Annotated in this window: 50 protein-coding genes and 1 pseudogene (1 of these 51 running past the window's edge); 31 read left to right on the top strand and 20 right to left on the bottom strand. The window is 57.5% G+C overall.

Annotated elements, in window-relative coordinates; genetic code table 11:
• Nucleotides 1-239 precede the first annotated feature (239 nt).
• The 8 genes from QRN60_RS06910 to QRN60_RS06945 all read left to right on the top strand — a co-directional run bounded on the left by QRN60_RS06910 (nt 240) and on the right by QRN60_RS06945 (nt 6,827).
• Complete coding sequence (locus QRN60_RS06910; RefSeq protein WP_129567464.1) at nt 240-3,215, top strand: Tn3 family transposase; 2,976 nt, start codon at nt 240-242, stop codon at nt 3,213-3,215.
• A gap of 218 nt (nt 3,216-3,433) precedes the next feature.
• Nucleotides 3,434-3,766, top strand: a complete 333-nt coding sequence (locus QRN60_RS06915) for an SH3-like domain-containing protein (RefSeq protein WP_111791605.1) — start codon at nt 3,434-3,436, stop codon at nt 3,764-3,766.
• Nucleotides 3,763-4,437: a nitrile hydratase subunit alpha gene (locus tag QRN60_RS06920; RefSeq protein WP_111791604.1), complete on the top strand. Its 675-nt coding sequence runs from the start codon at nt 3,763-3,765 to the stop codon at nt 4,435-4,437. The genes QRN60_RS06915 and QRN60_RS06920 overlap by 4 nt, the downstream gene beginning before the upstream one ends.
• The gene (locus tag QRN60_RS06925; protein WP_045534778.1) at nt 4,434-4,778 is read left to right on the top strand and encodes an SH3-like domain-containing protein; all 345 of its coding nucleotides are present in this window, start codon (nt 4,434-4,436) and stop codon (nt 4,776-4,778) included. Before QRN60_RS06920 ends, QRN60_RS06925 begins: the two co-directional genes overlap by 4 nt.
• On the top strand, nt 4,771-5,529 hold the full coding sequence (locus QRN60_RS06930; protein ID WP_045534776.1) for an aquaporin: 759 nt from the start codon (nt 4,771-4,773) through the stop codon (nt 5,527-5,529). The genes QRN60_RS06925 and QRN60_RS06930 overlap by 8 nt, the downstream gene beginning before the upstream one ends.
• Nucleotides 5,526-5,930 carry a DUF302 domain-containing protein gene (locus QRN60_RS06935; RefSeq protein ID WP_045534774.1) on the top strand — a complete coding sequence of 135 codons (405 nt, stop codon included), beginning with the start codon at nt 5,526-5,528 and terminating at the stop codon, nt 5,928-5,930. The genes QRN60_RS06930 and QRN60_RS06935 overlap by 4 nt, the downstream gene beginning before the upstream one ends.
• Nucleotides 5,931-5,947: 17 nt before the next feature.
• Complete coding sequence (locus tag QRN60_RS06940) at nt 5,948-6,127, top strand: CbtB domain-containing protein (RefSeq protein ID WP_111791603.1); 180 nt, start codon at nt 5,948-5,950, stop codon at nt 6,125-6,127.
• 10 nt (nt 6,128-6,137) lie between these two features.
• Complete coding sequence (locus QRN60_RS06945; RefSeq protein WP_111791602.1) at nt 6,138-6,827, top strand: CbtA family protein; 690 nt, start codon at nt 6,138-6,140, stop codon at nt 6,825-6,827.
• Between the two features lie 295 nt (nt 6,828-7,122).
• Here the strand turns inward: QRN60_RS06945 and QRN60_RS06950 are convergent, their stop codons facing one another.
• Both QRN60_RS06950 and QRN60_RS06955 read right to left on the bottom strand, forming a co-directional pair.
• Nucleotides 7,123-7,848: a cysteine hydrolase family protein gene (locus QRN60_RS06950; RefSeq protein WP_045534772.1), complete on the bottom strand. Its 726-nt coding sequence runs from the start codon at nt 7,846-7,848 to the stop codon at nt 7,123-7,125.
• A gap of 146 nt (nt 7,849-7,994) precedes the next feature.
• A complete protein-coding gene (locus tag QRN60_RS06955) occupies nt 7,995-8,513 on the bottom strand; it encodes a Dps family protein (protein WP_111791601.1) in 519 nt (172 codons plus the stop codon).
• A gap of 249 nt (nt 8,514-8,762) precedes the next feature.
• Between QRN60_RS06955 and QRN60_RS06960 the strand changes: the two genes are divergently transcribed.
• Nucleotides 8,763-10,292, top strand: coding sequence for an aldehyde dehydrogenase (NADP(+)) (locus tag QRN60_RS06960; protein WP_111791600.1), 1,530 nt, complete (start codon nt 8,763-8,765; stop codon nt 10,290-10,292).
• A gap of 407 nt (nt 10,293-10,699) precedes the next feature.
• The gene (locus QRN60_RS06965) at nt 10,700-11,323 is read left to right on the top strand and encodes a nucleotidyltransferase family protein (RefSeq protein ID WP_064263923.1); all 624 of its coding nucleotides are present in this window, start codon (nt 10,700-10,702) and stop codon (nt 11,321-11,323) included.
• Nucleotides 11,324-11,656: 333 nt separating this feature from the next.
• On the opposite strand, the gene QRN60_RS06970 is transcribed toward QRN60_RS06965, so the two are convergent.
• A complete protein-coding gene (locus tag QRN60_RS06970; RefSeq protein ID WP_160297381.1) occupies nt 11,657-12,733 on the bottom strand; it encodes a sensor histidine kinase in 1,077 nt (358 codons plus the stop codon).
• A gap of 524 nt (nt 12,734-13,257) precedes the next feature.
• Between QRN60_RS06970 and QRN60_RS06975 the strand changes: the two genes are divergently transcribed.
• A complete protein-coding gene (locus QRN60_RS06975; RefSeq protein ID WP_129565178.1) occupies nt 13,258-15,990 on the top strand; it encodes an ATP-binding protein in 2,733 nt (910 codons plus the stop codon).
• A 24-nt stretch (nt 15,991-16,014) separates the two neighbouring features.
• On the opposite strand, the gene QRN60_RS06980 is transcribed toward QRN60_RS06975, so the two are convergent.
• Nucleotides 16,015-16,932: an MBL fold metallo-hydrolase gene (locus QRN60_RS06980; RefSeq protein ID WP_052686829.1), complete on the bottom strand. Its 918-nt coding sequence runs from the start codon at nt 16,930-16,932 to the stop codon at nt 16,015-16,017.
• Nucleotides 16,933-17,195: 263 nt separating this feature from the next.
• On the opposite strand from QRN60_RS06980, the gene QRN60_RS06985 reads away from it, so the two are divergent.
• From QRN60_RS06985 to QRN60_RS07010, 6 genes are all read left to right on the top strand, one after another.
• Nucleotides 17,196-17,858 (top strand): TetR/AcrR family transcriptional regulator, encoded by a 663-nt coding sequence (locus QRN60_RS06985; RefSeq protein WP_234904960.1) that lies wholly within the window; start codon nt 17,196-17,198, stop codon nt 17,856-17,858.
• 323 nt (nt 17,859-18,181) lie between these two features.
• On the top strand, nt 18,182-19,024 hold the full coding sequence (locus QRN60_RS06990) for an alpha/beta fold hydrolase (protein ID WP_082074497.1): 843 nt from the start codon (nt 18,182-18,184) through the stop codon (nt 19,022-19,024).
• A gap of 153 nt (nt 19,025-19,177) precedes the next feature.
• Nucleotides 19,178-19,360: a hypothetical protein gene (locus QRN60_RS06995; protein ID WP_111791598.1), complete on the top strand. Its 183-nt coding sequence runs from the start codon at nt 19,178-19,180 to the stop codon at nt 19,358-19,360.
• 231 nt (nt 19,361-19,591) lie between these two features.
• Nucleotides 19,592-20,452, top strand: coding sequence for an aldo/keto reductase (locus QRN60_RS07000; RefSeq protein WP_045534800.1), 861 nt, complete (start codon nt 19,592-19,594; stop codon nt 20,450-20,452).
• A 161-nt stretch (nt 20,453-20,613) separates the two neighbouring features.
• Nucleotides 20,614-21,726, top strand: coding sequence for an HlyD family secretion protein (locus tag QRN60_RS07005; protein WP_111791597.1), 1,113 nt, complete (start codon nt 20,614-20,616; stop codon nt 21,724-21,726).
• 17 nt (nt 21,727-21,743) lie between these two features.
• Entirely contained in the window at nt 21,744-23,312 is a 1,569-nt protein-coding gene (locus tag QRN60_RS07010) for an MFS transporter (RefSeq protein ID WP_165001897.1), read from the top strand.
• Between the two features lie 428 nt (nt 23,313-23,740).
• On the opposite strand, the gene QRN60_RS07015 is transcribed toward QRN60_RS07010, so the two are convergent.
• From QRN60_RS07015 to QRN60_RS07025, 3 genes are read right to left on the bottom strand one after another with little or no spacing between them, the layout of a single operon-like run.
• Nucleotides 23,741-25,018: a c-type cytochrome gene (locus QRN60_RS07015; protein ID WP_045534760.1), complete on the bottom strand. Its 1,278-nt coding sequence runs from the start codon at nt 25,016-25,018 to the stop codon at nt 23,741-23,743.
• Nucleotides 25,015-26,931: a cation:proton antiporter domain-containing protein gene (locus QRN60_RS07020; protein ID WP_111791596.1), complete on the bottom strand. Its 1,917-nt coding sequence runs from the start codon at nt 26,929-26,931 to the stop codon at nt 25,015-25,017. Before QRN60_RS07020 ends, QRN60_RS07015 begins: the two co-directional genes overlap by 4 nt.
• The gene (locus QRN60_RS07025) at nt 26,931-27,548 is read right to left on the bottom strand and encodes an NAD(P)H-dependent oxidoreductase (protein ID WP_045534756.1); all 618 of its coding nucleotides are present in this window, start codon (nt 27,546-27,548) and stop codon (nt 26,931-26,933) included. Before QRN60_RS07025 ends, QRN60_RS07020 begins: the two co-directional genes overlap by 1 nt.
• Before the next feature lie 263 nt (nt 27,549-27,811).
• Here QRN60_RS07025 and QRN60_RS07030 point away from each other — a divergent pair.
• A pseudogene (locus QRN60_RS07030) lies at nt 27,812-28,204 on the top strand (DUF983 domain-containing protein).
• A gap of 71 nt (nt 28,205-28,275) precedes the next feature.
• On the top strand, nt 28,276-30,999 hold the full coding sequence (locus tag QRN60_RS07035; RefSeq protein ID WP_111791595.1) for an ATP-binding protein: 2,724 nt from the start codon (nt 28,276-28,278) through the stop codon (nt 30,997-30,999).
• Between the two features lie 294 nt (nt 31,000-31,293).
• Here the strand turns inward: QRN60_RS07035 and QRN60_RS07040 are convergent, their stop codons facing one another.
• From QRN60_RS07040 to QRN60_RS07050, 3 genes are read right to left on the bottom strand one after another with little or no spacing between them, the layout of a single operon-like run.
• Nucleotides 31,294-32,259: an MBL fold metallo-hydrolase gene (locus QRN60_RS07040; RefSeq protein ID WP_111791594.1), complete on the bottom strand. Its 966-nt coding sequence runs from the start codon at nt 32,257-32,259 to the stop codon at nt 31,294-31,296.
• A gap of 47 nt (nt 32,260-32,306) precedes the next feature.
• Complete coding sequence (locus QRN60_RS07045) at nt 32,307-33,179, bottom strand: alpha/beta fold hydrolase (RefSeq protein WP_045534750.1); 873 nt, start codon at nt 33,177-33,179, stop codon at nt 32,307-32,309.
• 20 nt (nt 33,180-33,199) lie between these two features.
• The gene (locus QRN60_RS07050) at nt 33,200-34,591 is read right to left on the bottom strand and encodes a dihydrolipoyl dehydrogenase family protein (protein ID WP_045534749.1); all 1,392 of its coding nucleotides are present in this window, start codon (nt 34,589-34,591) and stop codon (nt 33,200-33,202) included.
• A 178-nt stretch (nt 34,592-34,769) separates the two neighbouring features.
• Between QRN60_RS07050 and QRN60_RS07055 the strand changes: the two genes are divergently transcribed.
• Entirely contained in the window at nt 34,770-35,606 is an 837-nt protein-coding gene (locus QRN60_RS07055; protein WP_111791607.1) for an alpha/beta fold hydrolase, read from the top strand.
• A gap of 55 nt (nt 35,607-35,661) precedes the next feature.
• On the opposite strand, the gene QRN60_RS07060 is transcribed toward QRN60_RS07055, so the two are convergent.
• The 6 genes from QRN60_RS07060 to QRN60_RS07085 all read right to left on the bottom strand — a co-directional run bounded on the left by QRN60_RS07060 (nt 35,662) and on the right by QRN60_RS07085 (nt 39,380).
• Nucleotides 35,662-36,723, bottom strand: coding sequence for a molybdopterin-binding protein (locus tag QRN60_RS07060; protein WP_045534747.1), 1,062 nt, complete (start codon nt 36,721-36,723; stop codon nt 35,662-35,664).
• On the bottom strand, nt 36,696-37,418 hold the full coding sequence (locus tag QRN60_RS07065; RefSeq protein ID WP_045534795.1) for an XdhC family protein: 723 nt from the start codon (nt 37,416-37,418) through the stop codon (nt 36,696-36,698). Before QRN60_RS07065 ends, QRN60_RS07060 begins: the two co-directional genes overlap by 28 nt.
• Nucleotides 37,418-37,726, bottom strand: coding sequence for an XdhC family protein (locus tag QRN60_RS07070; RefSeq protein ID WP_111791593.1), 309 nt, complete (start codon nt 37,724-37,726; stop codon nt 37,418-37,420). Before QRN60_RS07070 ends, QRN60_RS07065 begins: the two co-directional genes overlap by 1 nt.
• Nucleotides 37,727-37,767: 41 nt before the next feature.
• On the bottom strand, nt 37,768-38,217 hold the full coding sequence (locus QRN60_RS07075; RefSeq protein WP_045534743.1) for a (2Fe-2S)-binding protein: 450 nt from the start codon (nt 38,215-38,217) through the stop codon (nt 37,768-37,770).
• Between the two features lie 23 nt (nt 38,218-38,240).
• Nucleotides 38,241-38,618 carry a c-type cytochrome gene (locus tag QRN60_RS07080; RefSeq protein ID WP_129567467.1) on the bottom strand — a complete coding sequence of 126 codons (378 nt, stop codon included), beginning with the start codon at nt 38,616-38,618 and terminating at the stop codon, nt 38,241-38,243.
• Nucleotides 38,619-38,825: 207 nt separating this feature from the next.
• Complete coding sequence (locus QRN60_RS07085; protein ID WP_234904957.1) at nt 38,826-39,380, bottom strand: helix-turn-helix domain-containing protein; 555 nt, start codon at nt 39,378-39,380, stop codon at nt 38,826-38,828.
• Nucleotides 39,381-39,590: 210 nt separating this feature from the next.
• On the opposite strand from QRN60_RS07085, the gene QRN60_RS07090 reads away from it, so the two are divergent.
• From QRN60_RS07090 to QRN60_RS07115, 6 genes are all read left to right on the top strand, one after another.
• Nucleotides 39,591-40,367: an SDR family NAD(P)-dependent oxidoreductase gene (locus tag QRN60_RS07090; protein ID WP_234904956.1), complete on the top strand. Its 777-nt coding sequence runs from the start codon at nt 39,591-39,593 to the stop codon at nt 40,365-40,367.
• Between the two features lie 236 nt (nt 40,368-40,603).
• On the top strand, nt 40,604-43,384 hold the full coding sequence (locus QRN60_RS07095; protein ID WP_111791591.1) for an ATP-binding protein: 2,781 nt from the start codon (nt 40,604-40,606) through the stop codon (nt 43,382-43,384).
• A gap of 128 nt (nt 43,385-43,512) precedes the next feature.
• On the top strand, nt 43,513-44,343 hold the full coding sequence (locus QRN60_RS07100; protein WP_111791590.1) for an alpha/beta fold hydrolase: 831 nt from the start codon (nt 43,513-43,515) through the stop codon (nt 44,341-44,343).
• Nucleotides 44,344-44,366: 23 nt separating this feature from the next.
• Nucleotides 44,367-45,086, top strand: a complete 720-nt coding sequence (locus QRN60_RS07105) for a hypothetical protein (protein ID WP_045534734.1) — start codon at nt 44,367-44,369, stop codon at nt 45,084-45,086.
• Between the two features lie 124 nt (nt 45,087-45,210).
• A complete protein-coding gene (locus tag QRN60_RS07110; RefSeq protein WP_045534731.1) occupies nt 45,211-45,687 on the top strand; it encodes a hypothetical protein in 477 nt (158 codons plus the stop codon).
• A gap of 1 nt (nt 45,688) precedes the next feature.
• Entirely contained in the window at nt 45,689-46,036 is a 348-nt protein-coding gene (locus QRN60_RS07115) for an anti-sigma factor family protein (protein ID WP_045534729.1), read from the top strand.
• Between the two features lie 131 nt (nt 46,037-46,167).
• Here QRN60_RS07115 and QRN60_RS07120 read toward each other — a convergent pair whose 3' ends face one another.
• Nucleotides 46,168-47,853, bottom strand: a complete 1,686-nt coding sequence (locus QRN60_RS07120) for an FAD-dependent oxidoreductase (RefSeq protein ID WP_045534727.1) — start codon at nt 47,851-47,853, stop codon at nt 46,168-46,170.
• Nucleotides 47,854-47,957: 104 nt separating this feature from the next.
• Nucleotides 47,958-48,143 carry a hypothetical protein gene (locus QRN60_RS07125; RefSeq protein ID WP_111791589.1) on the bottom strand — a complete coding sequence of 62 codons (186 nt, stop codon included), beginning with the start codon at nt 48,141-48,143 and terminating at the stop codon, nt 47,958-47,960.
• A gap of 188 nt (nt 48,144-48,331) precedes the next feature.
• Here QRN60_RS07125 and QRN60_RS07130 point away from each other — a divergent pair, with 188 nt between their 5' ends.
• The 5 genes from QRN60_RS07130 (at nt 48,332) to QRN60_RS07150 (ending at nt 56,073) form a co-directional block, all read left to right on the top strand.
• Entirely contained in the window at nt 48,332-49,522 is a 1,191-nt protein-coding gene (locus tag QRN60_RS07130) for an efflux RND transporter periplasmic adaptor subunit (RefSeq protein WP_045534723.1), read from the top strand.
• Nucleotides 49,519-52,704 carry an efflux RND transporter permease subunit gene (locus QRN60_RS07135; RefSeq protein WP_129567468.1) on the top strand — a complete coding sequence of 1,062 codons (3,186 nt, stop codon included), beginning with the start codon at nt 49,519-49,521 and terminating at the stop codon, nt 52,702-52,704. Before QRN60_RS07130 ends, QRN60_RS07135 begins: the two co-directional genes overlap by 4 nt.
• 144 nt (nt 52,705-52,848) lie before the next feature.
• Nucleotides 52,849-53,811, top strand: a complete 963-nt coding sequence (locus QRN60_RS07140) for a GlxA family transcriptional regulator (protein ID WP_045534719.1) — start codon at nt 52,849-52,851, stop codon at nt 53,809-53,811.
• 195 nt (nt 53,812-54,006) lie between these two features.
• A complete protein-coding gene (locus QRN60_RS07145; protein WP_045534717.1) occupies nt 54,007-54,765 on the top strand; it encodes an SDR family oxidoreductase in 759 nt (252 codons plus the stop codon).
• Nucleotides 54,766-54,831: 66 nt separating this feature from the next.
• Nucleotides 54,832-56,073, top strand: a complete 1,242-nt coding sequence (locus tag QRN60_RS07150) for an MFS transporter (protein ID WP_236760344.1) — start codon at nt 54,832-54,834, stop codon at nt 56,071-56,073.
• Between the two features lie 67 nt (nt 56,074-56,140).
• On the opposite strand, the gene QRN60_RS07155 is transcribed toward QRN60_RS07150, so the two are convergent.
• Together QRN60_RS07155 and QRN60_RS07160 are read right to left on the bottom strand one after the other, a co-directional pair.
• The gene (locus QRN60_RS07155) at nt 56,141-56,773 is read right to left on the bottom strand and encodes a glutathione S-transferase N-terminal domain-containing protein (RefSeq protein WP_045534713.1); all 633 of its coding nucleotides are present in this window, start codon (nt 56,771-56,773) and stop codon (nt 56,141-56,143) included.
• 323 nt (nt 56,774-57,096) lie between these two features.
• On the bottom strand, nt 57,097-57,671 hold the final stretch of the coding sequence (locus QRN60_RS07160; RefSeq protein WP_045534711.1) for a xanthine dehydrogenase family protein molybdopterin-binding subunit. Its footprint extends 1,576 nt past the window's final position; 575 of the gene's 2,151 nt are visible here — the last part of the coding sequence; the start codon falls outside the window, past its right edge — the gene reads right to left on this strand; its stop codon occupies nt 57,097-57,099.

The following is a 57,671-nucleotide window of genomic DNA, read 5'->3' on the forward strand; positions in this document are numbered from 1 at the left end:
TTCCAATATCTATTCCAAAGACGGCGCACTCCTGCGGTTGGTTACGATTCATAATGGGGTCGGAACAAGAGCAGTCCGAAATCGTACGCTAAGGTCGAACGAAACCGGAACGATACCGTAGATCGGATGTGCAACATCCGATCTCTGTGGATTGCCATCGACATGCGCCAATTTTGATTTCTCTGTCCGGCCCGACTCGACAACGCTTCGAGCAGATTGCTCATCAATGGAGTCGGGCGATGGCAAAGCGCAAGCTTCTTAAAGATCAAGATCGCCGGAAGCTTGTCGACATACCAGTCGACGAGGATAACCTAATCCGACACTATTCGTTGTCATTGGCGGATCGCCTGGAGATTGAACTGCGGAGACGTAATCACAATCGGCTCGGCTTTGCCATCCAGCTATGTCTAATGCGATACCCGGGTCGAGTGCTTGGAGCAGAAGAAACTCCGCCTCGCGCCATGCTGAAGTATGTTGCTGATCAGATCGGCGCCGCTCCAGACGAATTTGCCCTCTATGCACGCCGCGAAGAAACCCGTCGGGATCATATGGCGCGGCTAATGGTGTATCTGGATACGAGAAGCGCGACGCTGCAAGATCGCCGCGCCGCGCTATTGGCGGCAATTCAAGCGGCGACCATGTCCGACGACGGTGCTGCGATAGCCAGTTCGACTGTCGCCGCGTTTCGCGAACGCGGCGCTCTTCTGCCGGCGATCGACACGATCGAACGCATCGGCCTTGCCGGCCGTGCCATAGCCCGGCGGCGAGCAGAAAGAACCCTGATTGAAGACATCCCACTCGATAGGCTTCAATCACTGGATAGGCTGTTAGAGGTTGACCCGTCGATCGGCCAGACCCGCTTTCATTGGCTGCGTTCGGCACCAGAAGCGCCGGCCGCGTCGAACCTCGTCGGGCTGACCGAGCGGATAGCCTTTCTGCGGCGGCTGGAGATCGATCCGGAACTGCAGGCGCGCGTGTCATCCGGACGGTGGGACCAGATGATCCGGGAGGGCAACGCAACGCCGGCCTGGCTTGCCAACGACTTCAACGCCAGCCGTCGCCACGCTCTGATCGTGGCCCAAGTCATCAAGCTTTGCCAGAAGCTCACGGACGATGCGGTGACGATGTTCATCAAGCTGATGGGTAAATTGTTCTCGCAAGCCAACAATCGAAAGAAGCAGCGACAGATGGACTGCAGAGCGAATACCGCCAAAGCGCTGCGCATGTTTCTAGATACGATCACCGCACTGCAGTCCGCCAACGAATATGGTCGGAACGCATTGGATGTTCTCGACCAGAAAGTCGGTTGGGACCGGCTGCTTCGGATGAAGCCTGAGCTTGAGTCGATGGTCGACGACAACGAGGCACCGCCGTTGACCGTGGCAGCCGAACAATACGCGACCGTCCACAAATACAATGGTGCATTTCTTCAGGCCTTCACGTTTCGCTCGGCGCATCGCCACGACCCGCTTCTGGCGGCAATTGCGCTGCTGAAACGGCTTTATGCCGAGAAGCGGCGGACACTCCCTGATCGCGTGCCGCTCACCCATCTCAGCCAAACTGATCGACGGCTTATCTTCGAACAAGGGAAACCTGATCGCCGTCTCTACGAGATCGCAACACTCGCTTCTTTGCGAGACCGGCTTCGTTCTGCGGAGATCTGGGTCGACGGCAGCCGATCTTTCCGGCCCATTGACGAGCATTTGATGCCGCGAACAACATTCATCACGTTGAAGGAGGAGGATCGTCTCGGATTAGGCGTCCAAGCTGATGGCGCGCAGTGGCTTGCCGAAGCGCGTCAGATGCTCGACTTCAACCTGCAGCGTCTGGCGCACAGGGCACGATCCGGAAAGCTCGAAGGAGTTCGTCTTGAGGCCGGAACGTTGATCATCACACCAACTGCCAGCGAAATCCCTGTGGCCGCCGAGGCACTGAATGCCGAGATCAGCGATATGTATCCGTTGGTCGAGGTTCCCGACCTGTTAAGGGAAGTGCATGAATGGACTGGCTTTGCAGATTTATTCACGCATGTTCGCACCGGCGACGTCCCAAAAAATGTTTCTGCCATGCTGGCTGGTGTATTGGCCGATGCTACGAACCTTGGCCCCAAACGAATGGCGGGCGCCTCCAAGGGGATCAGCGCTCACCAGATTGGGTGGATGCGCACATTCCACGCCCGATCGGAGACCTACCGCGCGGCGCAAGCGTGCATCACCGATGTCCACACCCAGCATCCGCATTCCCGCCTTTGGGGCAATGGCACAACGTCATCGTCAGATGGCCAATTCTTTCGTGCGAGCGACCGAGCCGCAAAGCGCGGCGACATCAATTTGCACTACGGCAGCGAACCCGGGACGAAATTCTATAGCCATCTATCAGATCAGTACGGCTACTTCAGCATTTTGCCCATCAGTCCCACCGAGAGCGAGGCGGCCTATGTGCTCGATGGGCTCTTCGATCAGGACACGGTGCTCGACATTCAGGAACACTTTACCGACACGGGCGGTGCCAGTGATCATGTCTTCGGGCTGTTTGCCTTGATCGGAAAGCGGTTCTCACCGCGACTGCGCAATCTCAAAGACCGGAAGTTCCACACGTTTGAGAAGGGCGATGCATATCCAACCCTGTCGAACCATATCGGGGCGCCGATCAACACCGCCCTGATTCTCGACCATTGGGACGATCTGCTCCATCTCGCGGCGTCGATCACGACGCGGTCCGTGGTACCGTCTACGATCCTCAAGAAACTGTCCGCATCTCCGAAGCAAAGCCATCTCGCGAGGGCGCTCCGCGAACTCGGCCGTATCGAAAGGTCGCTCTTCATGATCGAATGGTACTCAAGTCCGGCATTGCGGCGACGCTGTCAGGCCGGCCTCAACAAGGGTGAGGCTGCCCATAAGCTGAAACGCGCTGTCTTCTTCCACGAGCGAGGCGAGATCCGCGACCGGTCGTTCGAAAGCCAGGCGTTCCGCGCCTCTGGTCTCAACCTCGTCGTCAGCGCGATCGTCCACTGGAATACAGTCTATCTTGACCGTGCAATCACACAGCTGAAGCGAGCGGGTCGAGATATTCCTGATACTCTGTTGAAACACATCTCGCCGCTCAGTTGGGAGCATATCAATCTTACCGGCATCTACACCTGGGATGCCGAACATCAGATGCCGAACGGATTTCGATTGCTCCGTCTGCCAGCTAGGCTGCAGCGGGTCGCATAAGTTCTCATTCCGTTCGTCCTTAGCGTACGATTCCGGACTGCTCTTGTTCTGACCCCGTAAAACAGGAACAGCAGGAATAATCTTGTACGATGTAGCTGCGACATCGGGGCGCGAGATGTCGTCCACTTGCGTTACCGCCGGAACCGCGACTGCTGAATTTTACAATATCATTCAGAGCGACGACTTCAGTTTGGGGCTCCAAATGAAGGAGCGTTGAAATGATTGCACAGTCGATAGCGCAAACTGTCACGCCCGCCCTTGGAGAAGTTCCTGACTTCCAAGTTGGCGAACGTGTGAAAACGGCAGTGCGCTTTCCAGTCGGCCACTACCGACTTCCCACTTACCTCCGCGGCAAGGCCGGTATCGTTGAACGAGTCATCCCGACGATGGGTGTCGACAACGAGGAGGAAGGCTATGGCCGGAATGCCGGGTCGAAAGGTCATTACTACCGTATTGCGATCCCGATGACCGAAATCTGGGCTGAGTACAAGGGCCAAGCAACAGACGGCCTGAGGATCGAAGTCTTTGAAACCTGGCTCGAAAGGATTTGACCTTGCACGACGACAATCACGATCACGATGAGCACGATCATCATCACGACCACGCGCATCCGCATGAAGACATCTCCGTCACGGAGCCTCCCAGTTATTACGACATGATGGAAACAGCGGTTCGCGAGCTTCTCGTCGAACGCAAATTGTTCGGCGCAGACGAAATCCGGCGACAGATCGAAGTCTTGGATTCCCGCACGCCGGCACTCGGTGCGAAGGTCGTTGCGCGAGCCTGGGTCGACGACGAATTCCGCAAACGTCTACTCGATGACGGGCGAAAGGGTTGCGAGGAACTGGGCATCACGTTCTACGACGACACGCAGTTGATCGTTCTGGAAAACACGCCTGAAGTCCACAACCTCATCGTCTGCACGCTGTGCTCGTGCTACCCGCGACCCGTACTGGGCTTGCCGCCGGACTGGTACAAGCTCAAGCCGTATCGGGCCCGAGCCGTTTACGAACCTCGTGCTGTTCTCGAGGAGTTCGGGACGCACATTCCCGATGATGTCGAGATCGTCGTCAGCGATTCCACGGCCATGGTTCGTTACCTCGTGCTGCCGATGCGGCCGGCGGGTACTGAAGGACTATCTGAAGAGGAACTTGCTGCACTGGTGACGCGCGACGCGATGATCGGCGTCATCCCTGTCGAATATCAAAAGAGGGTTGCATGATGTCCAGCGAAGGCCTCGTAAAGAAACTCCCCAATGATATCGGCGGGGAAATTGGCGGAAAAATTGAACGTGTCGAACACGAACTTCTGCCGTGGGAAAAGCGCTGCCACGCACTCGCGGACGTCCTTGATTTTCACAAGATCATCAATACCGAGGAGAAGCGCCGCGGCGTCGAAGCGCTCGGCTCGGAGATGATCGGGAAGCTCTCCTATTATGAGCGCTGGATCATCGCCTTCGCGAACATCCTGTTCCAGAAAGGTATTCTGACCCCGAGTGATATCGCCACCAAAATGGCTGAAGTCGAGGCGCGCTCGAAGTCACAAGGCCAAGCTAATGGCTGACCTCACAGTGACGCGCGAAGCGGCTTGCTTCTTCGAGGCAGATGGGACGATACCGGTACTCAGGCGTTCGTTTGTCGAGGCAGTCGGGACTTGCTTGCTGGCGGTTGCGATGGTGGGCTCCGGCCTCACCGTCGAGCACAAGCTCGCGGGGGAACCGATCGCCACATCGCTCGTTATCGCGATCTCGATCGCCGGTTCGCTAGTGGGATTGATCATCGCTCTCGGAAAAGTTTCCGGGGGCCACTACAACCCCTTGATCACTGTCGGGCAGTGGCTCCGAGGTGAACGTCCGACTACATGCACGATCGCGTATGTAATCGCCCAGATGTTGGGCGGGGCCCTTGGCGCGATCATTGCCACAACGATGTTCGGAGCATCCTCCAGTCCGATCATGGGCCACACGCCCTCACTTGGCCTAGTCATTAGCGAGATTGTAGCTTCAACGGGCCTGCTTACGATCGTCATCGGTTGCGGACGCAGTGGCAAGCCAGATACGGGTCCGTTCGCCGTTGGTGCCTGGCTTGTTGCAGCCATTTTAGCCACGCCTTCAACGTCTTTTGCCAATCCCGCGGTCACTCTTGCCGCAGCGTTCGCCGCTGGCCCGGTCGCGTTGAGCGTGGCGTCCGCGGCTACGTTTGCCGTGGCTCAGGTTGTCGGTTTGCTTGTGGCGCTTGGTATCACCAAAGTCGCGTTCGAGAATACGCGGGACATACCTCGCCAACGTCGTCCAATTTCGAGGTCAGCCCAATGATCAGACCTGAGGGTATGACGGCCCTGGAGACCCGGCTACCGCCGAGCATTGTGATCGAGCGGTTTCGTTCCGCGGTGGAAAGGGCCGGAATGAAAGTATTTGCTCTCATCGACTTCGCAGCGGACGCAAGGGATGCCGGGTTGGTTATGGAGGACGCAGTGCTACTCATCTTCGGCAATCCGAAAGTCGGCACTCTTCTGCTCATCGACGCGCCGCATTCAGGTATCGATCTGCCGCTCAAGGCACTTGCGTGGACCCATCAAGGTAAACAGTGGCTGTCGTACAACGAGCCTGCCTATATCGCGCGACGACATGGCCTCTCGATCGACGGGCCAATTCAGAAGATGTCCGAGGCACTCAAATCCGCTGCAATTGCGGCCACCAGCAACGAAGTATCCTAAGAGACAGAGGAACCGTTATGACGACAATTACTGAACAAAAAATCGCCCACGTACGAGCGCCAGCAAAAGCGCTCGAACTACTCATGCTCGGCTTTCTGGGCGTACTGCTAGTTGGCGGTGTGGGCTTCGCCGGAATCCCAGCAGTCCACAATGCCGCCCATGATGTCCGTCACACCCTAAGTTTTCCGTGCCATTGAGGTTGATGCAATGGCCTATCTTCAAAAGCTCTTCTTCGCGGCGATAATCGCGGGATCCATCGGCGGCATTTTCGCCTCGGCGCTCAATATCTCGATTACTGTGCCGATGATCCTCCAAGCAGAGATATCCGAGCATGCGGCTGAACACGCCCATGCTGGCGAACAGGGGGGGCACGAGCACCCTGAGATGTCCGCATTCGCGAGAAACACGTTGACCGTCGTCGGCATGATGCTGGCGCATGTCGGCTTCGCGCTTATGATGACTGTGCTCGCCGAACTAAAAGGGAGCTTGGCCTCTTGGAAATCCGGTCTTGCCTGGGGCGCTGCCGGATACCTTATCTTCAGCCTCGTTCCCGCACTTGGCCTTCCGCCGGAGCTTCCCGGGATGCCCGCCCCGGACCTCCTTCAACGTCAGGTTTGGTGGATTACTTGCACGGCCTGCACTGCCGGCGCGATCGTGTCCGCCGTCAACTATCGTAGTCCTCTGGCCCTCATTGCTGCGGCGGTTCTTGTGGCAATGCCATTCCTAATTGGCGCTCCAGCTGCCCCAGAAATGGAGACATTGGTGCCCGCAACTCTGCACCATGAGTTCGTGATCGGGACCCTTGCGGCAAACCTCGTGACTTGGCTCGTAATGGGGCTGTCCCTCGGGATGATAAGGTCTCCTGCACGTCCGCGGTTGGCGACGCTCAGCAGCTAGCCAATCTTTACAGGTGACAAAGCCCCTCGCGTATATACCGAGGGGCTTTCCGTGATCCGCCGCCTTGTTGAACCCGACATACGGCGATGACCTTGGCGATCGCTGCCAAGCAATGGCTCAGCGACGATCCCGCGGCGAGCCCATACTCCCGCCACCACCGGTATTCTCCGGACCCGAACGGCCCGCTCCGGGCAGGCCGCCGGTGCTGCGCTCGCAGCGCAATCTCGTCTAGAAGCGTTCGCCCTCGCTGCCTGATGTCAGACAGGCAATCCCGCCCCGAAGGGCGGGGAAGCCCTTAAGCTTTGCGTGCAGCTAATTCAAGGTGATTTGAAGCCTCGTCGGTCGTCCATAGCGCGTTCGCGAACCACCGGAAGTTTACGAGGGCCGCCATGTAGGCGTCTCCCTCGGGTAGTTTGCTGCCCGCAGTGGCATCGCGTACCACGGCAACTTCGAACCCGTGTTCCACGAAGTCGCGAAGGTGTGACTCGACGCAGAAATTGGCTGCCATACCCGCAAGGATAACCTTGTCGATGCGCTTCTTTCGCAGTTGGAAGATCACGTCATTCGTTTGTGGCCCGGCAATCTTGTGGGGCGAGCAGACGATGGTCTTTCCGTCCTCGATGTATTGCTTATATTCAGGCATCCAATCAGCGCCTGATCCGTCGAAACCTTCAAGTGAGAGCGGATCACGACGGTCGAACATACGCAGTTTGTGCATGAGGGTCTCACCTGTCGCGGCGAAGTCCCAGCGATGATCGACCGGGTAGTAATAATGCGGTGAGATGACGACACTGATGCCGGCTCGCTTCGAGTTTTCGAAGAGGCGGCCGATATTCTCCACGGTATTGTGCTCGGTGATGCTCTCACCAAATGCACCCCAAGCTGCCCCCTTGGGGCTGAGAAAGTCGATCTGAGGATCAGTGATCACAAGAGCCGTGGTCGACAGATCGATATCGAACTCTACCTTGGGAAGCGCAGGGTTTTCCGGATCCTTATACGCGGTTGGAATTACGCTGGTCATTGGAATCTCCTAAGGTTGCCACCGAGACTCGGCCCGCTGGCGTTTTGATGTGCATTAGTGGTACAGCCGGCTTGAAAGCCCAAACCCGCGCCAACCGGGCTTGCGATGTTGGCAAGGTTGTAGCCGTACGGAAAGTTGGCGTTCACTCAGCGGTTGGTGTCACGCAGGATCTCAAAGAGAAACCAGACTCGTTGCTCGCCTTCATCAATCCAGTTCTCCAGAAGGCTTGCCGTTGCTATGTCAGCGTGCTCATCGCAGACGCCATGGAGGTTGCGCAAGCTTGCAACAAGGCCGGCATTGTCTTCACGGAGTTCGGCCAGCATTTCATGAGGATGAACAAAATCGGCGTTGTTGTCGGCAATACGCTGGCGCGTTGCGATATCACCGATAGACCTGAGGGTGGGTCCACCGAGCTTGCGAACCCTTTCTGCAAGCGGGTCAGTCATCGCCAGCAACTGCTCGCCGTGCTCGTCAAGCATGAGATGGTGGTCGCGGAAACTCGCGCCGCTCATATGCCAGTGAAAGTTTTTGGTCTTGAGATAGAGCGCAAACACATCGGCGAGCAGCGTCGTAGCAGCGGCAGAGATGTCCTTAACGGCATCCTCGGACAAGCCTGTCGGCGTCCTGAGGCTTGCCATACGGCGTAAGTGTAGCTGTTGGTCCATGTGAGGTTCCTTGCGTTTGCCGCGGTCCCGAACCACAATATGCGTTCCGTCGGGCCGATCTGAGTACGCACGGACTATGCGAGCGTTGAGCGCGGAGATCTTGCAAATATCGTCTCCAAAAACCGATCGTCTTGCGTACGAGCGGAGCGGATCCGCCAATCACGTTCACATCAACGCTGATAGTAGACAATTAACTGAAGCGACGGTCGCGCAGACGATGTCGGCATAATCGAAATCGGAGAATGACAAATGGCTATCAAGGGCGAACTTCTAATCGGCGGCGAGAGCTTCTCGGGCAAAGGAACGGCGTTCTTTGCCATCGAGCAGACGATTGGCAACCGGCTGGGCCGGGCCTTTCATGGAGCGACACCAGATCAGGTAGAGAAGGCGTTGGCGTTATCTTGGGAAGCATTTGGGACCTATCGCGAAACAACGCTGGAGGAACGCGCTCTATTTCTTGAACGCATCGCCGAGAACATCCTCGATCTCGGAGACGAACTGGTGGAAAGGGCTAGCGCGGAGACGGGGCTTCCTAAAGGCCGGATTGAAGGCGAACGTGCGCGCACCGTCGGGCAATTGAAGCTTTTTGCAAAGGAGGTGCGGGACGGTCGTTTTCAGGAACTTCGGGTCGATCCTGCTGACCCCGAGCGGAAGCCCAACGCGAAGCCTGATCTCAAGCTTCGCAACATCCCGTTGGGTCCTGTAGCCGTGTTTGGGTCCTCGAATTTCCCGCTGGCTTTTTCCGTCGCAGGTGGTGACACGGCTTCTGCCCTTGCTGCGGGATGCCCGGTAATCGTCAAGGCTCATTCGGCCCACCCGGGCACTTCCGAGCTGGTCGGAAGGGCCGTTCAGAAAGCCGTCGCCGATTCCATGCTAGCCCCGGGCGTATTCAGCTTGCTGTTCGACGCCGGGTTCGAGGTAGGCCAGGCGTTGGTCGCAGACAGTCGCGTCCGTGCGGTCGGATTCACGGGTTCCCGCCGCGGAGGTCTGGCTTTGCTCGATATTGCATCGCGCCGAAAGCAGCCGATCCCTGTTTACGCGGAGATGAGCAGCATAAACCCGGTGATTATTTTCCCGGCTGCTCTTGCGAACCGAGGAAATGAGATTGCGAAGGGGTTCATCAGCTCACTAACGCTTGGCGCTGGCCAATTCTGCACAAATCCAGGCCTAGTTCTTCTAGTCGAGGGAATGGGTCTCGATGAGTTTCTGAGCAAGGCAGCGACCCACATCGCGGAAGCGGCAGCCCAAACGATGCTGACCGCCGGGATCTGTGATGCTTTCCGACGTGGAACTGCAACGCTGGAGTCCAAGTCGAGCGTTCAGGTAGTAGGTCGAGGAAAACCTGGAACCATGATCGAGGGCCAAGCGGTGCTTTTCGCGACCACAGGATCGGCATTGATTGAAGATGCCCAGCTTCAGGAGGAAATCTTCGGTGCGGCTAGCCTTGTGGTCCGTTGCGCGAATCATGACGAACTTCAGCGCGTTCTCACCGCGCTGGAAGGTCAATTGACGGTTGCCCTTCACATTGACCAAGATGACTTTGAGATCGCAAAACCGCTCATTCCGGCCCTTGAACTGCTAGCGGGACGCCTGCTAGTGAACGGTTTCGGAACGGGTGTGGAGGTGTCGCCGGCCATGGTCCACGGGGGCCCTTATCCGGCGACGTCCGACGGTAGGTCCACCTCGGTCGGCACGATGGCGATCTATCGGTTCCTGCGGCCCGTTTCCTACCAGGATTTCCCTGCGTCGTTGACGCCCTCCGCGTTCAACAAACGATAAAGACACCAACAACGGCAAAAACTTGTGCGCAAGGCCCTTTTGCCCGAAAAGGAATGACCTCGCCTTGTCGCCGATGGCCGACCGAGGCGGCCCATGTGCCGCGGCGCTGAAGTCCATTCACGCTGATCGAGGCACATATGTAGGCGCTGAGCGGCTGCCCGGTGGTGACGCCAAAGGCAGGTCCCGGCGAGGGAAAAGACCGATACGGGACACGATTCGACCTCTGGCTACCCACCCCGCAGTCAATCGTGGATATGGTACTTCGGGAACTTCAGCTACGTTAGAACTCTCCTTCTGCAGAAATATGTACTGTTGATCACCATCTTTAGTCGACACGCGACTGGAACGTTCAATCAAGTCGCCAGCCTCGGCGTTATGCGCGGACGAAAATCCTCGCTTAGAAGGAGTTGACGGACATTCTCGAGCAGCACCCAAAAGTCACTATCATCTTGCTGGCAGCAGGAAAGGCCAGTCGCTATGGAAGCGACGAGGACAATAAACTCCTCGCAGAGTTCGAGGGCGTTCCACTCGTGAGACGGACTGCCTTGCGCGCAAGCAAAAGCAATGCCAATTCCGTTGTCGTAGTCGTTGGCTTTCAGGCCGCAGACATCATTTCGGTTCTTGCCGGCCTTCCAATCAACATAGCCACTAACCGCGATTTCCCACTTGGGATTTCCAGTTCGTTGATGGCTGGATTGACGATGCCGGAAGCTCGCTCCGCGGATGGCGTGTTGGTCATGCTGGCCGACATGCCTACGATTTCAACAGTGAATCTGAATTCGGTTATTGACGCATTTGCCGCTGACGACGGACGATCGATTGTCGTCGCGGCACACGGAGGCGTTCGCGGGAACCCGGTGATCATTCCAAAGTCGTTGTTTGGCGACCTGATGTCCCTCGAGGGCGACGTGGGGGCGCGAAATATCATTCGACATTCAGGCATTCCGATTGTCGAAGTTGAAATCGGAGCGGCCGCCCTGCACGATGTTGACACGACTGAGGCGGTCATCGCGGCAGGCGGGACCGTCTAACCGTTTCAATCAAGACCGAATATGCCCTTGTTCTCCGGGACCTTCAGACTTTAGAGGAACGCGGCCCGCTCACCTCGTTGAACCAGAACAACGAATAAAGCGCTTCAGGAATTCGTAAAGAATCTCTGGAAACTGATGTGATATAACGTTGAGGGTGACAGAGCGCTCCAAGGTGTTCTCCTTCGCGATCTGACCACTCGGGATATACCCGGATTTTCGACCCTCGTGGGTTGGAGTGTTGATCAAGTTCAGAGGCAAGCACCGGAACCAGCGGTTTTTCAGAGCGCCTCGGCACTGTGAAGCCAATAACGGCGAAGGTGGGCCTTCTCGGCCCTACCCTATCACTGGGAATTCAACCCGGATCGCAATGCCATTGTCATTGAACTCCCGTTCGATGCGCCCGCCGAGTCGATCCTCAATCAAGCGACGAAGGAGGACAGATCCGTCACCCGCGACTGGCGAGCTCGAACAAGACGTCCCGTACTCGCGCCAACGGACAGACAACCAATTGTCCGTTTTCAGCCAACCCACCTGGACATGACCCGTTCGAATCGACAGCGCTCCGTGCTTGAGCGCGTTTGTGGCCAGCTCGTTCATCACAATCCCGAGCACCGTTGCATCAGAGCTGCAAAGTAAGACCTGCTCGCCCTCCAGAGCAATCGGATCCCCTTGCGAGCGCTGGTACGGAGACAGCACCCGGGTTAGAAGACCAACGAGATCCGGGGGGTGCCCGGTTTCCCGATCGAGAAGGTCATGTACCGCAGATAGTGCTTTCAGGCGCGCTCCCAGATCATCAGCGGCGTCGGCATCCAATGTCAGCCTAGCAACTCCGATCACGCTGGCGTATGCATTCTTGAGTCGGTGGGCGAGCTCTCGATGCGACAACCTGATGGATTCAATAAGTTCTTTAAGCTCGGTAATTTCTGCTCCTGATTTCAGCCGCCGGAGAGCTGCGCGCCCAGCCATATCGAGGGCAGATGCAACCTTCAACTCGAACTCGGTCGGCGTGCGACGCGGATGCCAATATGCCGCTATTGCGAAACCCGTTTCCGATGGAGCCAGACGCATTGTCAGCTTGTAACGCATTTCTGTACCCGATATTCGGAGCGCCTCCCCCGAAATCGACTTTCCTCTTATGCCCCCGTGCAGGGTCACGTATCCGTGTTCAGAGATATCGATTTTATTGCCGACCCAATGCGGTACAGATGCGTCTTCCGCAACGCAATGATAGTCATCTCCGCTTCTTCGTATTATGACGATACCCTCCGCAGACATCAATTTATTTGCCGCGGAGCGCATCTTGGTCAAAACCTCTTCCGGCGTCGTGGCTGTCGACAGATAGCCGATAGCCTCAATGAGACTATAAACCTGTTGCTGGACCGGCGTGCCGAGTTCACGTGGGGCAGTCATCTCGACCTCCATTATCGAATGTCAGACAATTAACTGGCTCGAGCGTTTGAAAATTGGATGATTGGGCCTCCGCAAAATCACGACATATGGTCACCGCCGGTTGTGGCTATGTCCGTAGCGTCCCAAGCCAAGTGTGGATTGGAGTGGAAATCAGGTTTGCGAAATTGAGGGATCTCAATTTACGTCATATGGGATAAGCAACAGCCGGGAGGTGAAGTGCGCAGCCCGGACCAGATTCAGTTGCTCAACACATGTGGCCAAGAATTTGCCTTGCACCTCAAAACCTGAACAGTCATATTTGAAACCTTCGACAAAGCCGACGCATGGTCCGACGCCCAAGGTGGTGAAACCACAAGTCAAAATGCGTTGAACCATACACATGGATAGTTGCGTAGACGAATGATGCAGCCTTATTTTGGGTGCCGTCGGAACTGGTTCCACTCCAGTCGTCTTGCTGAAGTATTTTACTAATTAATATCTTGCGAACGTTGGTACCTGCCCTGACGTTCCATCCCGAGGTGAATGTGACTATCTATCGGTTTGGCGAATTCGAACTGGATCCAGGCCAGCGCCGGTTGAGCAAGGGCGAGGCAGCCATACGCATCGGCGCGAGAGCTTTCGATGTACTGACGTGCCTGCTCGAGAAGGCCGGAACAGTCGTCACGAAAGAAGAGATCATCAGGACCGTATGGCCGAGCACGTATGTCGACGAGGCTTCGTTGCGCGTCCATATGGTGGCACTTCGCAAGGCCATCTACGATGGTGAGCAAACGCTTTGTATCGAAAGCATACCGGGACTTGGATACAAGTTTGCCAAGCCAGTTTCCACGATCACCGATGATTCCTCTGCCAGCACAGCGCCTACGACACGCTACGGCCTGCCGGCAACGGTCGTGCGTTTGATCGGACGGGATGAGTTCCTCGCACACAGTGTGGAATTGATGCGCTCGATGCGGCTGATGACGATCACGGGGCCGGGAGGCATCGGAAAGACTTCGGCAGCAATCGAAATTGCCCGCTCCCTCGCCACTGAGAACAACAGTGTCGTCTTTCTCGACCTCGCAGCCCTCTCCAACGGGGAATTGATAGTCTCGCACCTGGCGTCGTCGCTTGGCCTAAGCGTCTTTTCGTCGGACCCCATGCCTGGCATCGTTCAAGCGTTGGGGAATTCGCGTACCGTCCTGGTGTTTGACAATTGCGAACACCTGATCGACAGCTGCGCCGGCGTCATCGACAGGCTTCTTCAACTAACACCCTCCACCTCTGTAATCGCTACAAGCCGCGAACCCTTGAGGATCGCTTCGGAGAAGGTCCGGCTCCTGCCTAGCCTGGAGGTTCCGAAGAAAGACGATCTGCCCTCCGCCTGTCACGACTTTTCCGCACTGGAACTCTTCAACGAACGTTTGATTTTCGCCACGGGCCAGAATGGGCTTACCGAAATGAAAGACATTTCGATTGCCGCCGATATTGTCCGCAGACTAGACGGAATCCCGCTGGCGATTGAACTAGCGGCATCACGTGTGGCAGGGCTTGGCCTTCAAAACACAGCCTCTTCCCTCAGTGATCCGATCAACACCCTCTGGCGCGGTCGCAGGACGGCCCCTCCCCGACAGCAGACTCTGAGGGCGACAATCGAGTGGAGCTACAACCTACTCACAACTGAGGAGCGACTTCTACTCAACTGCCTTTCGGTGTTCGCAGGACCGTTTACAGGCGATGCGGCTTGGTCGATAGCCAGGGATTTTCTCGATAGAGAAACGTTCTCGGACGCGCTTTCCGCCCTGCGGTCGAAGTCGCTGGTATCGACATCCCGCGGCGACGGGCGCCTTCGTCTATTGGAAATGACCCGTGCCTTCGCTCGTAGGCAGCTTAACGCCGGCGAATTCGCGGAAGCGTGCGGCCTGTCACATGCTCGTTGGGTCGGCGCGGAACTGGAACACGCGAAAGCTGGGTGGCGAAATCTCGATAAGTTCGAGTGGCTTCAAGCGCACGGCGACCTCATCAACGATATCCGCGCCGCGCTTGACTGGTGTTTCGACACAGGTCAGCGGAAATTGTGCTTCGAGATCACGGCCGCATCTCATATCCTCTGGACACAACTGGGCTTGATGAACGAGCAACTGAAGGTCGTCGAGCGGGCTATGGCACTGATGGAAACGACCGCCAACGTTGACCCTCTGATCGAGACTCAGCTTCGTTCGACGCTGGGCCTCGTGCTCTTCCATGTGAGAGGGTTGCGTGCGGACCAACAAGCGCTGCGAGAATTCGAAAAGGCGGCTGAGATCGCGGAGACGATCGGCGACCACGTCGAGATCGTCAGGGCTCACAGTGGGAGATGCGCAATCATAACAACCCAGGGAAGATATGCGGAGGCTGCTGAGATCGCGCTTCAGCTGGAGTCCAAGTTCGGCAAGCTTGCGCATGGCGCCAGCAGCAGAATTCTTGCCATGAACACCCACTTCCTCGGGCAGCATGAGAAGACCCACCAGCTTTGCACTCTTGCCGTCGAAGCCACCCGCGGGCCGATCGGCCGCACGCTAACGAGCGGTGCCGGATTCGATCAAAAAACGGTCGCACTGATGTTGATGGCCAAAACTTCCTGGATCCAGGGATTCTCGCAGCGCGCGATTTCTCTCGCGGACGAAGCCATCGCCGAGGCTCTGAACCTGGACGATGCGATATCAATATGCCTTGCGATATATGTTTCTGCGTTTCCTGTGTATTTCGGTCTGGGTGAATTTCAGGTTGCGCGACACCATCTCGCACTTCTTCGAGAACTGTCGACGAAACACTCGATGTTCAGGTCGCAGCTTTGGGCAGATGCCTTCGAGCTGCTGTTCCCGGAATCAAACGCCACGACAAGGCAGTTCGAAACCGCATTCGTTGGAGACACCAACGGGTCCCGGCTCGAGACGGTGATAACGCTTGCAGGAGAGCGCTGCGGAGCGGATCTGGTGGATTGGGCGCTCGCCGGGGATGCCGGCTGGTGCCGTCCGGAACTCCTCAGGATAAAGGGCGATATCGTTCGTCACAGCGATCCCGCAATGGCACGCGACCTATATTCCCAAGCGATCGCTGGCGCGATCACTCAGAAGTCACCGCTCTGGCAACTGAGAGCCGCCAATAGCAACGCTGAATGGTTGCAGGATGACGAACGGTCGACTTCGAAGCGGATGATAGAGGCAGCGCTGAAAGCGTTCCCGGAAGCACCGCCCAGAATAGAGCTTCAAACCGCAGAGCGCTTGCTCGCCTTATAACAGCTGGCATTTCCGAGTGAGGATCTAAGCGAGCGAGTTATGCATGGGTTCGGTAATCGTTGACGAACCCTCGTCAAGACCGATGCATGCAAAACCCTTAGCGCTGTGGGAAACGCAACACGCGCCGCGTCCTGCAAAGTGCGCGGGCAACAAAACACTCCCCCTGTCAGAGGCACGCTCAAGGACACGTTTACGTGTTTTCGTGGCCTGGTCGGCATCAAAGCAGAACGCGCTGCTCCATTCAGGGTAATAGACCTGAATCGGATGATGAATAATGTCACCGCTGAACAGCCCTTCCTGATCATCGTCGCGGAGGGCGAAAAGAAGATGGCCAGGGGAATGACCGGGCGAATCTTCGGCAAAGAGGTTGTCCCCGATCTGAAAACCGCCGTCGACAAGCAGTTCCTGGCGACTTTCTACGATCGGAAGGATGCTGTCTTTATACAGTAGAGAGCCCCAGGCTGCGAACGAACCGCCGCCCTCCACCAAGAGGGCATCGTAGTCGGTCTTCGACATCACGTATTTTGCGTTCGGGAACGTCGGGACCCAACGCCCGCTTGAAAGGCGGGTGTTCCATCCGACGTGGTCGGCATGTAGGTGAGTACAGAGGACGTAGTCGATTTCTTCCGGGCGGACCCCGGTCGACGCAAACCGGTCCATGTAAGGGGTGTCCAGCATGTCGAACAAGGGAGCTCCGCCTGGCCGCTGCTTATGGTTGCCCGTGCAGGTGTCGATGAGAATTTTGTGATGCTCCGTCTCTACGAGCCAGCTGTGGCACGACATCACCAACCTTCCGGTTCCCCGGTCAAGATAACGCGGCTCGAGCCAATTGAGATGCGGAGCCACCGCTTCTGCCGACCAATCCGGAAGCAAGTCCCGCGGCATGAAAGCCGGCCCGCGATATTCCTCCACCCGTGTGATTTTAACAGAACCAATTTTCATTTCGAGGCCTCGCCGTGAACCAGACATCAAGCGAACAGGCCACCGCCAAGTGATATTGTACAATCGAGCACTTTTAAACGATCAGCGCGTATTTTCTGTGTTTGCGTATCCGATGCCGCCTGTGTAGCGTCTGGTCCTGCTGGCGCGAGGGCTTCGTCAAATTGGCAGGCGACCGCCAATGTACTGGCGACTTTGACGAGAGGCCGGCAGCTTGAATGCAGTCATTGAGGTCGTAAGATTTGTGAATCTTAAGAAGGCCGCGGATGCGTACCAGCCATCAGCGCCGACATTTCACCCCCCAAACGCTGCAGTTTATGCCAATGATCCCTATTGATCAGGGAAAGGAGACACAAATGCGTCCAACGACGAAGGAGAGGCTCGTCAACGCTGGGGCAGATCGTTTCCGTGAACTGGGCTACTCAGCTTGCAGCGTACAGGAAATCGTTGATCAGGCGGGCGTCCCCAAAGGCAGTTTCTACAATCACTTTAAGACAAAGGAAGCTTTTGCAGTCGAGGTTGTCGCGAACTACGTCGCCTCGACACGACGTGACATTCTGAAGGATTCTGGCACCACTCCCTTGAACCGGATCGCGCACCACTTCCGTCACCTGTTGGAAAGCCACGAAAAAGCACCGTACAATCGGGGTTGCCTGATCGTCAATCTTACCGCGGAAACGTCCGATAGCATTCCATTGCTTCGCGAAACCCTGAACGCATCGCTGACGGACTGGATTGATTTGCTCTCCGAAACCATTCGGGAAGGCCAAGCCGGCGGAGAAATCAAGAGCGACCTTGAACCGGCTAAATTCGCCCGCTTCTTGATAGATGCCTACGAGGGAGCGGTATTGAGGATGAAGGTTAGCAACGCCAATAACGCGCTTGAAAACTTTTACTCGATTGCGATGTCGTTGCTGGCGGCGAGCTAAGGGGGCGTAGCGTTCGCGTTGCTCTTTAGAAATCGTTTCTTCGTTGCGAGTTCGAACTTCTCGCTCGCAACGGTTTCTCTGAAATCAGCCATGCGCAATGAAAGCGCTATGCGGCGGGATGTGACAATATCGCCGCGTCCGGTGCCCCTATTTTCACTCCATCAACTCTGACCGAGATGGAGTCTCCGGTGACAAACGATTTTAACCTGGCCCTTTCCCGTAGACAGACCCTCATGGCGGGCGTGGCCGCGTCGCTTGTGATGGCGGCACCCGGCCTTGCAGCACAGAAGCAATCCCAAACCACCCACAACGGAGAAGTTTCGATGACCGATGGTTTCGTAAAAACCAAAGACGGCGTGAATATCTACTATAAGGACTGGGGTCCGAAGGACGCCCAACCGATCGCGTTCCACCACGGCTGGCCGCTCTCGTCCGACGACTGGGATGCCCAGATGCTGTTCTTCCTGGCGCATGGCTATCGTGTGATTGCCCACGACCGTCGTGGTCACGGTCGCTCGAGCCAGGTCGCCGATGGTCATGACATCGACCACTACGCGGCTGACGCCGACGCGGTGTACCAGCACCTCGATCTCAAGAACGCCGTCCATATCGGTCACTCGACGGGCGGTGGCGAGGTGGCACGATATGTCGCGAAATACGGCGAGCCTCAGGGCCGTGTCGCCAAAGCCGTTCTGGTGAGCGCCATCCCGCCATTGATGCTCAAGACCGCTTCTAATCCCGGTGGTCTGCCGATCGAAGTCTTCGATGGATTGCGCAACGCGCTGGCAGCAAACCGCGCCCAGTTCTTCCTCGATCTGCCGACCGGCCCGTTCTACGGCTTCAACCGCGACGGCGCGACCGTATTGCAGGGAGCGATCCAGAACTGGTGGCGTCAGGGAATGATGGGCGGAGCAAAGGCTCACTATGACGGCATCAAGGCCTTCTCCGAGACGGATCAGACCGAGGACCTGAAAAAGATCACCGTGCCGACGCTTGTCATGCATGGCGACGACGACCAGATCGTTCCGATCGACGACTCGGCCAAGCTCTCGGTCAAGCTCCTCAAGAATGGCACCCTCAAGGTCTACCACGGTTATCCGCACGGAATGCTGACGACGCATGCCAACGTTATCAACCCCGACCTCTTGGCCTTTATCAAGGGTTGATGTTTCAGCCTTCTGTCAATCCGCGGCGGACGAGATCCGTCCGCCGCCCAAACACCGAAATCGAGCGCAAAGTGTGCCCATGTATGGGCGTTGTCACTTGACCGCTCCCGTGCCCGGCGTCTCGCATCGCGCCCAGTCGCCCGAAGGTGCTCCATGCGATTTCAAAAATCCCGAGAGAACTTCGAATTCTTTATCGTCGCCGGTCTGTACGGCTTGAGCATCGTGTCGGTCGTCACGTACGCCGCCATCGATATCGCCGGTCATCAGGTTAAGGCGGACACATATGCCGCTCGCGCAGCAACACCCAGCGATGCCCTGATCGGCCACCGCCACTAGGGCCATTTGCTCGAGAGTGAATTAGAAACGCCTCTGCCCCGTTGAGGCAATCTCGGGCAGGGGCATTTCCACAGCAGACAGGATGCGGCCTTAAAAACGCGTCCACCGCCGCCAGTCACGAGTGAGCGCGATCGTACAATTCACAAGTCTGCACGCGCAATAATCTGATCATAAAGTTCGTTGTCGCCGTGTCATGGCGGCCACAGATTGCCGAACATCAAGGAGGCCAGCATGTCCACGACTCCAACTGCCGATCACGGGAAATTTAAGATCGGGAACTACGAAATTAACCGGCTCGGCTACGGTGCTATGCGGATCACAGGCTCAGGCGTGTGGGGACCTCCCACTGATCGCGTCGGCGTCCTGGGCACACTGCGGCGGCTTCCGGAGCTCGGTGTCAATTTCGTGGATACGGCCGACTCCTACGGTCCCAACGTTTCCGAAGAACTTGTGAGGGAAGCATTGCATCCGTATCCAGGAATGTTGATCGCCACGAAGGCGGGCCTTACTCGCAGCGGCCCCGGCCAGTGGGGTCAAAACGGACGCCCGGAGTATCTGGTAGCGCAAGCGCACGGAAGCTTGAAGAGGCTCGGAGTGGAGCGCATCGGTCTCTGGCAATTACATCGCATCGATGCGCGCGTTCCCGCGTCGGAACAGTTCGATACGATCAAAAAGCTGATTGACGCCGGCACCATCGAGAACGCGGGCCTGAGCGAAGTCTCGGTTGATCAGATCAAGCAAGCTTCGAAGTATTTCAAGGTTGCGACGGTGCAGAACCGCTACAACCTTATCGATCGCGAAAGCGAGGATGTGCTCGAATACTGCGAGCAGAATGGCATCGGCTTCATCCCTTGGTATCCGCTCGGATCGGGTGAGTTGACGCGCAGGGGTTCCGTCCTGGATGAAATCGCGCATGCGTATAAGGCGTCTCCCACGCAAATTGCGCTTGCCTGGATGCTCAGGCGGAGTCCTGTCATTCTTCCCATCCCCGGAACATCCAACGTGCATCACCTTGAGGAAAACGTCGCCTCGCGTGACATCACGCTCTCGGATCCGGACTACGAAACGCTGAACGGCATCGCTGCTGCGTAAAATATGGGACTGTCGCGCGCGGCCCGGGCGCGCGTAGTCCCAGCAGAGCGTTTCACGAAGTGCAGCAAGCCGTCCAGCGATGGCTGTAATTGCCATCAATGCGGCGGGTAGGTTGCCGTCAATAAAACGAAGCTCCGATCACTCCGATGAACGCAACCTCCATGACCGATCAAATCGCAACGATAACGTCTGATGTTCGCAGCGCATCGCCCGTCGAAAGCGGAAGGCCAGAATGGCCGAGCGTGATAGGGAGAATGCTGCTGCCCGTCATCGCCGTCGGGATTGCATTGGCCGGAGTGTTTTACGCTGGCGGAAGTTGGAACGAGTGGACTTCCAGCGCCGCATACCAGACCACGAACGACGCCGCGATCGGTGCAGACGTCAGTTTTCTCAGTGCGAGGGTATCCGGCAACCTCGTATCGGCTCATGTAGCCGACTATCAGCACGTCCGAAAAGGCGATCTCATCGCCGAGATCGATCCAAGGGAGTATGAGGCGACTGCTTCGCTCGCCTCGGCGAATGTTTCCGCCGCCAAATCATCGCGCGCGAACCTCACGAACCAGGAGGCGTTGCAGCGAGCGGCAATCGTCGCTGCAACGGCCCAACATGATTCCGCACTTGCGTCCCTCGAACAGACGAGGCTCGAATACGAGCGGCAACAGGACCTTGGTCAGGCGAGTACGGAACAACGGCTTCAACAGTCCCACGCAGCCTACCTTCAGGCACATGCATCCGCGGAGTCGACGACTGCTGCTATCGAGCAGCAGAGAGCTCAGCTGGAAGTTCTGCGGGGTCAGGAAAGCCTTCTGGACGCACAGATCGCAGCACAATCGGCATCCCTTGCGACGGCCGAGCTTCATCGCGAATTCACGCGCATCTATGCACCCTTTGACGGAACCGTAGGCAAGAAGTCCGCGCATGTCGGCGACTATTTGAGCATTGGCGGCAACGTCGTCCCGATCATTCCGAACGAAGTGTACGTAACCGCAAACTTCAAGGAAACACAGCTGGCGAATATGCGCATCGGCCAGGCTGCCGAGGTGAAACTCGACACATATCCAGGCACTGTCTTGCAGGGCAGGGTCGAGAGAATGTCACCGGCCAGCGGATCGACCTTTGCATTGCTCCCGCCGGACAACGCGACCGGAAACTACACCAAGGTGGTGCAGCGTATCCCGGTCAGGATCGCGATCGACGACGGGCAGCCCTTACGCGACAGACTGAGCCCAGGCCTGTCGGCGACTGTGACCGTCGACACGCGGGGACAACACTAGTGACGGAGTTCGCGGACATGTCCGTCCCGCAGCCGGCCGCGACGAAACGTCCTGTCTTCATAGTCGCTGCCCTACTACTCGCTTCTTTCGTTGTGGGTTTTGATACCCGCGTTTTTACGGTGGGGCTTCCCGACCTACGCGGAGCCTTCGGCATGGGCTTCGATGAAGGCTCGTGGTTTTACACGGCGGCAAACGCACCCCAGATATTGATCGCGTCAGCTGTGGCCTGGCTGATCACGGTATACGGCGTGCGCAGGATCATGGTCCCGTCCAGCGTCGTGTATTCCCTTCTTTCGTTGGGCATTCCTGCGATTCACGATCATACGCTGCTCATAATCGCGCACATAGTGAGGGCGCTTCTTCTCGGTGTTTTTATTCCGGCGACACTGATGATCGTCTTTCGAAACCTGCAACCCAAGCATTGGCTGATCGGCCTCGCGATCTATACCCTGCGAATTCCGCTCTCTCAGGGCCTCGGATTCGTTCTCGTCGGTTACTACGGCGAGGATTTCGGATGGCAGTGGCTCTACTGGCAAGATGTCCTGCTCGCGCCGCTTATCGGCGTTTTCCTTGTATTGGGCGCGCCGAAGGAACCAATCGATCGGAAACAACTCGGGAAAGCCGATTGGGGTGGAATGCTCTTGCTTGGTGCTTCCATGGCGTTTCTCTACGTCGGGCTGGACCAGGGAAACAGGCTGGACTGGCTGGAATCCGGAACAATTGCCAGCGCTCTGATCGCAGGTGGTTTTCTGTTCTTCGTCTTCCTGGTCAACGAGGCTGTTGTCGCCCAACCTTGGGCTCACGTCAGCGTCCTGCGCATACGTAACGTGTCACTGGGGCTTGCCGCGGTCACCATTTTTACATTTGCAAGCGCTATGGGCAGCAGTCTGATCCCTGGCATGATGCAGACAGTCACTGCCCTCCGACCATACCAGATCGGAGATCTGTTCATCTGGTACGCTGTGATCCCGTCGTTTTTCCTTGTTGCAATCGCTGGAGTTGCTCTCTACTTCATTGATGCTCGCATCGTACTCATCATCGGCATGTCCGTCACGGGAGTCGCTGCAATGATGGGCACGGAGGTAACGTCGCAATGGTTTCCGGAGAGCTTTAGACCGATCTTGTTGCTCAGCACGGCAGGACAGGCGATGACGTATTTTGCCTCATTTGTCTTCCTCGTCGGCAACTCGGACCCGAAGACTTCAACGGCTACGTCCGCGTACATTCAGGTCTGCCGATTGGGTAGCGCGGAACTCGCCTCGAGCTTCATCGCTACACTTCTGCGATTCCGAGAGCAATTTCATTCCAACGCCCTCGGAATACACCTGACAAATGACTCTCCTCTTCTGCGCTACCAGTTGTCGGGATTGAGCCATCTGCTCGATCGCACGGGCAACGGAACCGCCAAAGCGCTTGCCACGGTTTCGGCTTCGGCTCGAACTCAAGCCACCGTCCTTGCGTATAGCGACAGCTTCTTCGCAGCATTCTGGTTTGCAGTCGCCGGATTGGTCGTGGTCGCCCTGATGACGGCTGCACCGAAAAGCCCCTTGAGTCCAAGACTCTTCCGGACAATGCCTACCAACTGAATTCCGCCAAACGAGCTCAGGCGGTGGGCTGTCCTTGATTGTCAGATTTAGCAACTGAGTTGCTGTCGCCTATCGAACAACGGCTCTATTGAACCGCGATCTTTTGCTACCCGAGTTCAAGCCGCCACGGAAAAGATGCGGAAAAAGCTCCCTTCCGCAAATGCAGCCGCTACGCTACCAAAGCGTAAGGATTGGCTGATGCAGGAAAACTGCTCTGTACTGTGGCACCAAGGGCAAGCCGGTGGGTGGGGTTTTCCCAACTTACAATAATATTGTAAAAGGCACGGCCTGATCGCGTGCAAGCCGTCTTCGATAAACGAGACCGTCACCTGCCGACTGTACGGCCGCTCTTGCTCCCGGTTTTGAGCGTCCGAACCCCGGGCGTAACATTACGCGCGATGTCGCCGGGACTGGCGTGGCGAAAGGTTTCACTCCCTCGCCGCTGCCACATCCTTCGCCGTTACCTTGCCGCTCTTTCCGCTTAACCGCTCGATCACGTAGTTGGCGAGCGCAGCAACTTCTTCGTCGGAATAGATCGCGTGGAAGGCAGGCATCATCTGGCCTGGTAGACGTGCCTCATTCGAAGAGCCCTTAAGGATCACTCTCACCAGATTGCTGCCTTCGGGATCGTTCACAGCGTGCGAACCCTGAATTGATGCCCGGTCGTTCGCAAGCCCACCGCCGTCCTTTCCGTGGCAGCTGGCGCAGGCGCCTGCGAAGATGCGAGCGCCGAGTTCCCCGGACGGCACTGCAGACGCATCCGGCCCAGATGGAACCACCTTCGTTTCGAGACCGGTTTTCACGGCCGGAACCGTTCGCAGATAGGAGACAATAGCTTCGATGTCGGAAGACGGGAGTTTGCTGAATGAAAGGTCTACCGCCTCCCGCATCGCGCCGCCGGCAGGGCCGTGGCCTTTCGCATGCCCAGTTGCGAGGAACGCCTTCAGATCTTCATCGCTCCAGTTACCGACCCCAGTCTCGGGATCGCTTGTAATGTTCCAGGCCTTCCATCCGTCTACCTCGCCACCCGACAAGGCTTGCCCTTGCTTTCTCTGGAACATGAGACCTCGAGGAGTATGACACTCGCCGCAGTGCGCTAGGCCCTCGACAAGGTAGGCACCGCGGTTCCACCGTTCATCCTTCGAAGGATTGTTTTCGAAGGGATGCGAGGGCAGGAACAGGAGGTTCCAACCGCGCATCAGCCAGCGCTGGTTGAACGGAAATTCGAGCGTGTTCTCAGGCGCAGAGTCCGAGACCGCCGTGACAGTGTTTAGATAGGCACGAATGGCGAGGATATCGTCGGTCGAAAGCAAGGCGTAGGATGCATAGGGAAACGCGGGATATAGGTTCTCGCCATGCTTATCGACACCCGATCTCACCGCGCGGACGAATTCCGCATCGTTCCAAGCGCCGATACCGTGTTCCTTGTCCGGAGTGATATTGGACGAATAGATAGTTCCGAATGGAAGTTTGAACGGCAGCCCTCCAGCGAATGGCTTGCCACCTTTCGTGCTGTGACAGGCGGCACAGTCGCCAGCGATCGTCAGATATTCGCCGCGTGCGATAAGTTCTTGCCCAGATGGCTGTTTTGCGCTCGCAGCCACCTCGGGAAGCGAATGGGGATAGAAAAAGAACAGTCCGGCTCCAACTGCACCCACCACAGCCAGGGAGACCAGACCCAACAGAATTTTCATGGAATATTTCATTGTCCGGCTCCTAAGGCTCGTTCGTCTATTTCAGTCTCTTGCGCGGCGAAGCTGCTTTCCAATTCCGGAGGGCTCCAACCACGCTGGACCAGTTCATCGTATTTTTCGCGCCGTCCGAGCATCGCCTCCTGGATGACGCGCCCGATATCATTGAAGCCCGCGACAAAGAGCTCGTTGTCGGACACGCGCGTCGTTTCGTCGAGCAGCGTCCCCATTCGGGCGAGGCCCGCGAGATCCTGATGGACGAACACGCTCTTTCGCTTCTCAACCTCGTAGGGATGCATGCCCATTGTCCTGAGCGCGAGGCCCCCTGCCTCCACCGAGCTTCCGAAAAGCTCGCGGACAATGTGATCCGCGCCCGCGTCAACAAGCTGGTAATGATGCAACCGATCATAAGCGCGAGCGATAATTGTGATCCCAGGGTTCGCTCGGCGAGCCGCCTCGATGATCTGTATCGTGCGGTCTGGGTCGTCGATCGCGACCACAAGCAGGTCCGCCTTGGCGACGCCAGCCGAATGAAGCAGATCAGGACGCCCCGCATCGCCGAAATATGATTTCACTCCGAATTTACGAAGGTCATCGACCACGTCCGCACGGTAATCCAGGACAACGGGCACGAAACCGTTGGCCAGCAACATGCGATTCACGATCTGGCCAAAACGGCCAAGGCCCGCGACGATGACCTTTCCGCTGCCTGGCCTCTCGGGCTCTGTTGACGGTGTTTTTCGTCTCTCAATCCTTTCGGCCATATGGTCGAAGAGCATGAAAAGCCCAGGCGTGATTATCATTCCCAAGGCTATGACGAGCACCCCGATGGATGCAGAGGTTCCGGTTATCAGCCCCATGCTTTGACCGAGCGAGAGCAGGACAAATCCGAATTCGCTCGCCTGTGCCAACCCCAGTGCGAAGAGCCATCCGGCAGCATCCCGCAATCTGAAGAGACGACCGAGCGGAAAAAGGACCGCGAATTTAATGATTACGAGCACCGCAGTTGCGCCAAGCACGACATCCCAGTTGGCCACCATTACGGAAGGGTCGATCTTCGCGCCTATCGTCATAAAAAACAGGCCGAGAAGCAGACCTTTGAAAGGCTCGATATCGTTTTGAAGTTCGTGCTTGAATTCGCTATTCGCAAGAACGAGCCCGCCGAGAAAAGCGCCAAGCGCCGGAGACAATCCAACCAATGACATCAGCAGGGCAATCGCCACGACCACCAAAAGCGCAAACGCCGTGAAGATATCGCGAAGTCGGTCTCTAGCGATCGCGCGCATGATTGGACGTGAGAGATAGTGACCGCCGACAACAACCGCCGCCACTGCACCCAGCGTAAGAAGTGCGGCCGCCCAGCCTGGAAGAGTGGAGAGCCAGCCAGCCCCGCGGTCGGCTCCAGGCGTCTGGCCGCCGGGTGCCATCAGCGGAAGGCACGCGAGCATCGGAATGACGGCCAGGTCCTGGAACAGGAGAACCGCGAAACTCGCCTGGCCACCGTCCGAGTCCAGCATCCCTCTCTCCTCAAGGGTCTGCAATACGATCGCCGTCGATGAAAGGGCCGCTACAAAGCCAAACAGAACCGCCTGCTGCCATTCGATATGAAGGAAGACGCTGAGGACGGTGACCACCGCAACCGTCAAGACGACCTGCAAACCACCCAACCCAACGAGCTTTGCACGCAAGCGCCAGACCATCTTGGGATCGATTTCGAGGCCAATCAAGAAGAGCATCATCACGATGCCCAATTCCGAGATCTCTTCAAGATAGCCGGCGTTGGCTTCCGAAAGCTGCAAAACCGGGCTCATCAAAGCGCCGGCAACAATGTATCCGACAACGGAACCGAGACCGAGCCTACGGGAGACGATGACGGCGAGGACCGAGGAGGCCAGATAGGCAAAAGCAGGCAACAGCAAGCCGGACATCAGCTTATCTCCCGACGGCCAACGAACTCCGCAAGATCGCCGGCCGTAACCTCGTCCCGTCGCCCAAGCGCGCCGATGTCCAACGACGAGTCACGCAGGCCCTCCAGGAGCATTGGATAGGACTCGACATGAATTTTCGCGGAGGGGGAATCGACATGGTTGGCCGCATGCAGCACGAATGGCGGAAGAAAGGTCATTCCGCACAGTTCAATCGTCTGTCGTAGCGGCAGGATAAACATGGAAAACGGATGCTTGTTTCCGCCCTCATACGAATAGTCTCGAACACTGCCTCCCGTGGTTATGCAAGCGATCGCCAGCTTTCCGGCAAGTTTTTTCCCGTGTGGCCCGTGAGCGAAGCCGTACTCGAGAACCAGATCCTGCCATTGCTTCAGAAGAGCGGGCGTCGAGTACCAAAAGAGCGGGAACTGGAACACGATCACGTCGTGATCGATTAACCGCTTCTGCTCACGTTCGACGTCTATGTCGAACCGAGGGTATTCGGCGTAGATATCGACAAAGGTAACCCCCGCGACCTGCTGGGCGCGCCTCGCCATAGATAGATTGATACCGGTCGACCGTTGCGCCGGATGCGCAAACAGGACGAGAACTCGCGCCAAAGGTTTTTCCTCTTTTTTCGAAGCTGCTCGCGCGCGGTTCACGATCTGGAGGCGCGAATTATCCGGGCACAAGGATAGTGGCTCGCAACATCAAATATTGGATGATCCGGTTTCGATAAGCCGAGTGGTGTGATCGGAGGATCGATTTTGACAATCTTCGCGGAGATGTGCGTGCTACGCGGGGACGCAGCGAAGGAGTGAAGACTGTCTCTTAGACTCTGGCAACCTTGACCTTAAGTGACATCTTGCGACGGGAAATCGTGATGACGAACGACTATCCACCTTTGCCGCCATTGAGCACGGGTCTACGCCAACGGTGCCCGCGATGTGGGCAAGGCGCCACCTCTTCAATGCTTCCTGACGGGGGATTCGTACGAAGTGTGTGACCTTGATTACTCGTTTGCAGAGCCGGCGGGCGGCCCGGCCTTCTTTGTCATTTGCCTTGCGTGTGTCCCAAGTCCACTTCTCGCGGTGTGGCCTCTGGTTTCGTGCGAAGTTTCGGTGTGGACCAAGTGTCTATTACGGGGCCATTCATGCTATTGATATGCATGCCGCCATTGAGGCCGTTGAAGAGATGGCTGATCTGCAGCCCCTATTTCTATAAGGCTCAAGAAGGAAAGCTTGCCGGGCTCGATGAGCTGGAGGCGTGGGACTAATCCAAGTCTCGGTGTCTTTAAGATAAGACTGCATCGGAATTCTGGAAGGGCACTTAACAATTGGGGATCCCATGACCGTTCTGCACTTCGAAGGTTTCGAACTGGACGTTCAAAATCGTAAGCTGACGGCGGGCGGCCAACCACTTAGACTTGGTGGCCGAGCATTCGATCTTCTTGCCGTGCTCGCTCAACGTGCGGGTCAGGTGGTCAGCAAGGATGAGCTCCTGAGTGCGGTTTGGCCGACCACCGGGGTCGAAGAAGGTACGCTACGTGTTTCGCTGGTTTCGCTCCGCAAATCTTTGGGAGAGCGCGCTCGTGGCTTCATAGATAACGTGCCCGGCAAGGGGTACGTTTTCGTGCCACCGGTTCGGATCGACGGCGCTGCGTCCGTCACGACGAAGTCCAGCATGTCCTCAGCAGACCTTCCGCGCCTCGCGAACAAGGTCATCGGCCGTGATGAGTTCATCGAAACAACAACTGACCTTTTACAGCAGTCGCGCATCATTACCATCACGGGCACGGGAGGCATCGGAAAGACGTCCGCTGCCATCGCCATCGCAGAACGCTTCTTGGGCCGAAGAAGAGTGTTGTTCATCGATCTCGCCTCCTTGTCCGAAAACGCCAGCCTGATGCCGTCGCTCGCCAGTCAGCTCGGCCTGAGCGTCTACGGTTCGGAATTGCTCCAGGCTGTGGCGACAGAACTGCGAAAAACTCCGACACTTCTTGTTTTCGATAACTGTGAGCACGTCATCGATGCTGCAGCGGAAGCAGCAGAATCGATCCTTCTCGAAGTTCCGACGTCCTCGATTCTCGCGACAAGCAGAGAGCCACTCAGGATACAGCTCGAGCGCATCCGTCGCTTGCCGCCCCTCGCCGTCCCGCCAGAGGGCACAATCGCGGAGGACGCGCTAGGCTATGCGGCTTTGGACTTGTTTTACAGAATGGCTGGTCTCTTCAAAGACGAGCAGGACCTGAGACAACCCGAGATAATCGAATTGTCTGCCGACATTGTGCGAAAATTGGAGGGTATCCCGCTTGCCATTGAACTTGCGGCTTCGAGAACCCTCGACCTAGACATCAGGGAGCTGCATCGCTCCGTGGCAAGACCGCTTGCAGTTCTTCGTCGCGGAAGGCGAAATGCCCCCGCAAGACAACAAACCTTGCAGTCGGCGCTCGACTGGAGCTTCCAAACGTTATCTCCAGTTGAAAAGGAACTCCTGCTCCGGTTATCAACCTTTGCCGGACTTTTCAGCGCCGAGGACGCCCGCGCTGTCGCGGGCGACCATCTTTCCGATGACGAATTCTACGAAGCATTCGACGACCTCTTTCTCAAATCCCTCCTAAACGTCACTTCTGAGGGCGGAAGCTACAGGCTTCTCGTAACAACACGCCACTACGCCTCCGCGAAACTCGCATCATCGCCCCTCAAACGGGAGGCCCAACATGCACATGCCCGCCATTGCTCCGCGAGATTGAAAAAGTCAGAGGCGGATTGGACTAAACTTGAAACGGACGAGTGGCTGCGGCTGCATGGTGCCCTCATCCACGATTTGCGCATCGCCCTCGCCTGGGCATTTTCCGCCGATGGCGACGATGCCCTCGGAATTGAACTCACCGCCACCTCGAACATTATCTGGACGCAACTGGGATTTATGATCGAACAGCTGGTCGTGATCGAGACTGCGCTTGCCCGAGCGTCTGCCACGGAGGTACTTGATCCACGTCACGAGATGTACCTGCGGCTATCGCACGCAGGCACCATCTATCACATCAAAAGCTCCGAGCGAGATCCGCAAGCCCTTGCGGAATACCACAGAGCAATCCAGATCGCTAAAGACCTCGACGATCATATGGGCATACTTCGCGCGAGCGGCGGCATAACCGCGATCCACACAATGAATGGGGACTACATTGATGCGATCAACGTTGCGCGAAAGTTCGATGACCTTTGCGATGAAAAACTGCCGAACGCCGTTAGTCGCATGCTCGCTCACAACCTTCATTACATAGGTGATTTCGAAGGTGCTATGCGACATGCCAACATAGCCCTCGAAATGGCGAAAGTCGGCGTTCGGGGAACACTGAATAATGGAGCAAGTTACGACCAAAGGCTCAGCGCTCTTTCAACTGTAGTCAAGACCTTATGGGTCCAGGGTGAACTAAGAGCGGCGATGCGGCAACTCGACACCGTCTTGGCCGAAGCAATTAACCTTGACCACGCGATCTCGACCTGCCTCTATCTTGCGGTCTCGGCCTGCCCCACCGCTTTTGGCATGAGGGAGGTCGGACCTGGTCGGAGCCTGCTCGGCCTCCTCATTGAAAAATCCGGCGATAATTCCCTGCTCCGTTGGCAGGAATGGGCTTTCACGTTCGAGCAGGTTTCCATGGCCCTCGCATCGGATGACAAGGAGCGCTTCAACAAGGCGCTAGCAAACGCCGGCGGTGCGCGGTTTGAGAACTGCCTGATCGTAGGCGGCCACCTCGCAGACCGTACGGCCATAGACCGGGCCCTATCGAAAAATGCCGGATGGTGTCGAGCAGAACTCTACCGCCTCAAGGGCCTGCTGCTCCTCGACGAAGACGTCGATGCCGCCCGGAAGCTTCTCATGGAAGGATATCTGATTTCCTCTCAGCAAGGCGCAAGGTTCTGGGAGCTTCGCTGCGCAGCCAGTATAGTGAAGTGTACCCCAATGGAGGGTCTCGGCGCTGCAAAAAGCCGCCTTGATCGAACGCTGGCAGGATTCGATGGAGAGCTTGCCACTGTGGACGTAGTGGAGGCAAGAGCGCTCCTCTAAGCTTCGCCACCCGAACCTGCCATATTTCTGCAGGGTACCTTTATCATGGAAAACAGCCGTCGACGCGCGTCGCGCCTGGTTGACCATCATGGAACAAATGCGGAAATCAGCTCGCCGATCGGCCGCAAAGTCCCGTCGAGGCGAACTACGGAACGCCGCTTCCCATTGTGCTCGGTCACGCGGTTGCGGGCATCGTTCGCGAAGTCAGGTCAAATGCGACTGATATCAACAGAAAGACTTGGCCCGTGTTCGAACCGAAGCTCTGCATGACAGCCCCGATCAGTTTAGCCGCAATTACAAGCTTTCGTAGACAAGCTTCGTGAAAAAGTCCGGCGTGATCACGAACTGGCCCCACACGGCGTCAAACGCCGAGGTCGGCCGTTGAGCCTGCACCTCACCCAAACTCATGCCCTTGCTTTTACTCGCCGAGATCGACGCCCTGATGGCAACGAGCATTTCCAGGTAAACCTTGAGTTCATCGCGGTTGCCGACGGGCTTGGCATGTCCCGATACGACGAGCGTGTCAGCATCGCAGATATCGACGTTCCACCGTGCAGCCTCGATCATGCCGTCAATGCTGCCTCCGGTAGACCTGTCGATGAACGGATAGATCCCGTTCCAGAAAGTGTCGCCCGTGTGAAGCACATTCGAATTCTGGAAAAATACCGAGAGATCACCATCCGTGTGCGCATTTCCGTAAAACCTCAGACTTACCCGATCTCCGTTGATATCCAACTCATGTGTGTCTGCCACGACGACCGAAGGCAGAGCCGGGATCGAGGAAGAGGGAAAGTCGAAATTCCAGTCCTCGACACGCTGTGCCGTACTCAAATGCTTGAGCGTCATTTCGTGCGCGATGATCTTCGCACCCTCCCGGCCTAGCCAATCGTTGCCGTCAGCGTGGTCGAAGTGCCAATGTGTATTTACCACGGCAGCAACCTCGGGGCTTCCCAAGGTAGTCAAGCTTTCCCTGATCTTGGCTTCCGATACGGCGATGCCCGCATCAACGAGGAACATTCCGTCGTCGCCGAAGCTGGCAAGCATATTGCCGCCTGAGCCCTCCAGAACCGTAAGCCTGCCGCGGACGGTGTGAAGCGAAACAGGAGACGAGGCCGCATAATCCCTCATTGCATTCACAATCCCGCGCGCTTTCGCGTAGGCCTGTGCGGGTGTCAGCATCGGACCGCCGCCGGCGCCGGAAGTCTCGGGGGCCACGCAGCAAAAGCAGAAGCCGCGATGGGAAAAGCGAGAAGCGTGCATTATTCCTGGTCCTCAAAAGTCTGGAAATCGAGTGCGTGAGGTGTTGACTACGGATGTTCGCCAGACCGATGGTTCCGGACAAACGACGCAATCACGTCGGCGCAGAAGTGCGGTTCCTGGTGGTGCGGTCCGTGCCCGGCCTGCGGCAGCGTCACCAGGTGAAGCGACTTCCAGTCGCGCACCAGTTCCAACCAGTTTTCGACCGGGCAAGCGATGTCGTGGTCTCCGGAAATCACCAATAGCGGCACCACGCCGGCCGCCAGCTTTCTCATGTGAGAGCCTTCGGGATCCGGGTAGATGGTCGACCTGTCCTTCGCCTCGCTGAGGAGTTTCATGAAGGTCGCCTCCGGGATCGCAGGAGAGCGGCCTGCCTTGCGTTCGGCGATGCGATCATGAGAACGCTTTGCGGCCGCCTTGCTGCTTTCGGATGCTGGTTCGAAGAACAGGATAAACTCGTCATCCAGGGTATTCACCGGATTCATGGCGGTCTTGATGAAAAGCGGCTCGCCGCTGACTTTCGGATGTCCCGGAGGAGCCGTTCCGATTAGGACCGCCTGCGAAACCTTGTCCGGATAGGTTGTCGCGAAAACCTGTGCAACAACCCCACCCAACGACCATCCCCCCATGACAACTTTGTCAAAGCCGAGGAAATCGATCAGGTCCCTTGCGTCCTTCGCAAGCGACGCGCGATCGTATGTCGGTGTCCCGGTCGATCCACCGAGTCCGGTATAATCGAAAATCACTACCGTGAAATTCTTCGTAAGCTCGTCAAGGAAGAGCGGATCCCAGGAGTCCATCGTTCCCCTGAACCGGACGGCGAGGACGATCGGCGGCCCCTCTCCGAATTGCCGATACGCAAGCGTGCGACCTTCAAGGTTTGCGTATCTGGTTTCGACTGTCGAAGCATTGGCTGGGGTCATTATTAATCTCCGAATTATTTCTAGTTGCGCTTGGTCGGAGCGCCGACATTTGCAAAGAGCATGTTGAGACCTTCGGTAATCGTAGGATGGGCGAAAATCCCATCGCGCAATGCGGTGAAAGGCAATCCGCCTTGCATGGCCACCTGGACGACGCTCATCACGTCACCTGCGTTCACACCGAGCATGCTGAAACCAAGGATGATGTCGCTGTCGCGGGCGACGATGGCCTTCATGAATCCTTTGCGCAGCGACAGGGTTCTCGCACGCGGAATGACATCCATGGGGAGCTTGGCAACGCGGTAATCAACACCGTCCTTCGCCATATCGGTTTCGTTCTTGCCGATCCTTGCGAACTCGGGATCGATGAACACGCAGTATGGGATAGTACGATCTTTGGTGGTACGGTTTCCGCCGCTCATCGCGCTTTTGACGATCCGGTAGTCATCGAGCGAGGCATGGGTAAACATCGGCGTGCCGGCGACTTCGCCCATCGCCCAGACATCGGGAGCACTCGTGCGTAGTCGATCGTCGACCTTGACGAAACCGCGCTCGTCGACCTCAACCCCGGCAAGCTCCAACCCAATGTTGGCCGTGCTTGGCTTTCGACCCGACGCAACCAGGATATGCGAACCTTCGAACGATCGGCCATCGGCGCAATGCACCGTGACGCGATCGCCGGAGCGGCCCGAAACGGTCAGGTCGTAAGCGCTGAGAGCCACTTCCACGCCTTCCGAATCGAGGATTTTCAAGATTGCTTCGCTGACGTCGACATCTTCGCGCGGAGCAAGCCGCGGCCCGCGTTCAACGATAGTAACCTCGGCGCCGAGACGCCGAAATGCCTGCCCCAATTCCATTCCGATATAGCCACCGCCAATCACGATGAGGCGCGTGGGTAACTCTCCCAGTTTCAAAGCATCCACGTGCGTAATCGGGTCCGCGTCGGCAAGCCCTGGGACATCCGGAATGTCTGCAACGGTTCCGAGATTGATGAACACCTGATCGCCTGTTAGCGTCCGCACGCCGTTCTCGGTTTCAACCTGGATGGTCTTGGGCGCGACAAAGCGACCCCAGCCCAGAATCAGATTGAATCCGCTTGCATTGAAGCCCGCCTTGTTCGTCGCGACCATCTCCGCGACCACCCTCGCCGTGCGATCTCTCACCAAATCGATGCTGTGGCGAACGCTGTCGACAGTAATTCCGAACTCGGCCGTATTCTTGATCGTGTGTGCGACCTCGGCGCTGCGAATGAGGGTCTTGCTGGGGATGCAAGCGACGTTGATGCAAGAGCCGCCGATCATGCCAGCTTCTACAACCGCAACTTTCTTCCCTGCCTTGGCCTGCTCCATCGCCAGCGTCTTGCCCGCCTTACCGCCACCAAAGATAAGGAAGTCGAATTTTTCAATATCGTTCATTGCTGCCTCGCGGTTTCGATTTCGCAGCATGGAACCACGCCTGGGCATCCCGATATTGTAAGATGCGGCCGCTCGAAAACCTGCGGGGGAGCCGGATTGTCAAAGATCTGTGGGCTCTTCCAAGCCTACCCTGACTATAGATTTTGCCGAGGCGGCAACCGAACAGGAGGCTATTTCGATGACCAACGGCTTAAACATGCCTGAGACAACCGCATTCATATCTATCGACGGCATCAAGGTGCGAACTGTGAGCACTAAAGATGCTCAAGGCATTCCCGTATTGCTTACGGCCCCTTGGCCCGAAAGCATCTTCGCATTCAATCTCGTGTGGCCGCGTATCAGCGAGCTCGGACCATTGACTGCAGTTGATCTCCCGGGCTTTGGCATGTCTGAGGGCCGGTCGGACCTGATGTCGCCCCACGCCATGGGGGATTTCCTCATCCGCATCATGGACGCCCTCGATATCGAACGGGCGCACGTGGTGGCGCCTGACGTCGGCACGCTCGCCGTGCTTTACGCCGCCAGTCGCCATGTGGAGCGCTTCGAGAGCATTGTGGGCGGTAGCGGTGGAACAAGCGAACAGCTTTTTGGAGAGTCCCTGCGTCAAATCATGACGTCGTCAAAGAGTGACTTCGCTGATTTCGATGGTGGTAAACGTGTCTATGAGTTGGTGAAGAGCACCGCGCGCGTTTCAATTCCAGAAACCATCCTGGAGGACTACAGGAACTCTTCCGACGGCCAACGGTGGAACGAAGCGGCCGACTTCGTCCGAGCCTATAAGCAAGACCTTCCGATCCTCGCCGGCCTGCTGCCGTCGCTCCAAACACCGACGCTCGTCATCTCAGGCAAAGATGACCCCATCGTCCCGCCCGCCAACGGGCAGTTTCTTGCAGACCGACTTCCACACTGCCGCGCCGAAGTCATCGACGCCGGCCACTTCGTCTGGGAAGACGCAGCAGAGACATACGCCGAGTTGATTTCAGAGTGGATTTCCGGCGGCTACAAAAGAGTTTGATGCTGTTATGCGAACATGCGCAGGCCTTCGCGAACGTGTACTCGCCGGCCTGCGCTCATAGCCCCGATAATGCGGTGTCACGGAGCTGCGGGACAGCTTCGTGACTGACGGAGGCTTCCCTTAACTGCGGCCTCGACGAAATCTCCTTGAGCAGCCCCCCGACCCCCATCCTGGCAATCGTCCCGCTGTCAATGCGGTCGCCCGCAAGCGTCCTGTCCAGCACCCAATCAAGACCGTTCAAGGACGGACTGCGTGCGCAGCCCGGTGCTCCGATCACGGGAATATCCGCAATCGCACCGATGACTATCAGGTTACCCGGATCTACAGGCATCCCCACTCGCTCCACCTTTCCACCTGCTTCACGGATAGCAGCAGGAATGACATCGTTTGCGTCTGCAACGGCCGACGCCCCGAAAACGATGACCAGATGATTGGATCCCGCCCTTCGATCGGCTTCTTCCCTCAGGACGTCGGCCAGTGCGTTTATATCGTGTTCCGAATATAGCTCCGACACGAGCGTCGAGCCTCGCTCCATCAGCCTGGCTGCGGTTATTCGCGCGGTCTTCTCGACTGTCTTCGCGCCAAGTGACGGTAGAGTGGTTGAGATGAGCGTAACGGCTCGGGATTCAAACGGCCATACGGATATTGGTGGCCGCGTGGAAGCCACCAACCTCGCTGTCTCGACCGTCCGATATCCGACTGCAAGCGGAATGATCTTCAGGGTGCCGACGAGCTCTCCCTCGACTACCCGGCTGCGGTCAGCCAGACAGGCAAACGTGACCGCTTGATTGATGCTATTGAACGAATTGATCAAGTCTCGCTCGGCGATAAACAGGCCATCGGCTTTGGCGTAGAAATTTACCCTTCCACCCACGGCTGACTTCGAAAAAACTCCCTCTTTGGCAAAAGGAGCGCCGAGGATATCGGCGGCTGTGACCTCGTCGATCTCGTGTTCTTCGAACCGATGGGCAAGTACGCTGGAAATTCCGTGCGAAAGGAAGAATGCCACATCTTCGAGGGACAAGGTGTGCCCTTTGGAGAAGGTCCTGCCTCCGACCGCAAGACGGTGTCCGAGCATCATCCCGGTAGCTATTTCTGTCTCAAACTTGCCGAACATATCGTCTTTCCCGCCTCATACCTGGACCGTCGATGGGCGATAATCTCAGCCAGGATGGCGACGGCGATTTCACCCGGCTCCCTTGCGCCGATATCAAGACCGATCGGGCCCCGAATGCGCTCCAGGACAGACTGTTCGAAACCAGCCGCTCGCAGGCGCTCCAACCTTGCAAGATGAGTTCTCGAGCTACCGAGAGCCCCGATATAGAAGGTTCCGGCCCTTAGAGCTTGCTTGACCGCTGGATCGTCGATTTTCGGGTCGTGGGTAAGAGCGACCATCGCGGTGTTCGCGTCGACAGATATCTCCTCGAAAGCCTCATCGGGCCACACCGGAAGCAAGATGATGCCGGGAAAGCGATCTTCGGTTGCGAAAGCTTCTCTCGGATCGACAACGATGGTCTCCATCCCGGCCTGGCTGGCCATAGGGGCCAGCGCCTGCGCGATATGGACTGCACCGATGATCATGAGCCGGATCGCGGGAAGATGCACATTCAGGAAATATGGAATACCGTCAATCTCCGTACGATAGGAAAGACCGCCAGCCAGGGCTTGGCGTGCTGCATCGGCGACCGCGCTGTCGATGCCATCGATAGCCGTTAAGAGTTCCTGGCTTCCAGTGGCGAGATTGATGATCTCGACCACCGGGATTCGACGGGCTTTCGCCGAGTTGAGGGCGGTAACGAGACTGAGGTCCATTAGCTCAGCCTCGATACAAAGACGGAGATGATGCCGCCGCACGAGAGGCCAACACGCCAAGCTGTTTCGTTCGCAACGCCGAATTCGATGAGCCTGGCTTCGCCGCTGCTGATCACGTCCAGTGCTTCAGTGACGACAGCGCCCTCGACGCACCCGCCTGAAACCGATCCTTCGAAGTTACCCTGGTCATCGACGACTAATCTGCTGCCGACCGGTCGGGGTGATGAGCCCCATGTGCTTACGACGGTTGCAATAGCCACTTCTTTCCCGGAACGGTGCCATATTTCGGCGGTTTCCAATGGATCCAATTGCCTGTTCCTTATTCAAGAATTTTGACCATGGAACACCCTCAGGCCGACGCTGAGTGGATTGCTTCGCGGATCCGGACGTATGTGGCGCATCTGCAGATGTTGCCTGCCATGGCCTCATCTATCTCAGCGTCGGTCGGCTTCGGATTGACAGTGAGCAGGGACGTCGCCGACATTATCTGTCCAGACTGACAGTAGCCGCACTGAACGACTTCCTTGTCGAGCCAGGCGGCCTGGACTTTCGCCCCGATTTCCGTTTCGCCGACGCCTTCGATCGTCGTAATTTTCTGGCCGTCAATCATGTCCATCGTCGTCTGACACGCTCGGACAGCCATACCGTCAACGTGGACAGTACAGGCGCCGCACTGGGCAATGCCGCATCCGTATTTGGTGCCTGTCATTCCGAGGATGTCACGAAGCACCCAAAGAAGTGGCATGTCGTCCGGGGCATCGACCTGGTGGGTTACGCCATTGATAACGAGGCTTTTCATGTTTCTGCTCCTCTAGTGCCGGATTATTGGACAGTGAGTGTTTTCAGGTAGGCGACAACATCGGCGCGATCCTGGTCCTTGGGGATCGAGATGGTCATTCGGGTGCCCTTAACGACGCCCGAAGGCGACTTGAGGAATGCGTCCAGCGCTCGCTCGTCCCATGTCACGCCCGAAGACTTCATTGCGGCCGAATAGCTATAACCTCCAGCTGTTCCGGCGGTCCGCCCAACCACACCAAGGAGCCCCGGCCCCACCCTGTTCTGTTCGCTCGCGGTGTGGCAGGCACTGCAACGTGCGAAAAGTTTCAGGCCCTTTTCCGGGTCGCCATCGGCCCGAGCAGTCGAATCCGGGAGCGCGATCGCTACCCAGCCGAGGGTCAAAAGACAGAGATATTTCCTCACAGTATCCTCCGTTGAAAATGCAGTGACCCAGCGAAGCTGGATTGCTCCACCGGGCGTTTACGAACACGCGCCATCATGCTGCATGCATGAACCTGGAGATCTGATGCTGCGTGAGATCGCACCGATGAACGCCACCTCTTCCCGATCAACCTCGTCACCGCGAGGAAAAGGCCGCCCGAAATCATGTTTCGACCAGGTGCCATGGCCTTACATCGCCATCACGCGTTCAGACGACTGTGCGAGCCTTGACCATGGCTGCGACGCAACCGGGACAGCCGATCCACTGGCATGGCGTCGCCGCCAATTGAGGGGGGTCACCCCGACCAGTCGTTTGAATACCTTCGAAAGATGAGCCTGGTCGCTAAGCCCGCAGGCCTGCGCAATCTGACTGAGCGGCTCGTCGGTAGAGGTGATAAGGTATTTGGCCGCTTCGATCCGCCGCGCGAGGACGTAGTCGTAGGGCGACTTGCCGAACGAAACTTTGAAGCCCTTGGAAAAACGGCTCGCGCTAAGCCGAACCTGAGCCCCGAGCTCCTGCACCCTTATGCAGCTTTCGACATTGTCGTCGATGTAGCGCATAATCTTGTTTTTCTGCCATTCGGCCAGACCTGCAACCGTCCTGCCGCGAGGAAACGTTGGCGTCCTCGTCGGAGCTAGTGCTGGTGTCGGGAAATGCGCCGTAAGGCCATGCGGGTTCAAACTCCACACCACGACCTGATTATTTGCGGGACGCAGTTGAGCGGATGAAACTTGGTTTGGCATTGGCGTAACTCGTTGCTTCGGATGCCCTTGAACCTAGTCTGGGCATTCGGCGCTAAGCGAGTTAAGCGATGTTAAGTCTGATTAGCAGTGTTACGGATTGTGTGTTTGTGGGGTGCTGCCCAATCTTACAATACGGGTATTGGCTCTTCGCGTATCCGGGCTCGATGGGCGAAGTTCGCAGTACGCTTCGTTGCCGTTGTTCTGAAGGAAATGTCAGTGCCAGAATTGCCCGACGACATCCTACGTCCGCTCGCAGGCCGAGTGGCGCTGCTAACAAACGCCGATAAGGGCGTAGGACGGGCTACGGCGAGGCTGCTCGCTATAGCCGGAGCCGACTTGGCCCTAACGGTCGATGCTAGCGAATTCTCCTCGGATTTCATCACCGAACTTCAGCGGTTCGGCAACCGCGTCATCACCTTCGATTGGCCCAACGATGGATCGGGAGTCGAGTGCGCGCGACTCGCGCGGGGTGTGATCTCTGCGATGGGTCGGATAGACGTCCTGATTGCTAACGCACATCATCGCGCCCACTGGCAGATCGATGACGTGGACATGGATGAGGACGCGCTTGAAGCACAGTATTCGGGAACCGTGATGGCTATCGCAGCTCTGGTTCGGGCCTCCGTCCGGTTTATGGGAAACGGGGGACGAATAATCGCACTCAGTGCCAGCCTCGCGGACAGGGTAGGCGCTCCCGGTTTGGCAGACTACGCGGCAACCCGAGCAGCCATCACGGCTTTCTGTCGCGGCGCGGCCCACGACCTTGGGCCGCGGGGGATCAATGTCAACGTGGTCCAGATCGGGTCGATCCAGACCGAGCTCTCCGAGGCATCGAGCGAAATGCTCGAGGCGGAGAAACAGTCTAACGTCCTCAAGCGCCTGGGAAAGCCTGAAGAGGTCGCCCAAGCAATCCTTTTCCTCGCCGGTCCAAATTCCTCTTTCATCACCGGAAGCGTTCTGAACGTTGATGGTGGATACAACGCATAAAGAGAATCCGACAGTTCATTCGCTCAATGGTTCGTTGCATAAACTGACCGGTTGGTCTATCTCCGCAATAAGACCAAAGGCGAGCCTGACGTGGGACAAGACCGCTTACAAATTTTTCCTCTCGGAGCTTTGTGCGCCGTGCCTACACAGGCGACTGTGCCCCTGTTCGGCTGTCCTGGCAATCGAGCCTCATCATCTGCGCGTCAGCCCAGCTCTAACCCGGCCGGATATCGTCAATGACCGTACTGAGGTTTGGACGATTTGAGTTGGATACCGCCCAGCGGAAGCTGACCGAATCCGGCAACGTGCTTCAGCTTGGCGGTAAGGCATTCGACATATTAGCCGTACTTGCAACATCGGCGGGGGAAGTGGTCAGCAAGGAAACCTTGCTCGCAGCGGTATGGCCGGATACGACCGTAGAAGAGGGCGCGCTGCGCGTGCACCTGGTCACACTTCGAAAGCTTCTGGGTGATCGGACTAGCGGAAGATACATCGAGAACGTACCGGGTAGAGGTTACGTTTTCGTCATGCCCGTGGAGGGTTCCGGGGTCGGGTCCGTCAATCAGGCTCCTGCCAAACCGCAGGTTCTGCAGCAGAGCTTTCCGCGACTGACCGAACGCCTCATTGGTCGAGACGACTTCGTGGCAGAGACCGCGCAAATGCTCTCGACCAATCGTCTGGTAACGATTTCGGGCGCAGGCGGTGTTGGCAAGACGTCCGTCGCGCTGGCCGCTGCCGAAATCATAAGTGCTGCTCGCGAGGTCTTGTTTGTCGATCTCGCCTCGTTAAGTGACGAAAAGCAGATCGCTCCGACTGTGGCGAGCCTGCTCGGACTAAGTGTTGTCATCGACAACGCGGAGCATGCCGTCCTTGAAGCATTGGCCGAACGAAACCTCCTTCTTTTGCTCGACAATTGCGAGCACGTCATTTCCAAAGCGGCTTTCATCGTCGAGGACATTTTGGCGGCCGCGAAGCAGGTGACCGTGCTTGCCACAAGCCGCGAGCCCTTGCGCATTGCCGGGGAAAGGATACGACAGCTACCTTCCCTTCCTGTACCCCCGGAAGACAGCCCCCAATCCTCGCTACTGAAATATCCTGCGGTCGAGCTTTTCGTTGACCGGGTTATGTTGTCGTCCGAACTGGAGGACTTCAACAATCCCGAAACGCTTGCAGCGGCTGCATCTATCGTCCGGCGTCTCGACGGCATCCCTCTGGCTATCGAACTTGCCGCGTCCGGCGTCGCCAACCTCGGACTTGCCCATCTCGTCAGCTCGTTGAGCGACCCGCTCGCGGTTCTGCGACGGGGACGGCGAACAGCGCCTCCAAGGCAGCAAACGCTGAGAGCGACGCTCGATTGGAGCTTTGATGGCCTGACGGACAAGGAACGCCTTCTGTTCGAATATTGCGCGATGTTCGCCAGCGCTTTTTCGACCGAAGCCGCCCAGACGCTCTGTGCGGGCGTAATGCCGGAGGAGGATTTCTACGAGGCTTTTGATGGCCTGTTCCTGAAGTCGCTGTTTTCGGTGAGCGGTGGCGACGGGAAATATCGACTTCTCCAAACAACAAGAAGCTACGCTCTGGACAAGGTCAGGAGAGGATATCAAGCAAGGCTGCTTCATGCGGCCCACGCGGACTATTGCGAAAAGGCGCTTGCTAACGCCGCTCGTGACTGGCCGACGCTGGCGACCGCTGACTGGATGCGGCTGTATTCAGATCTGATCCACGATATCCGAAGTGCGATCCATTGGTCATTCGAGTCAATTGAAACGGCCGAGTCGGGAATGCGCCTTGCTGCCAATTCCAAGATTCTCTGGGTTCAACTTGGATTGATGAACGAGCAGATACAGGTCCTCGACGAAGCCTTGAAACGCGTCCCCGGATCTGCGCACGAGGGAACGGAAACGGAGCTCGACCTCCGGATTTCCAAAGGAAGCGCGCTGTACCACGTTCAGGGATACTCGAAAGACGGCGATGCCCTATACGAAATTGACCGCGGAATCGAAATAGCGGAAGCAATCGGCAATCTAGGCAAGTGTATCCAGGCAAATGCGGCAAGAACGGCCATCCTGTGCTCGCATGGCAGATACCAGGACGCAATCGATGCCGCGCTTGCGCTACGGGACAAGAACCCACAGGTGTCATCGCATGTCTTTAGCGCGATGCTTGGGCACAATTACTTCTTCAACGGGGAGCTCTCTCGCGCGCGCAAGGAAATCGAGGGTTCGCTAGACGATGGCAGCGGGTCGATCAGGAGGACCTCGAATGCCGGACTTGGTTTCGACCAGCGAATCTCGGGCCTGGCGGTCCTGGTGTTCGTAGAATTCCTCGAAGGCAACATGGTCACCGCCATGGATCTCCTCAAGGAGTCGGTACGGGAAGCGGAGGATCTGGGTTACTCGATCGCTTCGTGCCTTCTTCTGATGCTGAGCGCGTTTCCGATGGCTTCGCTTGTGGGACGACATAGCGAGGCAAGTGAATACCTCGACAAAGCAGAAGGCCTGGCGAAACAACAACGACTGATCCGTTGGCAACAGTGGATTTCGTCCTATCGGAATGGGCTGTTTGGCGATGACAATCACGGCGGCCTCGAAAAGGAGCTCTCAGGCGCGGCGGCACTGAGGCTGGAATACTTCGTGGTCATTGCCGGCGAGCGCGCTCGTAAAACCCACATCGAGCGCGCCCTCCAGGGTGATGCGGGTTGGTGCCGTCCGGAGTTGCTTCGCTTGTTGGCAATCGCGGAGTTTCCGACAAATCCAGAGCTCGCGAGGAAGATTGCCGCGGACGCGGTAGCGCTCTCGCGCAAGATGGTGGCGACGTTCTGGGAATTACGTTGTCTGATGGCCGCGTACGAGCTCTCGTCGCGCTCCGATCAACCCGGTATCATCGATGACATCGAGGCGGTAATCGGCAAATTCGAACCAGGAAGCAAGACTATCGATCTCGAAGCGGCGACGGACCTGATACGTTTGGCTCCTTGCCGCAATGGTCTGACGTTGGAGAGCGATTCCGCCTCCTAGTTCGATCCCGACTGCGACCGGGGCGCTATCCATAACCCAACTTAACACTGATTAACTCGCGTAACGGGACATTAATCGGCACTTTCCTCCACACCAACATGGTCGTGATGACAAGGAAAGGATGCCTGATGTCCGTCAAACTCGAGGAAGCCGAAACAAGATATGTCGAGGCCCACGGAGTTCGCTATGCGTACCGTCGGCTAGGCCGTGAGACTGGAACCCCGCTGGTTCTCTTGCAGCATTTCACCGGAACGATGGACTCATGGGATCCGGCTGTAGTGAACGCTCTTGCGGTGGATCGACCCGTAATTGTTTTCAACAACGCAGGGGTCGGAACATCCGGGGGCAAAACGCCCGATACCGTTGACCAGATGACGACGGATGCTGAGAGCTTCATAGCCGCCCTCGGTTATGACAAGGTTGATCTTCTCGGCTTCTCCCTCGGTGGGTTCATCGCACAGCTTATGGCTGCTCGCCCAGCCGTCAAGGTCCGCAAGATCGTACTCGCGGGCACCGCGCCCAAGGGTGGCGAAGAGCACCTGATGCAGGTCGTCGAGGAGGCATTCGCGCGAAATGCCGAGGACGTCCGCCTTCCCCTCTTCTTCACTCCATCGGAACCAAGCCAGGCTGCTGGACAGGCATTCGTCAATCGCGCCGCTGTTCGCACACATCAGCGCGATCCGGAGAGCCCGGATTCCGTCAGCAATCCGCAGGCAGCCTCCATCATCGGATGGTGCGCGGACAAAGACCCTGCCCATAAGTCGTTGAAGGCGATCACACAGCCGACGCTCATCGTACACGGCAGCGACGACACGATGTTCCCCTCCATCAACGCGTACGAGATGTTCAAGAACATGCCGAACGCCACACTCGTTTTATATCCGGACTCTGGTCACGGCGCGCTTTTCCAATATCCCGATACGTTCGTCGCCCACGTCCAGCACTTCCTGAACAGCTAAACAACGCAACCACGGAGACGAAAATGCCTTCCCTCGTCGAGAAAATCATTGCCGCCCATGGCGGCCTGGAAAACTGGAAAAAATACACACGCCTCACGGCGCACCTCAAACAAGGCGGCGTCTTGTGGCCGCTGAAGGGGCATTCCGGCCAGCTTGACGTAACCAACGTCTCGGTCGGCCTCGGCGAGGAGTGGGCTTCCCATGACCCCTTCAGCGCCGAAGGAAAAGTGACGCGGTTTGAGCCGGGTCTGGTCCAGATCAAGGATGCACATGGTAAGGTCCTCGAAGAGCTCAAGGATCCTCGCTCGTCGTTCGCCGGCCACACGCTGGAAACTCCCTGGTCCGACCCGCAGCTCGCCTATTTCGCGGGCATCGCCATGTGGACGTACCTTAACATGCCCTTCCTTCTAACCGCGCCGGGCGTTCAAGCGGAGGAGATCGGCGAGTGGACTGAAAATGGGGAGACTTGGCAGCGTTTGAAGGTCACTTTCCCCGCCAACATTGCTACACACAGCACCGTTCAGACCCTCTACGTCGACGACGCCGGCCTCCTCAAGCGGCATGACTACGACGTCGAGATTGCCGGAAACACGCCTGGTGCTCACTACATCGGCGGCTACAAGGAAGTTCAGGGACTGATGTTCCCGACCGAACGACGCATTTTCCCCAGACAGCCGGACGGCAATTCAATGCCGGAACCGCTCGTCGTATCGATCGATCTTTCGGACATCCATCTTTCGTGAGGTAGCGGGCGCGCGGGCAACCACCCGCGCGCTATGCCGCTTGCAGGGCTCGTTGCCCCGCTTTCCAGGCCAAAATTGCCTGGAATCCTACCGAATAGACCCGAAATGTAGACTGGTTGCGCTCATGAAAGAGTTTACAAAAAACGTGTTGCCGCACGTTCCAGCCTTTCGAAGGTTCGCAAGAGGGCACGCAGCAGACATTGGGTCGGCCGATGCACTTGTGATGATCGCATTGAAAACGCTGAAAGCACGTTGGATGTTCCTCGGTTTCGGTGGCCTCAAGATCGAAGGCTACGGCCTGATCCATAGTCTAGCAGACGACAATGCCGCGATCTCCGACGACGCTGACAGCGAACCGATCCCGGAGAATGACACCGGGATCGCGTGCGCCCTGAGAAGATTGACGACACTCGACCGGAGCATGATCCTGCTCACGTCAGTCGAACAGCTGACTTTCCAGGAAGTCGGGAGCGCCTTGGGCATACCTGACAGCTTCGTAATCAACGAACTCCCTCTCGCGAGAGAGCGATTGAGGGAGTTCGTCGAGATTCCGCTGCGGGCGAGCGCGCGCAGAGGCGCGCATCTCAGGAGCATCAAATAATATGCCGGCCATCACCGAAATCGAGATCCAGCTCTACATCGACCACTGCCTTCCCGAGGAGCGCAAGCACGCCGTCAAAGAATACCTGTATGATGACCTGACGGCCGCACAACGGGTCGGGGCATACGAGCGCCACGCCGATGCGCTCAGGAGAGCACTCTTTCCTGTCGCCGAAATGCCACTTCCTTCGATCTTCGAGCCAGGCGCGCTCGAGACGGAATTGTCGCTGTCGCCTTTGAGGCATCTCAACTCGATCGCCGGCGCAATCCTCGCCGCCCTCATCGCCTACGTTGAATGGGGATGGTGGCGAGTGCTCGAAGAGCAGATAGCCCATTTTCTGATACGCTAGCACAGGGAGTGTACGAAGTCCGTTTCGCGTGCTCCATCGGGCCCGGATTTCGTTTCTCAACAAGAGACGCCTGCTGTCGAGGATAAATGCGTTTCCGCTGGTGGCCTTTACTGTGCCTGCGCTTGCTTCCGTCAAACCGTGACGTCGAGAAACTTCAGCGCCTGATGTATTTGGCTGACGACCGCGGCACCCTCGCCCACTGCTGCCGCTACTCTTTTGGTCGAGCCGGCGCGCACATCTCCGATTGCGAAGATGTTGGGTATGCTCGTCTCCAGAGCGAACGATTGCCGCCCGAGGAAAGACGAGACGTCTTCATCAAACCCTCTGCCTGTAAGCACAAAGCCGTTGTTGTCCGTGTCTATTTTCCCGCCGGTCCAACTCGTATTCGGATCGGCTCCGGCGAACAGGAAGAGGTGGCCGAAATCACAGGCTCTCGTCTGCATCGATTTCTTATGCTGCAGGATGCCTGAGACATTTGGTCCATCGTCCCCGCTGACCGAGACCAGTTCGCAACCCAGATGTATTTCGACGTTGGGCAACGCCGCAATCCGTTCGATGAGATATGATGACATCGTCTCGGAGAGGTCGCGGCGAACGATCATGTGCAGCCGCTTGACGCGTGGGGCGAGGAAAACTACGGCCTGGCCCGCTGAATTTCCGCCCCCGATAAGGGCAACGTCCGAGTTCTCGCAAAGCTTGGCCTCAAGCGCGGAGGCCCAGTACGAAACAGCGGTGTCCTGTATCCTTTGCAAACCACCGATCTCGGGCGTGCGATACCGCGCACCGGAGGCAATCACGAGCGACTTCGCACGAATTGACTGCCCGTCCTCGAGTTTCAAGGATATGGGTGCCGACCGTGCACGAGATATTTCCGGGGCCGTCAGTTCCCTGACCTTTAGCGGCAACGCAACCTCTACCCCGAATTTGAGCGCCTGACTGAAGGCCCGCCCCGCAAGTGCTGCTCCAGAAATTCCGGTCGGGAAACCGAGATAGTTCTCGATACGGGATGAACTGCCCGCCTGCCCGCCGATCGCGCGCTGGTCGATAACAATCGACCGCAGACCTTCGGAGGCCGCATAGACCGAGGTGGCCAGACCTGCAGGCCCCGCTCCCACGATCGCAACGTCGTAAAGGATCTCCGGATCGAGTTCAGGCGTGATACCGAGACATGTCGCTGCCTCTCCCACGGTCGGGTTTCTGAGCACCGTGCCGCTTGGGCAGATCATCAATGGCAGTTCAACCGCCGTTATTCCGAGTCGCTCAACGAGAACGAGCCCATCCTCATCCGACCCGGCATCGAGCACCGTGTGGGGATATCCGTTGCTGGTGAGAAAGCCCTGAAGGCGCATAAGCGAAGGATCAGCTGACGTCCCGACCAGGATCGAGCCGCCTACGCCGGCATCAAGGTAGGCGACGCGCCTTAGGATGTAAGCGCGCATGACAGTCTCGCCGACTTCCGCGGACCCGATGATGAGTGCGCGAAGGTGCGGCGCATCGAAAGCGATAGCCACGCATCCGTCAGGTCCACCCTTAAGTCCTGATAGTGACGGGCGGCCGGATAGCTGGTTTATCTCGCCTGAGATCTGACCTGTCTTGTGTGCGGCGACATCCTGATCGCCGCGAAAACTGTCATGCCGAAACGCATCGATCTGCCCCTCGAGAACCAGAAAGGCTGGCGCGTTCCGCTCGCCGACAGGAAATATCTCCTGGCCGGGCTCGAATGAAAGCGGCCCAGCGCTGGCGAATCTGCGGGCCGTCTCGACCTGCAAAGGCGTCAGTGTTGGAAATCTCTGATAGTCGCGGGAACCGCTATCCATGGTCCGTTCCTTTTGTCTGCACGCAGTGAGGCCGCGCACGAGGTACCAGGCCCTTGAAAGCGCTCGACCAACATTTCAAGCCCGGGACGCGCCCAGGCTTTTCTTCACTCCATCTTGCCGGACGCCGGAGGATCGCTCGCCGGGAAGCTTTCCTGGAGTGCTTCATCGAGAAGCACATCTGCAGGGGATGCAGGCGCGTGTCCCACTACGAGGGTGATATCCGATAACTCCGGCAGAGTTTCGATACCGTCCCGAACAGGCTCTTCGCTGATCTCAAACTTCATGTTCATCGTTTCCGAGCTCCTTTGACCTCAGACGTTTTCTAACAATCACCCGAGAATCGATATTGGACGATCGGGTTCCGCTGGGGAGGACCGATCTTACAATCGTTTCTTGCTCGCCTCCGGCAGTCTTTTCGAGTGTGCCGCACCGACGTTGACCTGCGATGCGCATTTCCGCAACACCACAGGGGGCTTTGATGAAGTACCGCTCGATTCCATTTTCACTTTGGCTCCTCGCTTGCAGCGTCGCTTTGACCTCGGTCGGAGTTGCACAGGAAACAAGTCCCGCGCCCCAGGTCGTCGTGGCCAAGCCAGTGCTGCGCGATGTCGTAGACCGCGATGAATTCATCGGCCGCTTCCAGGCTGCTGAGGAAGTTCAAATCCGGGCGCGCGTTGGCGGCTACTTGCAGGCGATCAACTTCAGGGATGGTCAGCTCGTCAAGGAGGGTGATCAGCTCTTCGAGATAGACCAGCGCCCATTCTTGACGGCACTGAACCAGGCGCGAGCCAACCTCGCTGTTGCCACTGCAGGCCTCACTTATGCGCAGGCGCAATTCGATCGCGTCAATTCTCTGGTGAAATCCGGAAGCCAGACGATATCTACCCTCGACGACCGTCGCCGTGAACTGGATTCAGCACAAGCGAATGTCCAGGGCGCACAGGCGACACTCGATCGTGCGAACCTCGACCTCACATATAGCCGGATCACCGCACCGCTCGGTGGCCGTATCGACCGTCATCAGATTTCGGTGGGCAATCTCGTCCAGGCCGACCAGACGGTACTGACCTCGATCGTCATGTTGGATCCGATCGATTTCTATTTCGACATCGACGAGCGCAGGCTCCTGAACTATGCCGAGACGGCCCGCAAGAACGGTGAAGTCCTGCAGAGTGGCGGCGGCGGATTGAAAGTCTCCGTCACCCTTGGCGACCGGGCCCGCACCAAATTCGAAGGGACCCTGGACTTCGCCGAAAACCGGGTCGATCCCCAGACAGGCACTCTTCGCGCCCGCGCCCGGTTCGCAAATCCGGACTTCGCGTTGCAGCCAGGGCTATTCGGCCGCGTCGAGCTCGAGGGGTCGAACTCCTATCAGGCAGTCCTTATCCCGGACGAGGCTATCAGCTCGGACCAGGACGAGCGCGTCGTCTTCGTTGTCGGGAAGGACAATACGGTCAGCACGAAGGCCATCCGGCCCGGCCCGCGGATATTCGGGTACCGGGTCGTTCGTAGCGGCCTTGACGGAAGCGAATCCATTATCGTGAGAGGCGTCGTGCGTGTGCGCCCCGGCATGAAGGTCGATCCCAAGGAAACAACGCTGCCTTCGGAAAACAAGGACCCCGTTGCCTCTGCACCGGAAAACGCATCTGCATCGGAGGCAGGCCAATGAGGTTCGCCCACTTCTTCATTTCCCGTCCGATCTTCGCTTGCGTCATCTCGCTTGTTCTGATGATTGTCGGAACGATCGCCTATTTCGAGCTTCCGGTCTCACAATATCCCGAGATCGCGCCTCCGACGATCGTCGTAAGGACCTCGTATCCTGGAGCCGACTCTCAGACGATTGCTGACACCGTATCGACGCCGATCGAGCAAGAGGTGAATGGCGTCGAGGGCATGCTTTATATGTCTTCCTATTCGAGCGCAGACGGTGCAATGACGCTTACGATCACGTTCGCCCTGGGAACCGACCTCGATAAAGCTCAGGTTCTCGTGCAGAACCGTGTGGCAGTCGCTCTTCCCCGATTGCCCCAGGAAGTGCAGCGCCTCGGAGTCACCACGACCAAAAGCTCGCCCGACCTCCTCATGGTCGTGCATCTGCTCTCGCCGAATGGCCGATACGACCAGCTATATACGTCCAACTACGCGCGAAACCGCGTCAGGGATGTGCTCGTCCGCCTGCAGGGCGTTGGCGACATCCAGATTTTTGGGGAGCGGCAATATTCCATGCGCATCTGGCTCGATCCGGAGAAGCTGTCTTCATATGGAATGACCGCAACCGACGTCGTGAACGCTCTGCGCGATCAGAACGTCCAGGTTTCCGGCGGCTCGATCGGGGCGCCGCCCACAGCAAGGGAGAACCCGTTCCAATACACCGTGCGCACAGACGGTCGCTTCCAGGATGCTCGACAGTTCCGCTACGTCATCGTGAAGTCAACGCCTGACGGCAGACTCGTAAAACTTGAAGGCGTCGCCAGGATCGAGCTCGGTGCGCGTGACTACGTGACGAACTCCTATGTCAACAATCAACCGGCGGTCGGGATGGGTATTTTCGCGCGACCTGGTACGAACGCGCTGCAGACCGCTGCGCAGATCAAATCGATCATGAAAGATCTCTCTGGCCAGTTTCCGCCCGGTCTGGAGTATCGGATCATCTACGACACCACGGCTTTCGTGTCGGATTCGATCAACGAGGTCTATAGGACGATCGGCGAAGCGATCGTGCTTGTCGCCATCGTCGTTCTCATATTCCTGCAGTCCTGGAGAACGGCGATCGTCCCAATCGTCGCGATCCCGGTTTCACTTGTCGGTACTTTCGCCTTCCTGGCGGCATTCGGCATGTCCCTGAACATGCTCACTCTCTTCGGTCTCGTGCTTGCAATCGGTATCGTGGTGGACGACGCGATCGTCGTGGTAGAGAACGTAGAGCGCAATCTCGCGAACGGTATGTCGCCTCGTCGGGCAGCGCACGTTACGATGGATGAAGTGGGTACGGCGGTCATCGCCATATCGCTCGTTCTTATCGCCGTGTTTGTGCCGACGGCCTTCATTCCGGGAATTTCGGGCCAGTTCTACAGGCAATTCGCCGTGACTATCTCGATCGCGACAGCAATTTCTGCACTCAACTCGCTGACCTTGTCTCCGGCCGTTGCAGCGATCGTCCTGCGCCCTCACGATCACTCGGAGACGAAGACGAACCCCGTGACGAAGCTCACGAAATGGTGTGCCGATATCTTCAACCATTGTTTCGACAAACTCAGCTCCGGCTACTCCGCAATCGTCCGGAGTATCGTCAGCTCGAAAACCGGTCTAAGCTGTGCAGTTGTCGTTTTCGTCGCTCTCCTCGGAGCAACCTGGTTCCTCAACACCAAGGTGCCGAGCGGCTTTATTCCGATCATGGACCAGGGTTATGCGATCGTGGTCGTCCAGCTTCCGGAAGGCGCATCCCTCGACCGCACCGATGCGGTGATCAAGAAGGCCGGAAATATCGCCAAGGACACACCTGGTGTCGCCAATGCGGTGCAATTTGCAGGTTTCAGCGGCGCAACCTTCACTAACGCTTCGAACGCTGGCGTGATTTTCACACCATTCAAGCCGTTCGAGGAACGGCTGGCGACCGGGGACACGTCCGAAAAGATCATCCGGGCGCTCTATAAGAACCTGCAGAGCGTCGATGAGGCCTTCATCATTGCCATCCCCCCTCCACCGGTTCAGGGCATCGGCAATTCGGGCGGCTTCAAGATGCAAATTATGGATCAGGACAACTCGAACATGACCCGCATCCTCGGCCTGGCTCAGCAGATGATGGTCGAAGCGAACCGGACGCCAGGTCTCACCGGGGTCTTCACCACCTTCTCGGAATCTAGCCCGGAGTATTTCCTGGATATCGACAGAGACAAGGCGCAGTATCTGAACGTTCCGATCCCCAATATCTTCGACACTCTATCCAGCAATCTGGGCGTCGCCTACGTCAACGACTTCAACGCGTTCGGAAGAGTCTATCAGGTCCGTGCCCAGGCGGACAAACAGTTCCGCCTTGAGCGCGACGATATGCTCGATCTCAAGGTCAAATCCGCAACTGGAGCCCTTGTTCCGTTAGGAACGCTTGCGAACATCAGGGAGACAAGCGGCCCGACGCTTGTCCAGCGCTATAACATGTATGTCTCTGTCCCTCTCCAGGGCAACGCCGCTCCTGGCGTTTCTACGGGCGAGGCGATCGCAAAAATGCAGCAGCTTGCCGCAAAGACGCTACCATCAGGTACGACATACGAGTGGACCGAACTGTCCTATCAGGAAACCCACGCTGGAGGCAGCGCTGTCTACATCTTCGCGCTGTCGGTAGTCTTCGTATTTCTCGCACTGTCCGCACAATATGAGAGCTGGATCCTGCCGGCGGCAATCATCCTCATCGTTCCGCTGGCGGTGCTGGGTGCACTTTTCGGGGTCTATTTGAGGGGAATGGACAACAACATTCTCACGCAGATCGGCTTCGTGGTTCTGATCGGCCTGGCGGCGAAGAACGCCATCCTGATCGTGGAATTCGCGCGCCAGGCGCAAGACGCGGGAAAGACCGCGGTGGAAGCAGCTATCGAAGCCTGCCATCTGCGTCTGCGCCCGATCCTCATGACGGCACTCGCATTTATCTTCGGCGTCTTGCCACTCGCGATCGCCGAGGGTCCAGGAGCCGAGATGCGGCGGTCACTCGGTACCGCCGTGTTCAGCGGCATGATCGGCGTCACGCTATTCGGCCTGTTCCTGACCCCGGTGTTTTACGTGCTGCTACGGTCGCGATATGTGCCGAGGAAGCTCGGCGAGGACGAGTGTGTGCCGGAGACGAGACAGGCGGCTGAGTAACCTTCTCCGATCGAAGCCATCGCGAGCCGAAAGCCGCGGTGGCAATCGCAATATCGCCAATCCATATAGACAAGGTCTGCCGGCGTCACCGATAGGAAGTAACGTCGGCAGTATCGCATTGAAAGCAGCAGGAGTAATCAGGCTATGCGCAGCGTGGGTTTCATTCTCGAGGATGGTTTCCAGGTCATGGGACTGGCGGCGCTCTCCGCGTTCGAATTCGCAAACCAGGAGCTGGGCGAAGAGGCCTATCGGCTGACCGTGATGTCTGAAAAAGGTGGGACGGTCAGATCTTCGCTGAACATCGGCATCCAGACCAGGAAGCTCGAAGAGTATCCCGATACACTAATGGTCGTCGGCGAACTGGTTCCGCGTGCGTCCTCACCGGTACTGCGTCAATACATCGTCAATGCAGCCACGGAATGCAGGCGTATTGCGGGTGTCTGCACAGGAGCCTTCCTCTTGGCAGAGGCGGGCCTGCTGGATGGTCGGCTCGCCACAACCCATTGGGCGCACGCACGCGATCTACAGCGGAAGTTCCCGCAAGTCCATGTCGACGAAGACCGCATCTTCGTTCACGACGAGAATATCTGGACATCAGCCGGAATGAGTGCCGCTATCGACCTGACCTTGGCGCTCATCGAGGATGACTACGGGGCGGCGCTTTCGAAGACGATCGCTCGCAAGCTTGTCGTCTATCACAGGAGGCCCGGCGGGCAGTCCCAGTTCTCCGCTCTTCTCGAGCTGGAACCGCGCTCCGACCGTATCCGAAAAGCACTTGTCTACGCAAAGGAACATCTTCGAAATCCTTTGAGCGTCGAAGAACTCGCGGATACCGCGAATCTGAGCCCTCGTCAGTTCAGCAGGCTGTTCCGTGAAGAAACTGGGCATTCACCAGCAAAAGCCGTCGAGCGACTCCGACTCGAGGCAGCAAAAGCCATGCTCGAAGACGGAACCCATCCCGTCGAAATCGTGGCACGCGACACGGGTTTCGCTGACCGGGACCGCATGCGCCGCGCATTTCTTCGCTCATTCGGACAGCCGCCTCAGGCCGTTCGTCGTACGCTTAAAATGATCGAAGGCGCTGGACTGGAGAAAGTGGAGAGCTGACGTCCTCAGACATGCAGCGCCCCTAAGAGCCTCTTAACGAATGAATGAAGCCATCGCCAATTTCACGATCGACCAATGTCCTAAAATGCTGCTTCCTTGACATTTGAGACGATCGCATTTTGGGACATGATCCTCCAATCGAAACCGAGCCGATACGCCTAGAAATACGCGCGTCTCAACGAACAGGAGCGATCCATGAAAACGACAGGTAACACCATCTTCATTACGGGCGGGACTTCCGGTATCGGCCGCGGGCTGGCGGAAGCCTTCCACAAACTCGGAAACAAGGTCATCGTCGCAGGCCGCCGCAAGGCGTTGCTCGACGAAGTCTCCGCGGCAAATCCGGGAATCGATGGCGTTGAGCTCGACATCAACGACATTGACGACATCCATCGCGTCGCCAGGAAGCTGATCGCCGAGTATCCCAAGCTGAACGTCCTGGTCAATAACGCGGGCATCATGCCGTTCGACGACGCTTCCGGCCTGGTTGACGACGAAGTATCGCGTCGCATTATCGACACGAACCTGCTTGGCCCGATCCGCATGACCTCCGCGCTCGTTGAACACCTGAAGGCGCAGCCCGAAGCGACGATTATCAATAATACGTCGGTACTCGCCTTCGTGCCGCTCGCTTCGAATGCGGTCTATTCAGCGACAAAGGCAGCCCTTCACTCATACTCGCTTTCGCAACGGTTCATGCTTCGCGACACCAATGTGAAGGTCCAGGAAATCGCTCCGCCATGGGTCGATACGGATCTCGTCAAAAAGAGCGGTGATCCGCGCGCGATGCCGCTGGATACTTTCATCGAAAAGACGATGAAGGGTCTCGAGACAGACGCCCCGGAAGTTTACGTCGAGGAAATTGCGGCCCTTCGCGATAACCCGGGGAACAATGAGCACGCCTTCGTCCACGGATTCAATGAATCCTTGGCGGCAAACCCGATCCCAGTCTAAGCCCTCAAAATCGCGGCATTGCTTCCCGGTCAATGGCCGGGAAGCAAATTCCGCGGGGAATCCGTCATGTCAAATCGACTGAAAATCACAGACAACAGGATGTCGGGTGACGGCGTTGTGCAGAATACAGAAACGTCGGCACCGTCCCTGGTCCCAGCCTATTTCCTCGCCCTCGGTACCTTTGCCATCGGCACCGAAGGCTTCATGATCGCGCCTCTCCTACCAACCATCGCCGACGATCTGGGCATGAGTATTTCGACGGCCGCCATTTTGGTCGTTGTATTCACGCTCGTCCTGGCCATCAGCTCGCCGATCACGACCGTCGCGACCGGACGCATGAATCGCCGGGACACGCTGATCGTGGCAATGACGTTGTTCACTGTTGGTAACCTTGCCGCCGCTTTCTCTTCCACCTTCGCCACCCTGCTCGTAGCGCGCGTCCTGATGGCGGTCGCATCGGGTCTTTACGTCCCGAGTGCCAATGCGCTGGCGGGTGCCATAGCCGGTCCGCATAGACGTGGTCGCGCCCTTGCGATTGTCAGCGGCGGGATGACCATCGCGATTGCACTTGGCCTGCCCCTCGGCGCATTGGTCGGCCATGCGTTTGGTTGGCGTGCCACGTTTCTGGCTGTCGCGGTTATGGGCCTCATCGCGATTATCGGCATCTTGACGGGCATACGGCGTCAGGTGGGAGACGGTATGACCGTCGCTAGCCTGTCCGAAAGGGTCAGTGTGATTCGCCAGAAGGCGATCCTGGAGCTACTCGCCGTGACCCTGTTCTGGTCCCTGGGTGCCTATACTGCCTACCCTTACATTGCGCCCTACCTGAAATCCGAACTAGACTTCGGAGTGACCGGCATCGCTGCAACCGTTTCAATGTGGGGTATCGCCGCCGCCATCGGAGTAACCACTGGCGGAGCGCTCAACGACCGGTTCGGCTCACGCAAGGTAGCTACGACTTCGCTGGTCCTTTTGGCACTGTCTTTCCTTGCTCTTGCCGCAGTGACGGGCCTGACGCCATCAACTGCACTGGTTCCGACCCTTGTTGCGATCGCCGTATGGGGTTTCAGTGTCTGGTCCTTTTTCCCGGCACAAATGGCGCGCCTCATCCAGGCCTCGTCGCCGTCCCAGGCGTCGGTATCTCTTTCGTTGAATACGTCAACGATGTATCTCGGCTTCTCAATCGGAAGCGCTATCGGAGCGGCCATCGTTGGTGCCGGCGACATCTGGCTCATCGGAGTGGCAGCAGGTGCGGCTGAAATTGTCGCCCTACTCCTTGACCAGCGCTTCAAGCGCCAAGGGGTTTGAGCACGAACGCCTCTTGAACGCTCGGCGGCGATGTCCGACATCGCCGCCGAATTTCTTCATTTGCGCGTCACGGCATCGGATCAGGATCGTCGATAACAACGAGCCCGCGCCCCTCCGCATTCAGAGCATCCCGTACCGACTGCCGCTCAGATACAAGCTTGAGCAAATTCCTCACGCGAGGAAACTCATCGGTCGGGATCCCGAAATGCCTCGCCCAGCTCCCGATCACGAAAAGATAGGCATCGGCGGCCGTGAAGGTTTCCCCGGTCAGGAACGGTCCTTTGAGGCTCTCGTCGAGGAATCCGAGGCGGCTACGGATACGTTGTAAGACGAGCGTCCGCATTTCCTCGTCGATTGGCCAAAACATCGGTACGAAACTCTTGTGCAGTTCCGCAGCGACGTAGCTCTGCCACTCCATGACGCGGTAGCGCTGCATGGTCCCCGGTTCCGGCATCAGGTCACGACGTCCCGCGAGATCACAGAGGTATTGGGCGATCACGAGGTTCTCGGTCAGCGTCTCGCCGTTGTCCAGTTCCAGTAGTGGTACCATTCCCCGCTGGGCGACCTTCCAGTAGTCGGAGCCATCCGCGCGAACTTTGGCAGTGACATTGATCACCTCCAGGTCGAAAGGTAGACGCGTCTCGCGCAAAAGGATGTGGACGGAGAGCGAGCTTGCTCCAGGATGCGTGTAAAGTTTCATTGGATGATCTCGATTGAGTGGGAGATTAGACAACGGTATAGGGCGTGGAATCTACGCCGCATGATCTTGCCGATGGAATCACGCGGCTTCCGCAGTGGTCCTCGACGAATTCCAGCCGAACTTCGGGCCAGAAAGCGACTGCACTTTGCGACCCGCCAACGACGCGCGGCATCGACCATGTAGTCTCGTGCTGAAGACGGCACCGCCCGCTTTTAGGCAGCTGTAGGTGCCAATTCGCGTGACACATTGCGGTCGGTTTTCGTTTGAGCCAAGAGACGGCGCGCGATCACAGTTGAGCCAACGCCGTCTCTCAGCTCCTGTTGCTAGCTCAGAGCTGCCTCCGCGAGTGGCAATGAACGGATGCGTTTTCCGGATGCCGCAAAGATCGCGTTCGCGAGCGCACCTGCGGCAGCAGCCGTTGCTGCCTCGCCCACGCCGCCCGGGTTCTCCTGGCTCTTGATGTGATAGATTTCGATCTTGGGGATCTCGTTGATCCGGAGCGCTCGGTACATATCGAAATTGGTCTGGTCGACTGCTCCGTCGGTGAAGGTGACCTGATTGTACATGGCGCTGCTCAGCCCGAAAATCACACCTCCCTGCATCTGGGCTTCCACGGTATCGGGGTTGATCGTGATACCACAATCGACCGCGATGACCGATCGAAGAAGCTTCACTTCCTCTTTTGTAATCTCGATATCGAGGACATGTGCGAGATAGCTTCCGAACGCCACCTGAAGTGAGACCCCCCGGCCTCTTCCGGCTGGAAGCTTTTCGCCCCAGCCCGCCTTCTCCGCCGCCTCGTTCAGGACCGCCAGCGCGCGTGGGTTTTTGGTCAGCATCCTGCGTCTGAACTCGACGGGATCCTGCTCGATCGCCGCAGCCATTTCATCCACGAAAC

It is taken from the genome of Agrobacterium sp. CFBP2214, assembly GCF_030209895.1.
GTDB lineage: Bacteria > Pseudomonadota > Alphaproteobacteria > Rhizobiales > Rhizobiaceae > Agrobacterium > Agrobacterium radiobacter.

What these genes read in the sequence shown, in the direction of transcription:
- QRN60_RS06910 (WP_129567464.1), top strand. Translation starts at nt 240, where the DNA reads ATGGCAAAGCGCAAGCTTCTTAAAGATCAAGATCGCCGGAAGCTTGTC.
- QRN60_RS06915 (WP_111791605.1), top strand. Translation starts at nt 3,434, where the DNA reads ATGATTGCACAGTCGATAGCGCAAACTGTCACGCCCGCCCTTGGAGAA.
- QRN60_RS06925 (WP_045534778.1), top strand. Translation starts at nt 4,434, where the DNA reads ATGATGTCCAGCGAAGGCCTCGTAAAGAAACTCCCCAATGATATCGGC.
- QRN60_RS06930 (WP_045534776.1), top strand. Translation starts at nt 4,771, where the DNA reads ATGGCTGACCTCACAGTGACGCGCGAAGCGGCTTGCTTCTTCGAGGCA.
- QRN60_RS06935 (WP_045534774.1), top strand. Translation starts at nt 5,526, where the DNA reads ATGATCAGACCTGAGGGTATGACGGCCCTGGAGACCCGGCTACCGCCG.
- QRN60_RS06940 (WP_111791603.1), top strand. Translation starts at nt 5,948, where the DNA reads ATGACGACAATTACTGAACAAAAAATCGCCCACGTACGAGCGCCAGCA.
- QRN60_RS06945 (WP_111791602.1), top strand. Translation starts at nt 6,138, where the DNA reads ATGGCCTATCTTCAAAAGCTCTTCTTCGCGGCGATAATCGCGGGATCC.
- QRN60_RS06950 (WP_045534772.1), bottom strand. Translation starts at nt 7,848, where the DNA reads ATGACCAGCGTAATTCCAACCGCGTATAAGGATCCGGAAAACCCTGCG.
- QRN60_RS06955 (WP_111791601.1), bottom strand. Translation starts at nt 8,513, where the DNA reads ATGGACCAACAGCTACACTTACGCCGTATGGCAAGCCTCAGGACGCCG.
- QRN60_RS06960 (WP_111791600.1), top strand. Translation starts at nt 8,763, where the DNA reads ATGGCTATCAAGGGCGAACTTCTAATCGGCGGCGAGAGCTTCTCGGGC.
- QRN60_RS06970 (WP_160297381.1), bottom strand. Translation starts at nt 12,733, where the DNA reads ATGACTGCCCCACGTGAACTCGGCACGCCGGTCCAGCAACAGGTTTAT.
- QRN60_RS06980 (WP_052686829.1), bottom strand. Translation starts at nt 16,932, where the DNA reads ATGAAAATTGGTTCTGTTAAAATCACACGGGTGGAGGAATATCGCGGG.
- QRN60_RS06985 (WP_234904960.1), top strand. Translation starts at nt 17,196, where the DNA reads ATGCGTACCAGCCATCAGCGCCGACATTTCACCCCCCAAACGCTGCAG.
- QRN60_RS06990 (WP_082074497.1), top strand. Translation starts at nt 18,182, where the DNA reads ATGACCGATGGTTTCGTAAAAACCAAAGACGGCGTGAATATCTACTAT.
- QRN60_RS06995 (WP_111791598.1), top strand. Translation starts at nt 19,178, where the DNA reads ATGCGATTTCAAAAATCCCGAGAGAACTTCGAATTCTTTATCGTCGCC.
- QRN60_RS07000 (WP_045534800.1), top strand. Translation starts at nt 19,592, where the DNA reads ATGTCCACGACTCCAACTGCCGATCACGGGAAATTTAAGATCGGGAAC.
- QRN60_RS07005 (WP_111791597.1), top strand. Translation starts at nt 20,614, where the DNA reads ATGACCGATCAAATCGCAACGATAACGTCTGATGTTCGCAGCGCATCG.
- QRN60_RS07010 (WP_165001897.1), top strand. Translation starts at nt 21,744, where the DNA reads ATGTCCGTCCCGCAGCCGGCCGCGACGAAACGTCCTGTCTTCATAGTC.
- QRN60_RS07015 (WP_045534760.1), bottom strand. Translation starts at nt 25,018, where the DNA reads ATGAAATATTCCATGAAAATTCTGTTGGGTCTGGTCTCCCTGGCTGTG.
- QRN60_RS07020 (WP_111791596.1), bottom strand. Translation starts at nt 26,931, where the DNA reads ATGTCCGGCTTGCTGTTGCCTGCTTTTGCCTATCTGGCCTCCTCGGTC.
- QRN60_RS07035 (WP_111791595.1), top strand. Translation starts at nt 28,276, where the DNA reads ATGACCGTTCTGCACTTCGAAGGTTTCGAACTGGACGTTCAAAATCGT.
- QRN60_RS07040 (WP_111791594.1), bottom strand. Translation starts at nt 32,259, where the DNA reads ATGCACGCTTCTCGCTTTTCCCATCGCGGCTTCTGCTTTTGCTGCGTG.
- QRN60_RS07045 (WP_045534750.1), bottom strand. Translation starts at nt 33,179, where the DNA reads ATGACCCCAGCCAATGCTTCGACAGTCGAAACCAGATACGCAAACCTT.
- QRN60_RS07050 (WP_045534749.1), bottom strand. Translation starts at nt 34,591, where the DNA reads ATGAACGATATTGAAAAATTCGACTTCCTTATCTTTGGTGGCGGTAAG.
- QRN60_RS07055 (WP_111791607.1), top strand. Translation starts at nt 34,770, where the DNA reads ATGACCAACGGCTTAAACATGCCTGAGACAACCGCATTCATATCTATC.
- QRN60_RS07060 (WP_045534747.1), bottom strand. Translation starts at nt 36,723, where the DNA reads ATGTTCGGCAAGTTTGAGACAGAAATAGCTACCGGGATGATGCTCGGA.
- QRN60_RS07065 (WP_045534795.1), bottom strand. Translation starts at nt 37,418, where the DNA reads ATGGACCTCAGTCTCGTTACCGCCCTCAACTCGGCGAAAGCCCGTCGA.
- QRN60_RS07075 (WP_045534743.1), bottom strand. Translation starts at nt 38,217, where the DNA reads ATGAAAAGCCTCGTTATCAATGGCGTAACCCACCAGGTCGATGCCCCG.
- QRN60_RS07085 (WP_234904957.1), bottom strand. Translation starts at nt 39,380, where the DNA reads ATGCCAAACCAAGTTTCATCCGCTCAACTGCGTCCCGCAAATAATCAG.
- QRN60_RS07090 (WP_234904956.1), top strand. Translation starts at nt 39,591, where the DNA reads ATGTCAGTGCCAGAATTGCCCGACGACATCCTACGTCCGCTCGCAGGC.
- QRN60_RS07095 (WP_111791591.1), top strand. Translation starts at nt 40,604, where the DNA reads ATGACCGTACTGAGGTTTGGACGATTTGAGTTGGATACCGCCCAGCGG.
- QRN60_RS07100 (WP_111791590.1), top strand. Translation starts at nt 43,513, where the DNA reads ATGTCCGTCAAACTCGAGGAAGCCGAAACAAGATATGTCGAGGCCCAC.
- QRN60_RS07105 (WP_045534734.1), top strand. Translation starts at nt 44,367, where the DNA reads ATGCCTTCCCTCGTCGAGAAAATCATTGCCGCCCATGGCGGCCTGGAA.
- QRN60_RS07110 (WP_045534731.1), top strand. Translation starts at nt 45,211, where the DNA reads ATGAAAGAGTTTACAAAAAACGTGTTGCCGCACGTTCCAGCCTTTCGA.
- QRN60_RS07115 (WP_045534729.1), top strand. Translation starts at nt 45,689, where the DNA reads ATGCCGGCCATCACCGAAATCGAGATCCAGCTCTACATCGACCACTGC.
- QRN60_RS07120 (WP_045534727.1), bottom strand. Translation starts at nt 47,853, where the DNA reads ATGGATAGCGGTTCCCGCGACTATCAGAGATTTCCAACACTGACGCCT.
- QRN60_RS07125 (WP_111791589.1), bottom strand. Translation starts at nt 48,143, where the DNA reads ATGAACATGAAGTTTGAGATCAGCGAAGAGCCTGTTCGGGACGGTATC.
- QRN60_RS07130 (WP_045534723.1), top strand. Translation starts at nt 48,332, where the DNA reads ATGAAGTACCGCTCGATTCCATTTTCACTTTGGCTCCTCGCTTGCAGC.
- QRN60_RS07135 (WP_129567468.1), top strand. Translation starts at nt 49,519, where the DNA reads ATGAGGTTCGCCCACTTCTTCATTTCCCGTCCGATCTTCGCTTGCGTC.
- QRN60_RS07140 (WP_045534719.1), top strand. Translation starts at nt 52,849, where the DNA reads ATGCGCAGCGTGGGTTTCATTCTCGAGGATGGTTTCCAGGTCATGGGA.
- QRN60_RS07145 (WP_045534717.1), top strand. Translation starts at nt 54,007, where the DNA reads ATGAAAACGACAGGTAACACCATCTTCATTACGGGCGGGACTTCCGGT.
- QRN60_RS07150 (WP_236760344.1), top strand. Translation starts at nt 54,832, where the DNA reads ATGTCAAATCGACTGAAAATCACAGACAACAGGATGTCGGGTGACGGC.
- QRN60_RS07155 (WP_045534713.1), bottom strand. Translation starts at nt 56,773, where the DNA reads ATGAAACTTTACACGCATCCTGGAGCAAGCTCGCTCTCCGTCCACATC.